38 protein-coding genes are annotated in these 57671 nt (G+C 59.3%); 13 read left to right on the top strand and 25 right to left on the bottom strand.

From position 1 onward, the window contains the following. On the top strand, positions 1-389 hold a 389-nt coding region (locus tag VJ464_17425; GenBank protein ID HKQ06914.1), incomplete at its 5' end, for an ATP-binding protein. 599 nt (positions 390-988) lie between these two features. Here the strand turns inward: VJ464_17425 and VJ464_17430 are convergent. Beyond that, positions 989-1420, bottom strand: coding sequence for a hypothetical protein (locus tag VJ464_17430; protein ID HKQ06915.1), 432 nt, complete (start codon positions 1418-1420; stop codon positions 989-991). Between the two features lie 315 nt (positions 1421-1735). On the opposite strand from VJ464_17430, the gene VJ464_17435 reads away from it, so the two are divergent. From VJ464_17435 to VJ464_17445, 3 genes are read left to right on the top strand one after another with little or no spacing between them, the layout of a single operon-like run. Then, positions 1736-2566, top strand: a complete 831-nt coding sequence (locus tag VJ464_17435; protein ID HKQ06916.1) for a serine hydrolase — start codon at positions 1736-1738, stop codon at positions 2564-2566. A gap of 12 nt (positions 2567-2578) precedes the next feature. Then, entirely contained in the window at positions 2579-3205 is a 627-nt protein-coding gene (locus VJ464_17440) for a hypothetical protein (GenBank protein HKQ06917.1), read from the top strand. Then, complete coding sequence (locus VJ464_17445; GenBank protein ID HKQ06918.1) at positions 3205-4464, top strand: hypothetical protein; 1260 nt, start codon at positions 3205-3207, stop codon at positions 4462-4464. The genes VJ464_17440 and VJ464_17445 overlap by 1 nt, the downstream gene beginning before the upstream one ends. A 99-nt stretch (positions 4465-4563) precedes the next feature. Here the strand turns inward: VJ464_17445 and VJ464_17450 are convergent, their stop codons facing one another. The 13 genes from VJ464_17450 to VJ464_17510 all read right to left on the bottom strand — a co-directional run bounded on the left by VJ464_17450 (position 4564) and on the right by VJ464_17510 (position 20727). Further along, positions 4564-6342, bottom strand: coding sequence for an amidohydrolase family protein (locus tag VJ464_17450; GenBank protein ID HKQ06919.1), 1779 nt, complete (start codon positions 6340-6342; stop codon positions 4564-4566). A gap of 61 nt (positions 6343-6403) precedes the next feature. Next, positions 6404-7507, bottom strand: a complete 1104-nt coding sequence (locus VJ464_17455; protein ID HKQ06920.1) for a hypothetical protein — start codon at positions 7505-7507, stop codon at positions 6404-6406. Between the two features lie 45 nt (positions 7508-7552). Beyond that, positions 7553-9454 (bottom strand): M56 family metallopeptidase, encoded by a 1902-nt coding sequence (locus tag VJ464_17460; protein ID HKQ06921.1) that lies wholly within the window; start codon positions 9452-9454, stop codon positions 7553-7555. Then, on the bottom strand, positions 9451-9846 hold the full coding sequence (locus VJ464_17465; protein ID HKQ06922.1) for a BlaI/MecI/CopY family transcriptional regulator: 396 nt from the start codon (positions 9844-9846) through the stop codon (positions 9451-9453). Before VJ464_17465 ends, VJ464_17460 begins: the two co-directional genes overlap by 4 nt. Positions 9847-10226: 380 nt before the next feature. Beyond that, positions 10227-10610, bottom strand: a complete 384-nt coding sequence (locus VJ464_17470; GenBank protein HKQ06923.1) for a response regulator transcription factor — start codon at positions 10608-10610, stop codon at positions 10227-10229. Between the two features lie 21 nt (positions 10611-10631). After that, a complete protein-coding gene (locus VJ464_17475) occupies positions 10632-11615 on the bottom strand; it encodes an amidohydrolase family protein (protein HKQ06924.1) in 984 nt (327 codons plus the stop codon). A gap of 329 nt (positions 11616-11944) precedes the next feature. After that, the gene (locus tag VJ464_17480) at positions 11945-12610 is read right to left on the bottom strand and encodes a response regulator transcription factor (protein ID HKQ06925.1); all 666 of its coding nucleotides are present in this window, start codon (positions 12608-12610) and stop codon (positions 11945-11947) included. After that, positions 12591-15503 (bottom strand): two-component regulator propeller domain-containing protein, encoded by a 2913-nt coding sequence (locus VJ464_17485; protein ID HKQ06926.1) that lies wholly within the window; start codon positions 15501-15503, stop codon positions 12591-12593. The genes VJ464_17480 and VJ464_17485 overlap by 20 nt, the downstream gene beginning before the upstream one ends. A 506-nt stretch (positions 15504-16009) precedes the next feature. After that, positions 16010-16558, bottom strand: coding sequence for a hypothetical protein (locus tag VJ464_17490; GenBank protein ID HKQ06927.1), 549 nt, complete (start codon positions 16556-16558; stop codon positions 16010-16012). Between the two features lie 392 nt (positions 16559-16950). Then, a complete protein-coding gene (locus VJ464_17495; GenBank protein HKQ06928.1) occupies positions 16951-17580 on the bottom strand; it encodes a hypothetical protein in 630 nt (209 codons plus the stop codon). Between the two features lie 32 nt (positions 17581-17612). Continuing rightward, on the bottom strand, positions 17613-17855 hold the full coding sequence (locus VJ464_17500) for a hypothetical protein (protein HKQ06929.1): 243 nt from the start codon (positions 17853-17855) through the stop codon (positions 17613-17615). A 114-nt stretch (positions 17856-17969) separates the two neighbouring features. Beyond that, the gene (locus VJ464_17505) at positions 17970-19577 is read right to left on the bottom strand and encodes a LuxR C-terminal-related transcriptional regulator (protein ID HKQ06930.1); all 1608 of its coding nucleotides are present in this window, start codon (positions 19575-19577) and stop codon (positions 17970-17972) included. A 70-nt stretch (positions 19578-19647) separates the two neighbouring features. After that, positions 19648-20727 carry a DUF977 family protein gene (locus VJ464_17510; protein ID HKQ06931.1) on the bottom strand — a complete coding sequence of 360 codons (1080 nt, stop codon included), beginning with the start codon at positions 20725-20727 and terminating at the stop codon, positions 19648-19650. 314 nt (positions 20728-21041) lie between these two features. On the opposite strand from VJ464_17510, the gene VJ464_17515 reads away from it, so the two are divergent. The 9 genes from VJ464_17515 (at position 21042) to VJ464_17555 (ending at position 28615) form a co-directional block, all read left to right on the top strand. Beyond that, positions 21042-21674 carry a hypothetical protein gene (locus VJ464_17515; protein HKQ06932.1) on the top strand — a complete coding sequence of 211 codons (633 nt, stop codon included), beginning with the start codon at positions 21042-21044 and terminating at the stop codon, positions 21672-21674. A 40-nt stretch (positions 21675-21714) separates the two neighbouring features. After that, entirely contained in the window at positions 21715-23055 is a 1341-nt protein-coding gene (locus VJ464_17520) for a toll/interleukin-1 receptor domain-containing protein (protein ID HKQ06933.1), read from the top strand. A gap of 94 nt (positions 23056-23149) precedes the next feature. Beyond that, on the top strand, positions 23150-23809 hold the full coding sequence (locus VJ464_17525) for a hypothetical protein (protein HKQ06934.1): 660 nt from the start codon (positions 23150-23152) through the stop codon (positions 23807-23809). Positions 23810-23888: 79 nt separating this feature from the next. Next, positions 23889-24269, top strand: coding sequence for a TIR domain-containing protein (locus tag VJ464_17530; protein ID HKQ06935.1), 381 nt, complete (start codon positions 23889-23891; stop codon positions 24267-24269). After that, positions 24266-25228 carry a caspase family protein gene (locus tag VJ464_17535; protein ID HKQ06936.1) on the top strand — a complete coding sequence of 321 codons (963 nt, stop codon included), beginning with the start codon at positions 24266-24268 and terminating at the stop codon, positions 25226-25228. Before VJ464_17530 ends, VJ464_17535 begins: the two co-directional genes overlap by 4 nt. Then, on the top strand, positions 25225-25698 hold the full coding sequence (locus VJ464_17540) for a hypothetical protein (protein HKQ06937.1): 474 nt from the start codon (positions 25225-25227) through the stop codon (positions 25696-25698). Before VJ464_17535 ends, VJ464_17540 begins: the two co-directional genes overlap by 4 nt. Before the next feature lie 90 nt (positions 25699-25788). After that, positions 25789-26844 carry a hypothetical protein gene (locus VJ464_17545; GenBank protein ID HKQ06938.1) on the top strand — a complete coding sequence of 352 codons (1056 nt, stop codon included), beginning with the start codon at positions 25789-25791 and terminating at the stop codon, positions 26842-26844. A gap of 33 nt (positions 26845-26877) precedes the next feature. Then, positions 26878-27606, top strand: coding sequence for a toll/interleukin-1 receptor domain-containing protein (locus VJ464_17550; GenBank protein ID HKQ06939.1), 729 nt, complete (start codon positions 26878-26880; stop codon positions 27604-27606). Next, positions 27599-28615 carry a pentapeptide repeat-containing protein gene (locus VJ464_17555; GenBank protein HKQ06940.1) on the top strand — a complete coding sequence of 339 codons (1017 nt, stop codon included), beginning with the start codon at positions 27599-27601 and terminating at the stop codon, positions 28613-28615. The genes VJ464_17550 and VJ464_17555 overlap by 8 nt, the downstream gene beginning before the upstream one ends. 83 nt (positions 28616-28698) lie before the next feature. Here VJ464_17555 and VJ464_17560 read toward each other — a convergent pair whose 3' ends face one another. The 11 genes from VJ464_17560 to VJ464_17610 form a co-directional block, all read right to left on the bottom strand. Then, on the bottom strand, positions 28699-32397 hold the full coding sequence (locus tag VJ464_17560; protein HKQ06941.1) for a VWA domain-containing protein: 3699 nt from the start codon (positions 32395-32397) through the stop codon (positions 28699-28701). 78 nt (positions 32398-32475) lie between these two features. Beyond that, positions 32476-35799, bottom strand: a complete 3324-nt coding sequence (locus tag VJ464_17565; GenBank protein ID HKQ06942.1) for a tubulin-like doman-containing protein — start codon at positions 35797-35799, stop codon at positions 32476-32478. Positions 35800-35896: 97 nt separating this feature from the next. Further along, entirely contained in the window at positions 35897-38137 is a 2241-nt protein-coding gene (locus VJ464_17570; GenBank protein ID HKQ06943.1) for a VWA domain-containing protein, read from the bottom strand. Continuing rightward, complete coding sequence (locus VJ464_17575; GenBank protein HKQ06944.1) at positions 38119-41448, bottom strand: hypothetical protein; 3330 nt, start codon at positions 41446-41448, stop codon at positions 38119-38121. Before VJ464_17575 ends, VJ464_17570 begins: the two co-directional genes overlap by 19 nt. A gap of 22 nt (positions 41449-41470) precedes the next feature. Further along, positions 41471-42394 (bottom strand): CAP domain-containing protein, encoded by a 924-nt coding sequence (locus VJ464_17580; GenBank protein ID HKQ06945.1) that lies wholly within the window; start codon positions 42392-42394, stop codon positions 41471-41473. Between the two features lie 34 nt (positions 42395-42428). Continuing rightward, positions 42429-45050, bottom strand: a complete 2622-nt coding sequence (locus tag VJ464_17585; GenBank protein ID HKQ06946.1) for a hypothetical protein — start codon at positions 45048-45050, stop codon at positions 42429-42431. Positions 45051-45319: 269 nt separating this feature from the next. Beyond that, positions 45320-50095 carry a hypothetical protein gene (locus VJ464_17590; protein HKQ06947.1) on the bottom strand — a complete coding sequence of 1592 codons (4776 nt, stop codon included), beginning with the start codon at positions 50093-50095 and terminating at the stop codon, positions 45320-45322. A gap of 675 nt (positions 50096-50770) precedes the next feature. Further along, positions 50771-51628, bottom strand: coding sequence for a hypothetical protein (locus tag VJ464_17595; protein ID HKQ06948.1), 858 nt, complete (start codon positions 51626-51628; stop codon positions 50771-50773). Between the two features lie 94 nt (positions 51629-51722). Further along, entirely contained in the window at positions 51723-52295 is a 573-nt protein-coding gene (locus VJ464_17600) for a hypothetical protein (GenBank protein HKQ06949.1), read from the bottom strand. A 58-nt stretch (positions 52296-52353) separates the two neighbouring features. Beyond that, complete coding sequence (locus VJ464_17605) at positions 52354-55848, bottom strand: CHAT domain-containing protein (GenBank protein ID HKQ06950.1); 3495 nt, start codon at positions 55846-55848, stop codon at positions 52354-52356. A gap of 821 nt (positions 55849-56669) precedes the next feature. After that, positions 56670-57671 (bottom strand): tyrosine-type recombinase/integrase, encoded by a 1002-nt coding sequence (locus tag VJ464_17610; protein HKQ06951.1) that lies wholly within the window; start codon positions 57669-57671, stop codon positions 56670-56672.

Below are 57671 nucleotides of genomic sequence, written 5' to 3' on the forward strand. Positions count from 1 at the left end.
GCGGCCTGGTAGAGAAGGGAATCGCCTGCCGGTTCTACGAGTACCGGGGGCTGCTCAAAGAGATCCAAAACAGCTATAACGCGAATACCGAGACGACGGAGATGAGCATCCTGGCGCCGCTTTTCGAGACCGAGGTGATCGTGCTCGACGAGTTGGGAGCGGCCAAGCCGTCCGAGTGGGTGCAGGAGACAATCGGCTTGATCATCAATGGGCGCTATAATGAGAAGAAGCTGACGATCTTGACGACGAATTACCTCGACGAGGGGGATTCGGCGAAGGAAGAGAGCCTCGGAGAACGGATCGGGGTGAGGCTGCGGAGCCGGCTCTACCAGATGTGCAAAACGGTAGTGATTGAGGGCGAAGATTATAGAAGGCGTTTCGATGCGTAGTGAGATAGAAAAGCAGTTGAGGCATTTTCGACGCGACGTCCTGTTAGGTTAGGTTGCTTGAAGGCTGACAGGACTCATCCCTCTTTGGCTCCTGCGCGCCATAGATAGAGAGGCCCAGCCTACAACGTAATCGCCAAACCCGAGTCCGATAACTTTCCCCGCTATTCGCGCTTTTCTTGCCTGGCGGTGTTCATTGGGTATTTTGTTTGTAAGGTCAAGCTGTTTTATGGAAATTATCAGACTCATACGATTCCATTAAGCTGTTACCGCATACTTCTGTCCTAACTAATGGCGGGCCGACTTATTTCACACAGCGAAAATTTGTAATCCTTCTTACCGGACTTTTGCCCGCCTCGGTGCCTCTTTAGGCTCAGGCTTATTGCTGTTGAAGTCGGCCAATTCTCGCCACTCCGATGCACCTGTATTGATGTGACCTTCAAGCAGGTTGCCTGCGCGGGCGATGACTATTGGAGGTTCGTTCGACCCATTCGCTTGCGCCTGACGCCGCACATCACCGCGGCGAGCGGCACTTCGGGAGGGGTGAGAACAGCCCTTCGGCGGCTCCGGTGCGACGCCTTGTTCGGCGGCAACGGTCAGCATCAGTTCTCAGAGAAAGTCGGCTTGCGCTCACTGATCTTTCGATATGTGCCTATCGCTGTGACATTATGCCCGAAGCCGCAGCCGCCCTCCTGAGTGACGACAAGCTTGCCGCCTGTAAACCTCATCGTGATGGTGCAATCGTCTTCGGCCCCTTCGGGCCGGAATCTCGCCATGTCGCCCTCAATGGTCGCGATGCCATACCCCGTCCCGGTGTTGGCCATCAGCTCTCCGCTCACACGGTACTCGTACGTGCCTGAGAATTCGACCCGGAGTCGCCGCTTCCCTAAGGCCAGCACCTTGAACTCGCCGGTCTTCGTGCGCCACGTGCCGTTGACCTGTGCGGCGGTGACGACCTTCTGACTAGCGGACGTCGACTGCGGAGCGGCGGGAAATAAGAACATGAACGTGACAAGCAAGAGAGATGCTTTCATGGAGCCTCCTGTGCGGAATGTTACGCAACGATTCACCAGACATATTAGCAAGGTCGGCAGTGCGTGCGAAGCCGGCTAGTGTCTGAATCGTGTGTTGTTGTTTTGTATCGGCAAGCCGGAACTCAGTTTAAGGCGATTGCTTTACTGGTAGGAGAGGCAGTGGACCAATTATCGAAGCCTCAGTAGCGATGATGCGGGCCTTGCCTGGTTATTCGAGTCCAGGTCTGAGGCTCGGTCGCGCTTGCCTGGCATAGGCGAAAATCAGATACTTGAATCGAGGCGCGGCAGACGACTAGAGGAGGACTTGCTATCAACTTGCAGTCGCAGATCGCCGATATTGCCGAAAACGCGGGAACCCAGGCGGTCGCCGCCGCCTATTATGATTACGACACCGACACCGCCTGGAGCTTTCGCGGTGACAGCTGGTTTCATGCGGCGAGCACCATCAAGGTGGCGGTGCTCGCCGCCCTGTTTGCGGCAGTCGAAGAAGGCCGCCTCGCACTGGACGCGCGCGTCCACATCCGCAACCGCTTTCTGAGCGCCGTTGATGGCGAGCCTTACCGCGTCGAGGCCCGCCGCGACGCCAATTCCGAGGTCCACGCATTTATGGGCAAGACCCTGCGGACGGGAGAGCTGGCCCACCACATGATCGTCAGCAGCAGCAACCTGGCGACCAATCTCCTGGTTGATCTGATCGGCGCCGACTGGGCGCAGCAGGCGCTCGCCTCTCTCGACATTCATGGCATCGAGCTGCGGCGCGGCGTCGAGGACGAGAAGGCTTACGAGCGCGGCATCAACAACCGCATCACCGCCAATGGGCTCATCCGCCTGTTCCGCCTGATGCACGAAGAGCGTCTTTGCTCGCCCGACGCGTCGCGCGCCATGCTCGACATCCTGCACCAGCAGGCGTTCAACAGCGGCATCCCCGCCGGGCTGCCCGGGGAGATTCGCGAGCACGCGCGCATCGCCCACAAGACGGGCGAGATTTCGACCATCGCCCACGACGCCGGACTGGTCTTTCTGCCGAGGCGACAGCCATACGCCATCGCCATCCTCACGGAGTGGGCATCGGACCGCAATGGCCAGCAGGAGACTGTCGCCAGCATTTCGCGCGCGGTCTACGAGCACCTTATCGAGCGCACCTGAGTACCAGTCCTTATGCAAATCAGCGACTATCGATCATTGCCATTGAGAATTGTTGACGGCCTGGAGCTCGCCGACAAGTACCGGCAAGTCCTCAGGCCGGCGGCGCTGGTCGCCGACCGGCAGGGCCGCCTGCGAAAGCTGCCGCGCTTTTTTTACGAGATCGATTCGCGCCAGACGGCGAGCGAGACTGACCTGGCAGCACACTTCGCGCTCTCGGAATTTATCGAAGTGGATGTGCGCGAGGCCGCCGCGTTGCGCGCTTTCCCGCGCTACGTGCCGTGTGCCATCACCCTGCTGGCCGCCCAGCTTGAGCTATTCCGCCTGCAAGTCGGCGCGCCCGTGCGTATCGCCGCCAACGGCGGCTATCGCTCCCCAGAGCATGCGCTCTCGACGCATGCCTCGACGCACGCCTGGGGCACGGCGATCAATATCTACAAGATCGGCGACGAGCTGTTGGACGAGCAAGAGAAGATTGAGCGCTATGCCGGCATCGCGACGAAGCTCCTGCCGGGCATCTGGTCGCGCCCCTATGGCCACAACCTCGGCTACGCGGACGACCACCTGCACCTCGACCTGGGCTACGTGACCGTGACGCCGCGGGACGCCGCGAGTGAGACTGACGAATCAAGGGTGTCGTAATGGGGAGTTCTTTAAAGAAGCGCCCCGGCGTGGCGAAGGCCACGGCGGCGGACGCACCGACCGCCTGCGCGCTACAGCTGGCGGCCATCGGCTTAGAGGCCGAGTTCACGCTACTCGTCAACGACCGGCAGGTTAGACCGGAGGCGCTGTTTGCCGACCCGCGGGCTTTTCTGCGCGGGCCGCTCATGCACCGGCAGGGCACCTCCTACCACATCCCGACGGGCGGGGCGGTTTACTTCGACACGGGCGTCATTGAAGTCGCGACGCCGGTAATCGAGATCGAGCGCGGCTGCGCGCCGCGCGCCGGGCGGTCGCTGTGGGAGGCCATCCGCTTTGTCCGCGATGGGCTCGACCAGTGGGAGCGGCGCGCCGGCAAGCGGGCCCGCCTCGCCGGATTCAGCACGCACTACAACGTCTCCTTCGATCTGCCGGGCTGCGACCGCGGGCAACAGCGGACGGTCGAAAAGCTAGCGCGGCTGCTCGCCTACATCTTGCCCGTGCCGGTCATGCTGCTGGCGGCCAACCGCCGCTCGACCGGCATCGGCGTCCGCCCGCGCGGCGACCGCATCGAGGTGACGGCGGACTTCACGCCGAGCTCGTCACTGATGATCGCCACGGCGACCTTCATTACCGGCGTCGTCCGCGAGGTGATGCGTTGGCCGAGCTTCGAGGAGGAGATGTTGCGCGCCATGAACGTGCCGGTCATCGCCGGTTATCAACCGATGCCGCACACCTCGCGCAAGGGCCATCTCGCACGCTTTGACTGCTACCCGCGAAATCCCTTCACCGCGGATATAGACGCGCCGGACTGGAAAGTCCGTCTCGCGCCTGATGCGACGGGTGAGCAGTGGCCGATGCTCTCACTGCGCGATGTCGCGCGGCACATCTATCGCCGCTTCTACCGCGCCGTGGCGCGACTCTCGGACCCGTTCACCTACCGGCTGATCAGTTCGGTATTCGCCGGGCGCGCCCCGTCCCTGCTTGACCTTGAAGACCGGCCCGCCAGCTACGAGGATGTCGGGCGGCTCTGCCGTTGGGAGAACCTGTTCCCGGAGCGGCTGCTAGGGCGCTCGCGTTACGAGCAGGTACTCATCCATGCCATCGCCGGGCGCAAGCTGCGGGTGGATGGCGCGCGGCTCCAGCCGACCGGCATGCGCGGCTGGTCGCAGGTCGTCTTTCGCCGCGAGGGCGGCGGCGCGCAGCTGGTCTTTTCAATCGATTCGCTGCTTGACCGGCTCGAAGACTGGGAGCGCCCTTGACCGCCCATGCGGACGCTCTGATGTTTATCGCCCACGGACGCTTTTTAAGCCATGAGCCTTTTGTACGGATGGCGTTTTGCGTCACGGCTACCCCCACGATCAAGGAGCACGCCTGGAATCCGCTTCGAGCTTCTTTAGCAAATCACGGACAGCCGCGGCATTGGGGTAGTCGGGATTCACATCTAAAGCCTTCTTATAATACTCGGCCGCGAGCTTCTTTTCTCCGATACCCAGGTACGTCTCAGCCAGGCTGTCGTAGGTGTTAGCCGACGTGGGGTATGCATTTATGTTGAACTTGAAAACCTCGATTGCTGCATCCACTTTTTTTCGCTCATCGCGCAAGCGATACCCTAGCGCGTTAATAAACGCCTCCTGTACTACAGGGGACTGCGGATTATTGAGTTTGGCCTTTTGATATACCTTCTTGAACCATAGTACACCTCGTTTAGCCGTGCTGTCGGTCGCGGCGGCATTCAGCAGATTATTGAAAGGATCACTCTGCTCCACGTACCGGATGGCCTTCTCTGCGTCTGCCTCAAGAGTGTTGGTCAGGAACCGCTCCTCATCCACATACGCCGCCGGAACTTCATCCAGCATTCGCCACAATGTCCCCACGGGTAGCCAGCGGCCGCGAACCATTACACCAGCGGGATGTGACAGTGAGTTAATGCCCCGCAAGGGATTGCCATCTACCAGAAGTAGGTCCGCTCGTTTGCCTACCGCAACTGTCCCGAACTCACCTCTTGCCAGAAACTCCGCGGGGTAGCGCGTGGCGGCGCGTATCGCCTCAAAGGGCGTAAAGCCGATCTCGACCAGGTTGCGCAACTCTTCGTGAAGAGAAAATCCTGGTACGACACCCATGTTCATCGCGTCAGTGCCGGTCAGTATTCTCACGCCTGATTCGTGCAACGCCTTAATCAACTTCTTCTGCAACGCCAGGAATTTCTTGAGATAGGTAATGTCCTCCGCGTTGGCGAACTTCTTCCTGTAGAGGTTCCTTTCGACGCCCCACTCGTCCCTTACCCAAGGCGCGAGGTACTTCATCTCAGGCGTTGCTAGAAGCGCCGGTAAGTTCTCGGCCTGGCGTATGATGTGGTCAAAGGCTACGAGCGTGGCGATGACCGGTACCCCGGCGTCCCGTGTTGCCCGGACGGCTTGCGGGATGCGGCTCTCGTCGTCGAGCTTATTATCGAAGAAGGTGTAGACGTACTCTTCGGCATGCGCTATGGCCTGCCCGGCTTTGAGGACCCCTTCGAGCCCGGGCTCGCGCGGTATGTGCCCGACGTAGAGCATGCCCCGCTTTTTCGCCTCCTCGATCAAAACGTCATAGGCTTCTTTAGAGACCCAGTTGTAGATCTTTATTGAGTCATACCCGGCCTTGTTTTGCTCTTCAATCAACCGCCGGGCCTCATCCGCCTTCTTCACGACTCGGAGAGTCGGGCCGCAGGTGTAGATCACGGGGCCGACCCTGGCCCCCCGGTTGATTTCATCCCGCCACTTTATGTGGGCGGGGCGGCCATTCAAGTTGTAAACGGTGGTCACGCCATTAGCCAGATAAAGGGGCAGCTCTTTGGGTGAGTTCAGGTGCGCGTGCATATCAACGAGTCCGGGTAAAAGGTACTTGCCCTTCGCATCAATCCGAAGCGCGCCCTTCGGCACAATTACCTTCGTCGCTGGCCCGATCTCGGCGATTCTGCCGTCACGCACGATGACGGTTTGCCTTTCCAGTATCCGCTCTTCGTCCAGGGGCACGACGTTCACTTCCACGAACGCCACCGGGCGAGATAGCCCCCGCTGGGCCGCGAATGCCACGCCGTTGGGCGTCAGTGAGCTTAGAACAAGAGACAGCAGTGCCATCAAGAACAACCGGGTTCTCATAAAATGGTCCTTCCTTTTTGTGATTGCCGAAAGCGGCCGGGGATGCTATCCCGTGGGCACATTAATCAGGCAGCGTGTCGGGGAATGTTTGCGGCTCGCACGAGCCTTTACTCACGCCGTTCGGGTTTCGCAGCCTGACCAGTTCTCGCAAGGAGACTTTCTTGTGCCCGTTCTCCGTCATCCGGTTTATGAAGTTTGTATTGATCCCCTGAATGCGCAGGCACGTCAATTGGTCAAGCGAAAGGTCTCGGTAGCCCAGGGCCTTGACCGCGCTGATGAACTCCGGAGTGACGCCGAAGAGCTTCATCCCGATCAACTGGTCTATGGAAGGGTTCTTGTATCCCATCGCCTCTACGGTCCTGATAAAGTTGATGGTGACCCCCTGGAACTTCATATCAACGAGTTTATTGATCGGAGGGTGTTTGTACCCTAACGCCTCCATCTCTTTGATGAAGGCGACGGTTACGCCATTGAACTTCATGTTTGTTAGCTCGTTGGCCGTAGGGCGCGCGTAGCCCAGCGCCTCGATTTCTTTGATGAAGCTGTCGCTGACGCCCTGCGTTCGCATCTGGATCAACTCGTCCAACGATTTCGGCTCGACGCCGGCTACCTTCAATTCGCGCAGATAATCCGTGTTTATCCCCTGGCGCGCGACGTTCAACAACTCGTCCAAGGAGAGATGGCTGCCTCCGAGTAGTCTCAGACTCCTGACCAACGAAGGCCCCGCGTCATGGACGGCCATGATGAACTGGTCCTCGGGCGAGACGCGCCCGTAGCCTAGCTTTTCCATCTCGTCTGCAAAGATCGGGTCCGCTTTGTAGGTGTAGGCGCCCGATCCGTTGCCGCCCTTGAACACACCTTCAAACAAGAACACACCCGCCTCGCGCTTGAGCTGGAATTTGAGGCTCGAACCGTCTTGAATAGGCAACGTTCGGGCGAGCCCTTCGAGGCGGTACAGGGCCAGCCGGAAGTACCTTTTGTCGCTGCCGCCAAGCCCCACCTTGCGTTCTATCATCAGGTGCGCGGTCCCTGTGTCGGGCCTGAATTCCGCCGCCCACTCGCCGGTAACTACATCTTGAGCACTGGCAGAATGAATCCATAGCTCGCCGTTATTAAATGATTGATGCGCTGCCCGAACCGGCAGGCACAGCACGGCTATGACCAATCCGATTTCTATATACCGACACTTCATTTCACCTTTACTCCTTATCTAGGATTCGCCTCCTGTGACCTTGCCGGAGCGCAGCTCTATCAGCTGATCGACCGTGAGGCGACCGTAGCCTTTCGCTTTAAGCTCTTTGAGGTAACCGACAGTCACCCCCTGCCTGCGCAACGCCAGAAGCTCGTCAGGTGAGAGGCTGCCCGTGACAGTCGATTGTAAGGCATGGATGTATTCACCATTGATCCCCATGCTGCGGAAAGTGACGAGCGCTTTTGCGGGAATGTGAGAGAATCCGGAAGTCGCCAACTCTCCGAGATAGGCGGAGTTTATGCCGTAGAGACGGAAGTCTATTAGGGTATTGGCCGGCAGGTCTCCGTAACCCATCTGTCTCATCTCTTTAATGTAGGCGGGGCTCACGCCGAGCGACCGGAGGTTGATTAGCGTGTCGGCAGCCAGCCTGTCGTACCCGGCGGAGGCCAGTTCTTCAACGTATGCGCGGCTTACACCATAGGCTTTAGCGGCAGCAATCTGTTCAGGGGAGAGGCCAGAGTATCCCAGGTCGGCCAACTCGTGGACCAGGTCTTGAGTAGCACCTGCCTCATTCTGCGCATCGAGCCGTATTCTGGAGACCACTCCCAGTTCGTTACCGCCCGCCATCCCCTGTTGTGGATAGGCGGTACTCATCGACTGCTCCCCGGCGCCAGCCATTGCCTCCGCCTTACGCTGGCGTAATCCTTCCTCCACCTGTTGCGCGCCGGCTTTTATTGTGTCGCCTTCCGTCGCGCTAAGGTCAGCCGCCGGAGGGTCTTCTACCGGCAAAGACGCGATGCTGAGTGGCCTGGCCGTAACAGGTGCGAACGCTGCCCCGCAGGCGCACAAGAGCATGGCGACAGCCGCAAACAGTACCCGAGCGCGGGTCAGCTTCGAGCGAGGGGTGAGCAGGTGACGCACCCGGTATTCAAAGTTAGTCCCGCTCCCGGCTTCCGTCGCCACAAGGCCATACCGTAAGCGGTGAGCATCTTGACCAGACCGGCGTGCTATCGAGAGCAGTAATGTCGCGTACTCGACCGCGGCGTCGCCTACCGTGCTACCGCGCAAGGGTTCAATCGCGAATTGATCGGCAGCAACCTCCCTTTCGGCGCGGACCAGACGCTCGAGGTACCAAAGCGGCAGGCTGGGCCAAAGGAGCGCACGGCCGATGCGCAGCAGTGCATTAGCCAAAGGGTCACGCCACCTGGCATGGGCCAATTCATGCCGGGCGATTACGCGTGCGGCATCCCCTGGCATATCCTCAAGCAAGAGGGCAGGAATGACCACAGCAGGCCGAAGGCCCCCCAACGTGCAAGGCCCCTCGCCTTGGCTGACATAGAGCGTGGTGCCTGCGGGCCAGGCTAAAGACCTCCTGGTTTTATCGTCAGCCAGCCGCCAGGAGCTTCGCTCTCGCGCCAGTCGTATATGTCCCGCCACTTCTCTTGCCACAAGCAGGGAGGAGATGATTGCCCATACGGCCGGGAACGCTGCCCCGAACCGGCTAAGGGCGGCGGCGCTCACGAGCCCATCAAGCACAGGGACTCCCTTGCTCATTTCTGTTGACCCAAGCCGCTCGGCGGAAGAGTGGACTCCGCAAGCCTCTTCATTTTGAGCAAGGCTACCGATGCCGGCAGGCGGGTCATGGCTAGAGCCTACGGTGCCAGGTCCCTGTTCCGTCCTCACAGTTGCCGCGACGGCGCTTGAGTGCGTGGCCTCCCCCGACTGGCCGAACGTTACAACGGTAGGCAGGAGTGCAGAGATCAGGAAAACGGCGAGGGCGATTACGTAACGGGCGCGCGCTGATGCTGCGCCTAGCGACCGGAAGGCCAGGGTGATGCCTGCGATAAAGAATGCGCCAATCACCGTCAAGTTAACTGCCAGGCTTATGGCGTACGCGGCTACGCTGGGATATCCCGTCATTTCGCCGACCTCTCGCGCCGGTGCGCATCAATGAGCGCCTGTATCCTTTTAAGCTCTTCTTGGCCGAGGTCCTTTTCGATGAGGCGGGTGGCGAGCGCCTCTGCCGAGCCTTTAAAGAAGCGTCTCGTCAGCCGCTCAATCGCGCCGCCGACCACAGCCGTCTCGTTGATCAAGGGGTGGTATCTGTGCGCGCGCTCGGAGTTATCCCTGGCGACAAGGCGCTTGGCTTCGAGCCTGTTCAGCATGGTCTGAACAGTGGTGTAGGCCACGTCGCCGCCCCTCTCGATGAGCGCGTTATGCACCTCACTCACCGTGGCCTTGCCAAGTCCCCAGAGGGCTTGCATTATCTCTAGCTCGCGGTCGCCCAACTCCAGCTTTTTCCTCTTTTTCATTTCTAACTCCTACTTTGGTAGGACTGCGAAAAGCATAATACCGAGATTCTATTTCGGTGTCAACTACCGTGGTAGGACTTTGTGGGATAGGTGGCGGGGCTTCACAAAAGATGCTGGCGACCATTTAAATACCTGATGTAGAGCCAGGTCACGGCATCTGGCGGCGCCGTTTTGCCGGCGCCGCGCCGTGGTCTATAAAAACTCAGCAAGCCACACCAGGAGCTTCGACCCTCAAGGCAGCGGCGGTGGAGGTAAACGATCAAACACCTTCTCCATGGATAGGCCGATGCCCAGGACCTTTTCGTCGCCGCCCTCAAGACCATCCAACATGCATTCTTGTTCGCATAATCTTCTCCTTCTCAGTTGTTGAACGTGTCGCGTCAGTCGGCGCTCGCTTCGCCGGTTGACTCCGAGGGTTGGTTGAGCCGGACGAGAAGGCGACGCAGCTCGAGCAGATTCTCTTTAACGACGTACTCGCATGCGCCTGCATGCCGGGCTGCCTCGCGCAACTCGTCATCATCGTAGTCGGTGATGATCATGATTTTTGCCTGAGGCCAGGCAGCGGTGATTCGGCGTGTGGCCGTCAGGCCATTCAGCCCGTCCAGTCGGATGTCCATCAATACCCAGTCAGGTTGCCGCGCCAGGCAGACCGCCAGCGCCTCCGACCCGTCGCGGCACTCGTAGATTTCTGAGGCGAAGTCAGCCACCAGGCGTTTGATCAGGCCGCGCATCCCGTCGTTATCCTCGGCAATCAAGAGCTTCATTTCTCCACCTTTCCTGCGCGCTCAGGTAGAAGTGCCCAGTCGCAGCACACGCTCAGCGTTCTGGTAGCAGAGCTTGTCGCGCTGTGTCTGATCGGTCAACACAGGGGTATTCTCGATCCAATCAGCGGACTCCTTGGCGTCCTCGTAAGGGTAATCGACCGAGAAGAGCACGCGGTCGTCGCCCATCTCGGTGATCGCACACTGCAACGACGAATCCTGACAGACGCCGGTCGTCGTGATGAAGAGGTTCGAGCGGAAGTATTCGGACGGTTTCTTCTTCAGCGGCGGCCTGTCCGGGTCGCCCGTCGCCGCGTAGCGGCTGTCGATGCGCCACAGGACGTAGGGCAGCGTCTCGCCCATGTGCCCCAGGATGATCGTCAGCTCGGGGTAGCGGTCGAAGAGCCCGCTGAAGAGCAGGCGCATGAAGTGCGAGGCGTTGTCCGTCGTCCACCCCAAGACCGTGCCTTGCAGCACCGTGTAGTCGTTAAGGACGTATGGCTGAATGTGTGGGTCAGCCGGGTGTAGGTAGACCGGCACGTCGAGTTCGATGACGCGCTCCCAGAATGGCTGGTAGCAGTCGTCGTCGAGGTAGATGCCGTTCGTGTTGCCGTTGATCATCGCGCCGAGAAAGCCCATCTCTTCGACGCACCGCTTCAACTCGTCGCAGGCCGCTCGCACATCCTGCATCGCCAGGTGCGCGAACCCGCGGTAGCGATTCGGGTGCTGCTGGATCTGCGCGTAGAGGTAGTCGTTCGCCTCGTGAGCTCGCCGCACGGCGACGCTGGCGTCCTTCTCGGCCTGCACACCGGGGCTGGTCTCTGAGAGCACGAAGAGATCAATGCCGGCGTCGTCCATCGCGGCAATTCGCTGGTCTGAGTCTGCGAGCGCTTGCGCCAGGGCGTCGGCGGACTCTTGCGTGGGGGCGATCTTCAGCGTGATGCCCAGATAGTCTTTGGTCGGAGGCGTGGTGATCGCCTCTTCCAGTGCGATTTTTCTCGTCGCCATAACGTTATACCTCGTTTCATAGATTTAGGTTGCCCGATGGGCAAGCACCGGGCAGCGTCGTACTATCGGCCGCGGCCTTGACGGTCTTATTGGGCGAACTTCCCTCGCGCGGCTGATGATTCCGAGTTGCCTGGGTGCAATATGAACGCTTTGGCTGGGGAAATGAATAGAGGCCGCTACACAATTGATCTAGGTAGTAGCACTCATTTTTCTAGGTGGCGCCATCTAAAACAAAGTGACCGGCGACCGGAGCGGATGCCAGAGGTTGGCGGATGGCGACCGCCCGGCACCTCTCATCTATTCTTGTCACTCGTCGCTCCCGGGTTCGGTCAGCTTAGTTCGGACCTGTGTTCGAGCGCGAACCTGAGCAGGGCATTATTACCATGTATGTCCAACTTCTGGCAGATGTTGGTCCGGTGGTTTTCGACCGTGCGCACGCTGACGTATAACTCTTCGGCAATTTCCTTGCTGGATTTGTTTGCCGCGATCAGTTTCAGGATGCGTCGTTCGGCGGGCGTCAGGTCTCTGAGGCTGGGTTTCTGTTCCGTCAAGGAGGTGGCACGCCTTGACCGGTTGAGCAGATATTCAGATAACGAAGGGGTGATGTAGGGCCGACCGGCGGCGACGGCCTTGACGCAATTAACGATGTCAGTGACCGCGCTCTCCTTGAGGACATAGCCTTTTGCGCCCAGGTCGAGCGCCTCATTAAACAGCTCTTCGTCGCTGTACATTGTCAGGAAGATGGTGGCCACCGGCAGCCCCCGCTTCTGAATCTCCCTGAGCAAGTCGAAGCCGCCCAGCTTTGGCATGTTCACGTCCAGCACGGCGACCTCCGGCCGCAGTTCTTGAATCTGGACCAGGGCCGCCTCGCCATCGTCAGCCTCTCCCACGACCTTCAGACACGCCTCGGCCTCGATCACCTGCCGCAGGCCCCTGCGGACAATCGGGTGGTCGTCGGCTATAAGAATGCGGATCTCAGTATTTACCGTGCCCATTTTGTACGCCGATATGGATACTGATCGTCGTCCCCTCGCCCGGGGCGGAGTTAATCGTATGTCCTCCGCCGAGCATCCGCACGCGTTCGGAAATGCCGAAGAGGCCGAAGCTTGGCAAGCGAGATTCGGCGGCGGCCACATCTGTCGAAAAGCCCCGACCATTATCCCCGATTGTGATGTGTACCCCGGCCTCATCCCGCGCGATCACGACCTGCGCTTCGGTTGCCCCGGAGTGTTTAATGATGTTATTAACGGCCTCCTGCACGATACGGTACAGGCTGGTCTCTGCTTCCTTCGTGAATAGCCCATCGAGCTTATCAAGCTTGGTGCGGAAGACGACATCTGAGGACTCGCCTACCCGCTTTATCCTCGCCTCGATGGCCCTGGTCAGGCCGAGTTGGTCCAACTGGTGCGGCCTGAGATTATAAGATATCTCCTTCACTTCGTGGATCGCCTGCGAGGTTTCCGCCGAAATCTCCTCAACCTGCTGCCGGGCCTGTTCGGAGTCGGCTGGCCTGTGCAGCATCATCAGCGCCAGGTTCTTAATCACAATCAAGCGCTGGCCTAGACCGTCGTGCAGCTCCGCGGCGATTCTTTTGCGCTCGCCTTCCTGCGAGGCGATCAACTGCCGCGAAAACGCCTCCTGCGCGGCATGGGCTTTTTTCAACTGGGTGATTCGATGCCGGTAGAGCAGAAGGGCCGTCCCCAGCAGCCCTAACAGCGCGAGTGACAGAAACCACTGGGTCCGCCAGAATGGCGGCACGACACTAATCCGCACGCTGGCTCCTTGCAGGTTCCACACGCCGTCCTCGTTGGCCGCGACCACCGTGAAGGCGTATTCGCCCGGCGGGATGTGTGAGTAGTAGGCGACGCGGCGTGTACTGGCGTCCACCCACTCGGTATCGAGACCCGACAGCTTATACTTGAACTTGATCCCTTCCGGCATGACGAAATTCAGCCCCGTGAAGTGTATCTCCAGTCGCTCCTGACCCGGCTCAACCCGTATCGCCCGGCCCGTGCTCACAAGCCGGCCGTCGAGCAGGACATCTTCGATCATCACGGACGGTGGCCGTGTGTTGATCGGCGCGCGCTCCGGGTCGATGACGGCCACGCCTTCCTGAGTCGGGAACCACAACTTGCCGTCTCGCGCTTTGATCCCCGCCGGCTGCGAACCGCCGTTGCATTCGGCTTTGCGCATGCCGTCACGCTTGCCGTAAGGAATCGAAGTAACGGCAACGGCCTTGCCGTCGGCAAAATCATTTAACTCCTGTTTGCTCACCCGATATATCCCCGTGTTGCAGCTTATCCAGAAGCGGCCGCGCTCGTCTTCCAGGATGCGGAAGGCGCCATTGCTGAATAGCCCGTCGTATGTGGTGTAGCGGGTGAAACGGCCATTGTGCCAGCGCATCAATCCCATGTCATAGGTCCCTACCCAAAGGACTCCGTCGCTGTCTTCATAGATGGTTCTGATCTGTGAGCCTGGATGGCCGTCCCCCTCCTCAAAGGCGCTAAAGACGCCGCCACGGTAGCGCGTCAGCCCGCTCATTGTCCCGACCCAGAGCGTGCCTTCGCGGTCTTCATGAATCACTCTGATCTCGTTAGCGGTCAGGCCGTCGTCGGTCGTGTAGCGTGTCGTCGCGCCATCTTTATAACGGATCAAGCCGTTGCGCGAGCCGAACCAATAATTACCGGCGCGGTCTTGATAGATGGCGTGAATGCCGGTCTTTGAGAGTCGGCCATCCTGAGGGGTGAAAACGGTAACTTGCTCACCCTTGTAGCGCCATACTTCGCCGCCGTAGAAAGCCACCCACAAACCGCCTTCGCGGTCTTCGTAGAGCGCCGTCACCTGACTGAAGGCGCGTCCTTCGGGAGCCGGCTGGCGTATGAAGACTCCGTTCTCGTACTTGGTTAAGCCCGACCAGGAGCCGATCCAGATCGCCCCTTTGCTGTCTTCGAGGATCGGATAGACGTTATTAGCCGCCAGGCCATCAGACTCGGTGTAGGGGGTAATGATCTGTTCCCGCAAGCGGAGCAGCCCGCTGCTGGTTCCGACCCATAGCCCGCCCTCGCGGTCCGCATACACGACCCCAATGTGACAACCCGTGAAGTCCTCGGGGAGAGGATAGAGCGTGGCTTTTCCGTCGCGGAAACGCAACAGGCTCCCCTTGGCTGTCCCGACCCAGAGATTACCTTGTCGGTCTTCGCAAATCGTCTGAACAAATCCCTGAGACTGCGGATCGCTTACCGGGTAGGCCGTCCACTGGCCGCCCTTAAATTGCCTCAGACTTCCGTCCGCAGTCGCCACCCAGAGGCTCCCGACGCGATCCTCATAAACTGACTTGATGTCGGACGGGGACAGGTTCTCAGCCGGGATCACACGGGTAACTCGGCCTTCGGTCATCCTCTGCCAACGGTCGGGGTACCGGTGCCAGACGGTGCCCCTGGTGACGGGTTGTCCAAAATCTGGAAGGCCCTCCTGCTCCGGCGAGTAGGGCGTAAACCCCTCATCTTTCCAGCGGACGAAACCTTCGCTGACCTGCATTATTAAACTCCCGTCCGCCTCTTCACGCATCCACCGCACGTAGTTGTTGGGTAACCCGTCCCGAGTCGTATAAGTCCTGAAGACGCCATCCGTGTAGCGCGTCAGCCCGCTGTTCTCAGTCGCCGCCCACAGATTGCCCGCGCCATCTTCGTACAGGCGTGTGAAGCGGCCGCTCCTGATGCCTTTCGTATTTGCAGTATTGAACACGGTGAATCGCACGCCGTCGTATCGCACCAGCCCATCGAAAGTGGTCAGCCAGAGATGCCCGTCGCGAGTCTGGAGAATTGCGTTGACGGCGTTTTGCGGTAGCCCATTATCAGTAGTCCACGCATCGAAGTAGAATTGCGTCATGGCTGGTGGGGCTGAGCGGGAGCTTATCATCAGGCAAAAGAATAATGTCATGCAGGCACACACCCTGATGCGGATAAGAGCGAACAGTTTCGTCACGGGAGCCAGGCGCATAAGCGTTGATCATTGGGCCGACCCTGCCGCTTGAGCCTCGCTACAGGTAATGAGGATTCATTAATGAAAACTCATCTGCCGAGACGCCGTCTATCATTCACCTTTTTTGCGTGTCGGCCGCTAAGGACCTCATTCCCTTCCGCTTAAACTAAGCCGCCGCGCGGGGCTTCGCTGTCGGTCGCGCGTAAGATATATCACAACCAAATCCCTAAAAAAAGCGAAAGCACCGCCCCTGCTATTTCATGTCATGATGGGCAGGCCGCGCAGCAAACGGCCCGGGTTTGATATATAAAAGAGGCTGGCCGAACCCTGCGCTGACGGGGGTTCCATTGGCCGGCGTAGCTCAGCGGCGCTCGGCTCGCAATCGTTTGTAAAGTACCTGAAGCGCTTCGCCTTTACGAAGCGCCTTCGGCTAAGAAGCGCTCGAAGTCATTGATGTTCTTGACGCCCCTTTCGAGCACCGCACGATAGATCAGGTCGCTGGTGACGGTATCCCTGTATTCAGGTCGCCGCCAATACGCCTCTTTAATTTCGAGTATCGCCGACCTCGCGTCGACAGTTAGCTTTCCCTTCATATTGGCTGAATAATTCGCATGTTCTGCATAGCTGTCGAGGTCCAAGAACCAGAGGTCCAACTTCCATGCGCCCTGCCGCTCGTCTCCTAATTTGATCCCCCAATAGAGGCCGTTGGGCTCGCCCCCGACGTTGTTGGTGAACCGGGACTTCTTTGCGGCAAGCCTGCACGTCAGCTCGTAGGCGACCTCAAAGCAACGCTTAAAATCAGCCCTCGGGTCGAGGATGTACACATCCAGGTCCCGCCAGCACATCAGATCGTAGCTGTAACTGCCGCCAACGAACCACCGCAAGTAGGCCGAGAGCAGTTCCGGTAGACGGCATTCCCGCATTAGCTGATCCGCCTCCGCTTTTAGTTCTTCGTTGCCCATAGAAAAGTCTAACCAGAGAGGCGGGATCATTTTTCGCCCCATCCTCCAACCGAACCGACTATGAGGGCACCCGCATAGAGAACAGAATGCTTCATGCAATAAGCTCCTTTCAGAAATCAGACGGGGTGTCGTTCGTTTGTCGAGCCTATGGAATGAGGTTCCTGCTGTCAATAAGTCGTGCGGCGCTGAATGCCCATAACGAACAAATCGGCCCTTATTGTTCGGGAGATGTCTAACTCGGCAACGAGCGATCTCTTCGTTCTTACCAAGAAGAGACTTTGGCGCTTTGTCGTTAATTGGGTCCGTCAACAATTGAGCTAGCGTGAGCGGCTTGTTGTTTGAAGCAGTAACAGGGAAGTCGCGCGCCCTCACGTTGCCCTGCTATCGCCCGGTCATTTGTCCCGTAGAAATTCGCCGCGCAGCTGCATCGGCTTACCGTCTGGCATAATGAAAGTAAATGCTACGATATGATGGTCCGTATCAATCATGGTGATCGCCAGATCCTTCACGTATCCTCCCCGCGTGCTTCCGACGACATCGAGAAAACTGAACTCGAGTGTCTTTCCGTCCGGCGACATCTTCCCCTCCAAGCGAACCCGATTCCCGGCGTCACAATAATGGGTCGCCAGCAAACGATCCCCGTCCAGGTAGAACATCGTGATCTCATGGTTTGGCGGGTTCCCTCCAGGTGTATTCGCCTCATGCAGAATTGCGGTCCCGCTGGATGCGGCGCGAATGGTGAGGCTGATTGGTATGCCCATAATCGTACCTTGCCACGACCCCGCCAAGGTTTTCATTTTTTGGAGCGCCTTCTGCGCGTCCGACTGCACGGCGGCAGCTTTCTGCGGCTCCTGGGCCTGGGCGACGGAAGCTAGCGCAAGAAGGCAGATCAGCAGGGCCGCCGGGCCTTTTGCTGTTAGTTTTCCGAAACGTTTGCCAGGTCGCGCGCCAGGACAGTGGCCAGGCCCGTGAGAGGCTCTGCGCTCCGAATCCATGTGAGTAACGTCGGTGGTGTCTTGCATGTTTTCCCCTTTTTGAATGATATGAACGAGTCTCACTGATCTACACTAATGACCGAGACCAGTGGTATTCCTAAATCACGCACTTTCCTTAGCAACCCATGCAGCGCAGCCTGATCGGCCACCGGGCCGGTTAAGAGCGTCTCGCCGTTATCCTCCAGCGTGACGCTCAGGCCCCCAAACCAGTCCTTCCATTGAGAGCCCAGATGGCCCTTGACCCGGATTTGATAGATCGTCGGCTGACTGGTATCAACGGTTCGATTAAGTGCTTCTGCCATCACCTTGCACCTTTTGCGGCTGACCACATCAGGTCCCCGCCACAATATCCTCAATGCGGTAGTGGCGCATAGATACTTAAGTATGGTTTTGGGGTATGGTTTTAGATTGCCTGGCTATAACAGACCCAACTCGCGGCCACGGGCTACGGCTTCAGTGCGGTTTTTTACCTGTAATTTGCCGAAGATTTTCTGATTGTGCCCCTTCACGGTTACCAGCGCCAGGAAGAGGCGCTTGCCGATCTCTCGATTGGAGAATCCCTGGGCGATGAGCCGCAGCACTTCTAACTCGCGCCGGCTTAATGGCTCGACGAGCGAATGGGCAGGCGGGGCGGTAGTCAGTGAAGATTGATCTTGGCTCTTTCGCTTTTCAGTTTCGAATACGGTCAGCAGTTTAGCGACGTAGGCCGGCATCATTCCATGTGTGGCTGCCTCAGACAATAGGTGAGCCATCGGCTCGCCTTCATCGACAAAGAGGCGGACGAAGCCTCCGGGCTCCGCCAGCGCCAACGCTTCACCCAGCAGTTGCAGCGCCTTGTCCTTTTCGCCATGCACAAGGTGAGCGACTGATTGGAGAACCATTACCTTGAGCCGTTCATCCTGCCAACCCTTTGCCTCCGCCTGCCGGCGCAATGGCTCCAGGACGGCCAGTGCTGCCGACGCGTCTTCCCTGGCCAGGTGTACACGGGCCTGACTGAGGGGGAGTTGGTGCATCTCGGCCAGCCGCTCGGCCGCCGCCAGATTGCCCTGGTGAAGGAAAGTAGCCACTTGAGCGGCAGCAACCTCAGCCGCCCGGTGTAAGAAATGATGCCGGCGCACGGATTGGTCAGCCTCAGCTAAAACAGCAGCCGCGCCGGCCACGTCTCTCTGCGCAAGCTTCAGGCGGGCCAGAAACACCTCACAGACAATAAATCGGTCAATCACCCGATCATACTGCTTCGCCAGGTCGAGGCCCTGTCGCGCGTGTTGTTCAGCGGCATCGAGATCGTTCCATTCGTAGAGTATGCGGGCCAGGCCAAGGTGTACTTCGTGGATAATCTGCAACGGTTGATCACCCACCATTTGCAGCACCCGCCGGTAGGTGGCGGCGGCCACATCGAACTGGTTTTCTACCTCCTCCACATACCCCATGCCGACTGTCGCCAGGATGGCCGTAAAGATATCTCCGGATGCCTGGCTGAGAGAGATCGCTTCGGTAAAGGCCCGGCGGGCCGCGGCACTATCTCGCGAGAAGACGTAAGCCGACCCCATCGCCCAATAGGCGGTAGCGCGGGGAATCAGGCTGTCAGGGTTCAGATACTCCAGGGCGCGGCGCGACTGGGCGAGCATGGTTTCTACATCGTATCGGGGGAGCGCCAGCACGGACCGGGCCTCGGCGATCAGCCCGACAAGATTCCGGTCAGGGTCTTCCGCCCAGCGGCCTTGTAAGGCATCTTCGGCGGCCTGGAGTTTCTCTTCCACGCCGGTCGTCTGGCCATGAATCAGCAACAATGAGGCATGCCTCCACCACAGCCAGGGCCTGGCGTCGAGGACTTTCCTGGGCAGCGACCCAAGCCAGTCCAATATAGGAGCCACGGCACTGCGAAGGTGCTGGGGAATCCGGTCTCCTGCGATGAGTCGCTGGGCGCGCTCGACATCATCGGCGGCGGCAGCATGGTGGAAGGCTTCAATCGCCGAGCCATGATCTTCAAACCACTGGCTCGCACGTACGTGCAACTCGTTCACACGAGGCCGCGCTCCCTCTGGTGATGAGGCGATGTTCTGGTGCAGCCTCTGCCGCAGCGAGGGCGAATAACTACGGCGGGATTTGCCCGCGCCCGAGTTCATACCAGGTGGCCCTCGCTCTCCCGTGCCTGGAAATCTGCCGCGACGCAGTCAGTTCCCGCAGACGCACCTTGAGCGTATTCTTATTGGCGCCGGTGAGCCGCTCAAGGTCGGAGATTGTCAATCGCCCGTGCTGCCGCAACAGCGAGATCACCTCCTGCGACAGCGGCGGCAGCGACTCGGCCAGGATGTGTTCGCGCTCCAGTTTGGCCTGCAAGTTATCCTTCTGCTTCTTGAGACAGCGGAGGAAAAAGCCGACCCACGTCTCCCAGTCCGGCCTCTCGCTTTTCAAGGTCGCCTGCGTCCGCCGCAGCGCCGCGTAGTAGTGATCCTTATTCTCTTCGACGATGCTCTCCAGCGAAGCGTAGGGCACGTAGGCGTAGCCGGCCCGCAACAACATCAGCGCAGTCAGGATCCGCGACAGCCGGCCGTTGCCATCTTGAAAGGGATGAATCGCCAGGAACGTCACGGCGAAGGCGGCGATGATCAATAACGGGTGCAGCCATTTTTCGGCCGCCGCCCGGTTTGCCCAATCGATCAATTGCTGCATCTCCCAGGGGGTCTGAAACGGCGGCGTGGTCTCAAAAATGATGCCGATCTCGCGCCCGTCCGCGTCATAGGCGACGACGTTATTCGTCAACTTCTTGTAGCGGCCGCGGTGGTGCTCGTCCTTGTCGCTGTATTTGAGCAGCAGGGCATGGAGTTGCGACAAGTGGTTTTCGCTCAGGGTCAGTTCTTCCCAGGATTGAAAGACCAGACCCATCGCCTCGGCATAGCCGGCAACCTCCTGCTCGTCACGCGAGCGAAACGTGTGACGCTGGAGGTTCGCGAGCACGGCTTCGACCTCCTGGTCGGTCAGCTTCACACCCTCAATCCGGGTTGAAGAGGCGACGCTTTCGACGGTGGCGACGTGGCGCAAGGCGAGGAGGCGCTCCGGGGAGAGTGTGCGCAAGGCCGCCCACTTGCCTTTGAACTCGTCGATCTCGGCGATCAGTTGCAGCGCGGCGTGGGAGACCTCAAGCCCCAGAGTTTTGGCTTCCAGTTGCCACATACCCGCAAACGTACCCGATAATATCCGATTTCGGCAAGACTGGTTTGGGTTACACTTCAAGGCGCTAAATAGAGGCTAAACCCATGTGCGCTACTGAGCTTGAGCAAGAGCGCCACGCGCCGGCACAGCCAAACGTCGGGCGCCAGTTTAAACACACCGATTACGCGATTATGCTTATCAGGCTTAAAAGAGGGCCAGGGACCATTTCAATATGTAATATTTCGCTTAGTTCGACACTAGGGATTAGAGGATATGGAGATGGATTCCGACCGGTACGTGAGACCTGGAGAGAATTCATTCCTACGAAGAAGCTTATGATGATCGCTAAGATTTACACCCTCATTGTCCTGCTCGTGGTTCAAGGATGTGGGACCAGCAAGAGCCTACAGAGTCAAAAAAACTCTGGACCTGACGACCTCGGTAATCTCCCGTTTAAGCGTTACAAAGACCCGGACGGGAGCTTCGCTATTAATCTCCTGGAAGGCTGGAAGGTTGAGCGAAGCAAGAATGAGGAGCGATGGGTGGAGTTGATCAGTATAGACACACAGGCCTTCGCCACCTTGATAAGCTCAGACAAGTATAACGCGGCCCGGCTCTCCATCCTCAGTCTCAAAGAACCTCCCATGGATTCTTATCCTGCCGACCTGAAAGCAAAAATGTTGGCCGAAATCGCTAAGCCCTTCTTCGACGGCTGGCTGGGGGCTCTAAAAGGGCAGACGCATGTCGATCAGGTCAGCGCGGTTTACAAGGTGAGGCTGGGCGACCGAGACGCTTTCCGGCAGGACGTTACGTATCTCAGAGGTGACCAGTACGACCCTCGTAGGGGCTATGGCATTTTCTTGTTGGGCGCTCACACGGCTTTGTTTATTAGCTTGAGCGGAAATGATGAAGGCGTAAGGGCGCTGAAGAAGATGCTCTCTTCTTTAGAGGTCGAGCCGAGCTCGTAAACGGGATGGGGTTCAGATTTTAAATCTCCGGGAAGGCCCTATGGTGACCGCAGAGCAATTTGACTACGCTTACGACATTTTCATTAGCTATAGCAGTTTTCGCAAAGAGGAGGACGGGAGTCAATTCGACCGCAAGGTCGCGGAACGCCTGCACAGGTCGCTGGAGGCCTACCGCGTGCCCGCCGCGCTGGTCAAAAAAGGGTCGCAGAGTCGAGGCTTACCGCGGCGGCTCAAGAAGGTTTTCCGCGACCGCGATGAAGTCCGTGCCGGCGCGAGCCTCGACGCAGAACTCAGGGACGCGCTGGAGAAATCGCGCTTCCTGGTCGTGATCTGTTCGCCGCGTTCGCGGAACTCGATTTGGGTGAATCAGGAGATCGCCATATTCCGTAACTTGGGGAGAGAGGAGCGTATCCTGCCAATCCTGATTGAGGGAGAACCCGCCGAGGTCTTCCCTACTGAATTACTCAAGGCTGAGCCCCGACGCGGCAGCGCAGAGCCGGCACCTGGGCTGGACAGGCTACTGGCCCAGCCGTTGGCTGCTGATATACGTGCCAAGACCGAGGCGGAATCGCTACGTCTCCTTAAACACGAAAAGCTGCGGTTGATTGCGACAGTCCTCGATTGCAGTTATGACGACCTACGGCGGCGCGAACACGAGCGTTTCGTCAGGCGAGCCATTACCACCGTTGCGGCTATGCTCGCGCTGGTTGCGATCTTGGCCGGCTTAAGCATCGGCCTCTTCCTCACGCAGCAGCGCGAGAAGCGCAACGCTCAATTGGCTCTCGACGCGACAGGAGTCATTCCGCTGATCGCTTTCCCCGAAGAAAACCAGAAACTGGATAGTGCTATAAGTAGGGAACTGCGGCTCGTGGCAGCCATCAATAATCTCGAAACCCTCCGGCGAGACTACCCGGAGAACGTGCAGTGCTTAGAGGGTCTTCGCCACATCTACCCTTCGCTCGGCCACATCCTGGCGACCCAAGGTAGGCTTGAAGAAGCGCAGGCGGCTTATGAGAAGGGCGACACCCTGATTGTCCCTGTCCTCAAAGGCCGCCTGAGAGCTTGGCAGCCAAATACGTCGCCGAATTTACAGGGCGCGTTGTTGGAGCCCGAGCGGAAACGTTGGCGCGACCTGCTGAACATCTGGGAGGGGCCGGATGACTGGGTGAGGGCTAAACACGCGATAGACTATGTCGATAATGTCACCGAGTATCTTAGTGTGCTGGATGTCTCGACCGCAGAAGGGCGAGAGGAAGCGCGGCGGGTGCTTGAACACAGCCTCGCGCTGTTTAAGAAGGCGAAGGAACACGAAGCGCTCACGGCAGAGCAGGAAGAGTTGACGGGAGTCATTCTTGCGACACGGACCCGATTGTCGCCATAATCTGGCATCTCGGAATCCCTGTCGAAGCATAGGAGCCGGCATGTTGGAGCGCGGCGCGCAGATGATCGGGCGCCCATAGGCCAGAGGAAAGCTCATGACGGTTGGACGAATTGTCACCCTCGCCATGCTTGGCGCAGTCATCGCCGCGACCGTCTGCGCCAGACCCGCCCAGGATCAGCCTTCCGCCTCGTGGGTGTTGAACCAGGTCGCAGAGGCCATCGAAAAAAAGGAGCAGAGCGCTCAGAGAGCGGGGCGGTACAGTGACGCTCAGACCTGGCATGCCTGGGCAACGCTTTACCGTTTACATGCTGATTCATTCATTCTCGCGCAAACGCCCGCCCTGCAAATCCTGGCCTCTTATATAAACTCTAACGACAAACACGCAAGAGATATGGAAAGGGGGCGGGCCGTTCAGGCGGCAAAGTTTTACCGTGCCTCCATCCTGTTTTGGCAGGATGTGTCTGAACAGCTAGGGCGCGGCGAGAAGCTCAAGGTCAATCTCCCCGAACAAGAAATGCTCACGCCGGTGCCAGGGCTGCCGGAGACGCCCTGGGAATTCCTACGAGTTAGCCCGGCCGCCCCGAGCGGCCCCGCAGGTGGCCAGGAGTGCGGTCAACTGTACAAAGAATGGAGAGAATGCGACCAGGAGTATGAAAGGCTCCTGAAGGCCTCTCCGACATCGCCGAGCACGCTGATGCATAATTTTCATTGCATCAATCTTAAGTATGGGTTTATGCGCCGGTGCCGCCCCTGAGCCGTTCGCCAGGCTCATCGTCGCGCTCTACGAGAGGGGCGGGCTTGTCCGGCTGACGCGCTGCACAAAGGAGGACGAGATGGCCAACCTTAAAGTAATATTTGTAGCATTCCCCATTGAGGACGAGCACCAGAGGGACTTACTCAAAGGGCAGTCGTTGAACACGAAGTGCCCCTTCGAGTACGTGGACCTATCAGTCAAAGAACGCTATGAAAGTAATTGGAAGGAGCGGGTCCGCACCCGCATTCGTCGCTCGAACGGCGTCATTGCTTTAATCAGCAAGAACACTTTAAATTCAAGCGGCGAGACGTGGGAAATAAACTGCGCCAAAGAAGAAGGCAAGCCGATGATCGGTCTGTGGATCTACAAAGACGATTACACGCGGCCTGTCGAGATGAATGGCTACCGCATCATTCCCTGGACTTGGCAGGGTATCGCCGACTTTATTGATGGCCTATGAAAATGCTGAAACGTGCGTTATTGGTCGGAATCGACCGTTATGACAACATGTCGCCTTTGCAGGGGTGTGTCAACGACGTCGACGCGCTTCACCCCCTGCTCGCGAAGAACGAGAACCGGTCCCCCAACTTCGACTGTCAAGTGAGGAAAGCACCCAAGGACCGGGTGGACCGCCGCAGCTTACTCTCCGACCTCAAAGCATTGTTCGCGCCCGGCGCGGACGTGGCGTTGTTCTACTTCGCGGGGCATGGCGAGCAGAAGCAGAGTGACGTCGTCATCGCTACACAAGATGGCGCATATCCAGAGCTGGGAATGGCACTGTCCACCATCCTTGGCCTGGTCCAGGACTCCAAGGTACAAGAGGTCTTGATCATCCTCGACTGCTGTTACGCGGGCGGGGCCGGCGGCGTCCCGCAATTGGGAAGCAACGTCGCCGCTCTGCGCTCGGGGGTGTCCATCCTCTCGGCCAGCCGGGGTGACCAGACCGCCGCGGAGACAGAAAAGGGGCGGGGCCTATTTTCGTCTTACCTGTGCGAGGCGCTTAAAAGCGGCGCGGCTGACGTACTTGGGAAAGTGACCGTCGCCAGCGTCTTCACTTACGTGTCAGAATCGTTCGGGCCGTGGAGACAGCGTCCCATGTTCAAATCCAATGTAGACCGGCTTCACGAGCTGCGGCTATGTTCTCCCTGGGTGCCGATTGCCGAGGTGCGACTTCTGCCGAAGATATTTCAGAGGCAGGACAGCTCGCTGCCCTTGGATCGCTCTTACGAGCCGTCCGTCAGGCCGAGAAATAAAGAGCATGAAGCTATATTTGCCATCCTTCAGAAATGCCGCGCCGCAAAGCTGGTAGAGCCGGTCGGGACCGAGCATATGTACTACGCGGCCATGCTGAAAAAGAAATGCCGGCTGACGCCGTTGGGTAGGCATTACTGGCGAATGGCTAAAGAAGGGCGCTTATGAAGATTGGGTTGTCAGGCCATCAGGATATTCCGCCGGAGGCGCTCGCCTATGTAAAAAGTGGCCTCGCGGAGATCATCTCGGAGGCAACCGACGGGCTAGTGGGAATCTCCGCGCTGGCCCCCGGAGCCGACCAGTTATTCGCCTCCCTTATATTGGAGCACGGCGGCCAGTTGCACGTCATCATCCCCTGCCAAGGCTACGAAACGGCTTTCACAGAGGATGATGACCGCGAACGCTATCACCTGCTCCTCAGCCGCGCCGAAGACGTTGAGACGTTGAATTATCCCGAGCCAAGCGAAGAGGCGTATCTGGCGGCGGGACAACGTGTCGTGGATTGTTGCGACTTCCTGGTCGCGGTTTGGGACGGGAAGCCGGCCAGAGGTAAGGGGGGGACTGGTGACGTCGTGACGTACGCCCGCAGCCGCGGGACTGTGGTGAAAGTGGTTTGGCCTCCCTGGGCGGATCGCTGAAGGCAGGTTGCGGCCACCCGGCAGGGCATCAACGAAACAGAGGAAGCCGGAAGGGGCCTGGGCCGCTATTTATTTCTTGAGCCGAGCATCATGAACGTCTTTAAGAGAATAACGAAAGGAAGCTTTGTCCAGGGCTCGGCTCTACTGATCATGCTGGCTGGCGCCGAAGGGCCGTATGCCACGAAATGGGGCGTGTTCGGCGCCCACCTGACCGGCATCCCTTTGTGGGTGTTCGGCGTTCTTGCCTCCGCGGGTGGAATCCTGTTCTTCCTGTGGCCGATGATCTTCGGCTCGGAGCCCGCGCCCCGCACGGAGGAGGCGGCAAAAAGCTCGCAGAGAATGCTGTTTCTTTATTTACGCCCATTCGCACTGGATGCGCGAAATATCTTGCAATTGCTCGTGGGCGCTTCGGCTGGCGCGCTGGTTTACACGGGTATGCTTGATGGCGTGTGGTGGGTACTCAGCTTTGCGCCTCTGGTCATCAACATCAGCAAAGAGCAAGCGTTCAAAGATGCCTTCGAGCGGGTCGGTGATTTCATCACCTTCGGCAAGCCAAACGAGCGGCTGCGCCCGATTGGTGCCTCGCGAGTTTATGCGGGCGGTGATTGGCAGCAGGAGATTTTAAGGTATATGGCACAAGCCAAGCTGGTCATCGTACGGCCAGGCCGCGCCCCAAGCATCCGCTGGGAGGTCGAGCAGGTCTTGCAGCAGGATTCACCCGAGCGGGTCGTTTTTTATCTCCACTTCCGAGGCTGGAAAAAGAGTAGAGAGAAGGTGTATGAAGAGTTCCGCAGCCTCTTCCAGAGAATCCACCCTGACCAAAGGTTACCGGAGCGGTTGAAGGGGCCCCTGTATCTGATATTCGATAGTTCCTGGAATCCTTACTTTGTTCGCGAGGCCAGCCGTCCCGACGAGCTGATCGGCCAACTCATCTCCCACTCAGGAGACGTTACGGTTGACAGGCTGCGGCCGGTCCTCAACGCGCTCAATATCGACATACCGCGCCCGCCGAACACCATGCTGAATAAGGTCATGACTGTTTTCACCTGGCTAGCGGCCATCTTCGCTGCGGGTCTGGTCATGGTGGCGTTGGCCGTCGCCATTATCAGGATCATGAGCGCGCTCGTGCTATCTCTTCTCAACTGACACCTGGTTTCCGGTGTCGGCAGGCCAGTGCATATGCTGCGATCCGATGAGCCTTTCATTTTTGTCAGCTACGCGCGCGAAGATATTGATGCCGTTCGCCCCGAAATCAAGCGCATCGAAAGCCTGGGCTACAGGATATGGTATGACATAGGGGAGCTTACTCCCGGCTACATCTGGAACGAAGTCATCCAGGAGGCCATAGCCAAATGCTCTTGCTTCATCGTCTTCATGACGCGAGCCGCGGTGCGGTCCGGTCACGTTATGCAAGAGGTGCATGCGGCATTAAACGTCGGCAAACCGTTCGTACATATCTATTGGGAGAAGGTCAAATTCCCCTCCCCGCTGCAAGACACGATTAATCGGATTCAGGGATTGGAGCGATATTATTTACCCACGTCTGAATACCAGGAGCGGTTGAACAAGGCGCTGTCCGAACACATCCACCCTAACGGAGCCGCGCCACCTGCCGGGCAGCAGAAAGGGATCGATGATAAAAACCCGGCTCTGGTCTTACCGGCCACGCCGCCGGGCGTCTCGCCGAAATTGATCTTCTTCATCTTAACCCTGGCGGCGCTGTTTTTTGCCCTTTTGGCGGTCGTCGCCATGGTTACGCCCTTCCTCGGCACCCAGCAGCCGGGCGACCCGTTGAACAACCGCTTGGCAGGATTTCTGGCCGGCGGCTTTTTCCTTTTGATCGCCGCCGGCCTGGGTGTAGCAGCGATCATAGTTCGCCGGAAGTACCTTCGGAGGAATAGTGATTGACATAAACCCTCACCGGAAGGTCGCGCGCATCGTGGCCTTTGTGTGTTACGTCCTGGCGGGATTCGTACTCGTGGCCGGGGTCTTATTTACGCTCGCAGCCGCCACGTTCGATATGTCGCAGTTCGGCCAGCCAGGCGCTACGAATCGGAAAATGGCCATCCTGACCGCCAGTATATTTCTCATCATCGCCGTTATGCTCACCTTGTTGGGATGGCGCATTCAGGTATTGTTCGGGCAGCAGTTCCGCCAAGACAAGCTGCTTGCCAAATCGTCTGTGGGGTGTTTGAGGCTCGGGGGGCTAGGTTGTGGCCTATGGACGCTGCCCTCGGCCAGCATCATTCTGCTTACCGGCAAGCGGGCGTTTACCAACGAGTCGGCTAACTTTACAGACATATTCGTGGGGGCGTCGGGAAGTATTCTCCTGATGATTATCATGCTTTCCGTCGCCTGGTTCATCTCGGTGAATTACACGCAGCCCGGACCAGAAGACCGCAAACGCGCCTTCGCCGCATATCACGAGGATATCAAGCTGCGTCTGCTCAGGCTGTCTGAGCCTGACGCGCGTGCCTATGTGCAGGAACGAACGATGGAGGTCTTGACGAAGTTGGATGCGCCTCTGAAGAGCCTGTTGCTCAGATTTCTCAGTGACTCAGAGCTGCTCGCCGGCTATACGCGCGTCGTCTTGCGGGGCACCGATTTTCGCCAAGTTGATCTGTGCTCGACCAGCCTGCCGCGCGCCGATTTGCATGAGATTAATCTGGAGCAGTCTATGTTGCGGGGCGCCTTTCTTTTTGAAGCCAACTTGTATAAAGCCAATCTCAGGGATGCCGACCTCAGTTACGCCAATCTGGGGGAGGCTAATCTTCGGCAGGCCGATTTAACCGGCGCGGTACTAGAGAAAGCCAACCTTCAGGGTGCCGACCTGACGGGGGCGAACGTGACGCTAATGCAACTCGACAAGGCGCACCTGGAAAAAACCACCTTGCCAGACGGCACGATTCGGAACTAATCAGGCGCCCACTCAAAGCGGGCGATCATCTAAAATAACGTGAGTTCGACCGCTTTGCTTGCGCGCCTGCCCTCGGAATAACACTATTCATACACATCTATGGCAACCAGCGTGCAGACGTCTTCATCCGAGGCGAGATTTCCTGTGCTCCACTGCTTGAGCTTCTCGAACGCTCCTTTCGTCGCCGCGCCCATAAACGTCTCTTGCGGGTTGACGACGTCACGGGAATAGTTTGCGGCAGCGTACGCAAGAGACTGCTCTCGCCCATAGGTGAGGAACTGGGTGGTGCCGGTGAAGAACCACTGCTCCCGGCCGCTCTCATCCTCCCGTTGCACGATATGGCCGGCTTTATAGGCGCGTGCGAAAGAGCGGAAAGCGGCGGGGTTCGCCAGGGCCAGGCGTAATCGCGGCGGGAAGGCTGCCACCATGACTCTATATTTCTTCTCGGCGCGGCGGCGCAAGGTTTCCGCGATGCTGTCTGTCATCTCGATGAATGGATTCTGCCGGTCTGCCGAAACGGTTTTATCAGCGACGACCTCCGCAAGCTCTATACGCCTTATGGCCGACTGATCGTCGCCGTTTTGGTGCCGCCGTGACACATGGTGCGAGGGCTGAGGGATCTGCCGCGTGAACGCTTCCAACGCTTCCTGCTCGTCGCGATTCAAGCCGGTCGTCTGCGGAGAGACCAGTAAGACCTGCCGCGGATGCGTCTGGGTCTGCACCAGTGCTTCGGCAATGTTGCGCCGTCGCGGGTGGTCCGTATCGGCCAGCGCGCCGCCGATACGTGTTGCCGGGACCGTCAGCGCCAGAGCGCGCGTAAGGCGGCCTATCGCATTGATGAACTCCGCAGCGGTGGTGAAAATCTTCGGCTCTTCGATGCAGGAACGGACCATCACCTCGGCCTGTGGCCCGTTCGCAGTGACGACGAAAAATAATCGCTGGCGGATGGCAGCGATGGTGTCAGCAGTGCCGAGCCAGGTCTCCAACCCCGCCCGCCCCCATTTCTCAATCAGGTCCGGACGCACCTCTGTGCCGAGGTAAATGCGCCGCTGGAGTTGGACGAGGCGGCGGCGCGTCTGCTCCAGGCGGCGGCGCTCCGATTCGCCTTTCTCAGACGCCTGACACAATGCCTCTACCCACCCCTCCAGCGCATCCGCTGCCGATTCGGCAAGGCCGGCTACGTGATCGACGATCTCTCTGACCGGCGCGGAGGCGGCGCGAGAATGGAGTTGCGGCTGGACCTCCCCGCGCAACCTCTGTGACAGCAAGCGCAAGGTGGCGACGGCCTCGCCGGGCATCCAGAGCCGCTGCCATCCTATGTCATTGACCTCGCCCTGCCCCTGCAACCGCTGCGTCACTGAGCCCGCGAATGCATTTCCGAACCACTCCAATGCGGCAGGCGGGGGCGGCTGCACCAGGTCGATAAAATTCGCGGTTGCGGTAGGGTGGACGGCGGCCAGCAAGAGGGCTTTTAAAGGGCTGCCGCTCGCTTCTGAACGCGCCCAGTCATCTAAATGCTGGATGACCATTTCCGTAGCAACCGGCTTGAGCCTTAATCCGCCCTCTGCGTCGCCAACGACGTCCAGCAGTACGTCCGGGCCGAGCACACGCAGGAAGAGCTCACAGCGGACCTGATCGTAAATTAATGTGGGCAGGACATGCGCACTGTGGATGGTCGCGGCAATGGCAGTGCCCGACGACAACACGCGCGCCTGCTCAAGTAGCGTGACGTGCGGCGCGCGCTCAATCAGAGTGGAAGCGAACTCACCACACTGAGCCGCGAGCGCGTTCTTGTCGCCGCCTGAGGTCGTGAATACCCAGTGATATGGGCTCTGCGAATCGCTTTGATCAAGGACCGGATCATCGGGCAGATAGACTGTGCGCTGTGGGAACCTGCCGGCGCTCATGGTGGTCTCCAACTCCATCATTAGTGCTTGCCGGTTCTTGGCATGAGGCGGGAGGGGGTCATCGCACAGGACGCCGATGACATCCGGCAGGACCTCCGTTCCTTTATTCAGCCGCCGCCCCAGGCGTTGCAGCAATCTCCCGAAGTCGAGGAACCAGCCGCTGCCGACGCCGCCATCGGCAGATGCAAAGACAACGACCTGACGCAGGCCATCCGCGGAGGGCAAAGACGCCAGTTCCTGGACCTTCCTCTCAAGTGTAGGCCGAAGGCCGTCTGGCTGGGCCAGCCATTGAAACAAGGCCAGGCGCGCCAGCGACCGATCTCCCTTCACCCCGTCCGACAAATTAAGCTGTTCGCTGGAGGCTTCGCGATAGAAGTAAGCATCGAACCACAGCAAGTGGTCGGGCAGTCGCGCAGGCTCCGGCAGGTACGACTCGACCTGACGCACACGGGGCGGTGCAACCAGTGCTTCGATCTGATAGCCCTCCCAATCCTCGAACGGCGACTCACGTTCGGTCTCTTGCGTATCCGTATCAACCCATAAGAAGAGATAGGGCTCGCCGCTTTGCCCGCAGTGCGCCTGCTTCAAGTCGGCGCGCACGGCCTGCACGGCCCGCCGCCCGGCGCCGCCCAGCCCGATGAACAGGGTCGGAATTGGCACCAGGGGCTCGATGGCAAGCCTCGGCAGAGCGGGCAAAGGGGAGGGCAAGGTCGGGGAGTTGAGGGGCGGAAATACCGTCGCACGCTCCGGGGGCTGAATCGGGCGCTGGCGGGGTTGCAGGTGGCCCAGACTCCAGAGCAAGGCGGGCAGGAACATCAATAATAGAAAGAGCCAGGTGACCTTGAGCAGTGCCGGGCGGTGCTGGGCGGTGAAGATATGGAGCTTGCCTTCTTTATCCGCCAGGCTCAGGGTGGGCGGCTCAACACCGACACGCCACAAGCCCGCCGCCAGGGGCACGAGGGGGTGGGCATAGGTCGCAGGGGCTTCGGGGACGGGGTTGATCAGCAGGTTCAAGTCGCCGCTGCGATTAAGCGTCCAGCTTGTGCCGCCGAGCGGTGCCGAAAAATACTTGCCATTTAACCGATGCGACAACACGCCGGTGCCTTCGTGCAGGCCGGGCATAACCGAAACCTTGACGGCGCGAAAGATGTTGGCAAAGTCTTTGCTGTCTACCGGGTCCTTGACGTGCGAGGAATCCCCCGTCACGTCGATCATCAGCGAATCCGAGTTCCCCCCGGGCAGGCCGACGGAATAGATGTCAACATGCTGCTCGTCGCGCAGCTTTCTGGCGGCCTCGCGTATCTCATCCTCCGACATGGGGATGCAGCCGTTACAGCTCGCGATGGCGCCGTCGGTGTAAAAGATGATGACCTTGTTGGCTCCCGCCCTGGCCTGGCTCAACACCTCGTCGAGTTTGTCAAAGGCTTGGCGGCTATCATTGCCGCCGCCCTTGGCCGTTTGCGCGATACGGTCGAGCCCCTCGGCGAGCTTTTCCGGGGTTTCCGTCCAATCCACTTCGACCTGGGCGCTCGTGTCAAAGCGGATCGCCGAGAAGCGAATACGTCCGGGCTGCTCTTTGGAAAGCTCCTGGGTGACGGTGCGTGCGGCGGCGGCCATATCTTTGATCGTCATGATCATAGACCCCGACTCATCCACCATGAAGACGATATCAACCGGCGGCAAAGGGGCAGGCGCGCTAGCCGTCGGCTTATGCCCGTCGAAAGCTACGAAGTAGGTCGCCTCTCCCCAAGGCATGACGACCTGTGGGGAGACGCGTGTCTGCAAATCGCCGAGCTGCGGCTGTGCGTTGACGATGTAGACATAAACTGCAAAGCCCAACAGCACAGCAAAGGGCGTCAGCAGCAGGATGATCAAGCCCAGGCGGAATTTTCGTTTGCGATCCATAGTTCAAACCTCAAGCGCATCGGTTTCGGCCCTGACGACTTCGCGGCGCTAATCCAAGTTCATGCGGTGCTGCAAGCCCGTGCGAATCCTGGGGTCGCAGTAGAAGGTAAAGACCATCTTCAACTGCTCTCTCAAATCCGTCGGGGCGTGCTTGTTCAGGAACTCGTCCAACTTGGCCGGGATGTACTCCTTGAGCAGTTGAGTGAGTGGCTTGTTATGCTGCTCGGCCTTCTTGATGACACTGCGCTCCGCGTCTTTCGGGGCGATACGTTTCAGCCCGTCCGGTCTGCCCTCGGCCTGCTTGAGCGCGAAGCAAATCGCCGCGCTGATCACGTCGGCATTAGGGTTCTCCCGTTCGCTGGTTAAGTCAACATCCTCGTTCGACCCGTGCCAGACCCAGCCCCGGTCCTCTATGTACTCGACAGCGCCGGTGACGATGCCATGGACAAAATGCTGCATCATCTCCGGGTATTCCAGCAGCCGCACGACACGTGGCCGGAGCGTCCGCACGTCGGCGGTGCCGGCCTTCGTTCTATAGTACCGCTCGATATACCACGCCTCCATCTCCTGGCGGAATGGGTGGAAGACGAGGGCCCGCTTCAGCTCATTGTCGTGTCTCTCCTTGCCGGCCAGTTGCGCGTTACGCAATCTGAAGTAATCGAGCCAGCAGTTTTGGATATCGACAATCTCGTCAAGGCCGGGCTTCTTGATTTTGATCAAGATAATGGCGTTGCGGTCGGAGTAGCTCGTCTCGACCCCCGCCAGCGGCTTGAGCCGCCCTACGATGGCCTCGGCCAGGTTCTTCTTATCCGTGCCGTTCGGCTCTTTATAGACCAGGGTTCGCATTTCGGGCTCGCCGCCGGCGTTAATGAGCGCGTTAGCTTCCGTGTTCAGCAACTGCGCAACCTGAGCCGTGCTAATATCACGATTGTCTTGTAGCCAGAGCAGGTATTTGAAGATGTCTGTGTTGGCTAGCTTCGTGTCGATCTGGCGATGGAAGTAGCGGTACAGGTCCTGGACAATGTCGCGGATTTCCCGCCCCTTATACCGCCTATTGTCGAAGCCATCACTCTCGATGACCAAAGTCAGTTCCGGCATCCCTTCGGCGGTCAAGCCCGCCTCCCAGTGCGAGTCTCTTAACAAGGTTTCGGCCAACCCCGTGGCCGACTCACTGCGCAATTGCTCCTGAAAGCCGTGCATCTCCGGGTCGGGGTCCTTGCCGAGGCTGATCAGGGCGCTGCGGTTGCGCGCCGCGCGGTAAAGTCGCTCTTCCAGAGTGCCTTTGAGGTAGATCTGCGTGACCGTAAACAGCGCCGAGGGCTCGCTGTCTCGCCCCCTTTCGCGGCGCACCAGGTTGTCGAACAATCTGCCGAGCAGGCTCTCCCACTGTTTCAGCCGCTTCTCAACATTGTTGACCATCTGCTGCATATCCTTCAGCAGCTCGTACTTTTGAAACCAATGGATGTATTCGGAGCTTTGGATGCGCGCGGCTTGCTGCGAGCCTTCCACCCAGACGCCGAACCCCAGGCCGGACTTTCTGCTGTCCCGTAGCGCCTGCAATCCGGCAGCATAACGGTTGTTCCGATCAGCCGCCTCTTTCGCCAGCGTCGCCACGAATTGGCCGACGATCTCGTGAATTTTTCTCATCGGCCCTTGGTCGCCTAACATCCAGGTGACTTCCGCGTACAGTCGCGTCAGTACCGTGCCTTGATCCGGCGTGCTCGCATTCTGCGCGAACTGGGTGCGGTTCCTAACCAGCTCTTCGACGAACAAGGCATCCGCCCGTTTCTGCAAAATCTCAGAGATGGTGTTGAGCACGTAACGGCGGCCCTTCTCGAAGGTGCGCTCGCCGCCGGCCATGTTGGTGTAGCGCTTTTTGATTTCCTCCAGCCGGTCAGCAAATCGCGCCTTGGAGTCTTCCTGTTTCTCCTTGACCCCCTTGGTCTGCTCGTTCTCTTTGAAGGTCTTCGTCTCCCATTCCTTTACATCCGCGGGCCGGTCGGCTTCGATAAAAGAATAAAAGGGGTCTACGTAGGTCAGCAGCACGGCCTGTTCCTGAGGCGTGCGATTACTGCCGGTCAACTCGTACCAGAGCGTGACGATCTGGCGGGCGTCAAGCTCGTTGCGAACGAACGCCTCCCTGGCCCGCTCAGGCTTTGACTCCTGTTCGAGCAATTGCTCAAAGAGCTTGAGCAAGCCTTTAACTTTGCTGGTGGCGTTATCCTGGCGATCCTGCTCCGAACCCGAAGATAAGTTGACGACCCGATCACCGCTCTCCTGCGGGGCGGCGGCCCGGCGCAAGTATTCTGCAACCTGTTCCCAGGCGAACTTCTGGGCGAAGGTCTCCGTCGGCACGTAGATGCGCGCCGCGCCAAAGGCTGAAGCCGCCGCCGTATCGTTGACCGCCCATTCCAACAGCCGGGGCCCGGAACTCTCGTCCAGGTAAGGGTCAATGGCGCTGGCGACAGAGGTGAAAAATTTCTTGCGGTCCTCTTCAGTAGGACAGTCGCTGCCGAGATAAAACAGGTCGTCGAACAGACGGCTCTTGACCGTTGCCGTTTGGACCTCGCTCTTGTCGTAGATGACTCGCGAAGAGACTAATTGCCGATTCCTGTCCACATAGCGGTCATTGGCCGAAATCCCCTGCTCCTGCACGCGCTCCAGCTCGCGCAGCAGGCTGTAGCCGCGCGCCTGGCTGATTCCCGCCACGCCCGAATAAACGTTAGGCAACACGATGACGCCGGTGAGCTTGACGTTGGTGACCCCGGCCGAGCTCGCGGCCAGCCGCGTCAGGTAAGCGGCGTCGATGAAGCACCCGGCCCCCGTGCCGCCTACCGCAGAGCTGATGAGCCACACGTTGACATCTGCGCCGGCGGCCTGTTCCTTCAAACGCCGGATGATGGGGCTGAGTCGCGCGACGATGGTGCTGGCGTTCTTGAACATGGCGAAACGCCCGATCTGGCGTTGTTGCGCCGCGCCGATGGTGATTGCGAGTTGGTGCGGGGGGACGTTTTCGCTTAACCACGGCGCATGCAGCCAATCCTTCAGATGAGGATATTCTTCCGGCTTTCCCGCTAACAGGTAATCAAAGACATGGGTCTTCAGGTCGGGCTGGAAGTCAGCCAGTTGAAAGTACTCCGTGTCCGGGTCCAGAGAAGCGGCCTCATCCTCGCTCTTGGCGATCTTCTCTTCCGCCGCGCCGCCGACGATCTGCACGGCTTTGCCCGGCTCCCAATCGGCGATGGTGTCAAAGAGCAGGAACTTGATAGTCTCAGGCACCTTGCCATGTTTAAGGACGGTCAGTTCTTTCAAAGCGGTGAGGATGTGCGCGCCGGTGCCGCCAAATCCCATTACCAGTGCTTGCATTGCCATGACGTTTTCCTCCTGATTTCTAATAAAGCTGTCGACTCGTTCTACCGCTGCCGCGCGTTGGCCACAGGCCCTAGGGCCTCATCGGCGTTTGACGACACTAGGGCTTCTCCTCTAAGCGGATCACGAAGCTATCTTGTGGCAAGCCGATCAACCGGGCGACCTGGTCTTTGTAAAGCCTGACCGTGTGAAAGGTCTTCGGGTCATGCTGCCAGCTATAGCGCACGTCTACGTCAACCCGGTCGGTCTGCGGCGCGCGATAAATTCGGAATGTTTTTGCGATGTAACTTTGGCCGTCAATCGCCACACTGAGCGAGCGGTCGTAGTTGAAGCGACTGCCTGAGGTGGCGGAGAACTTCTTGGCGCTATAGCCGTCCGGATCAATGTCCGGGTCGTAGACTTTGACCATAACGGTGCGCCCCTTTCGGTAATCGCTCCACCACAGTCGCCTTCCCGGCAGAACCCACTTCGCCATCACCCACAGACCGCCGACCGCCGCGGCCACAGCCAGCAATGACAGGCTCCAGAGAATCCAACGGGAAAAGCGCACGCTCAATGGGCCTACGGTTAGCGGGTCGCCTCCGACCCGATGGGTTTCTGCCTCGACCGGCAATTGAATAGAGTCGAGGTAGTTCGCCCCAGACAGGCGATTGGGCTGGGCCAGGACGCGGAAATATACCTGTCCGGGCGTCAGCCATCCTTCGCCCTTGAGCCAGTCGAGTTGCACGGGGACCGCAGTTACGAACCGCCCGTCCGCGTCCGGCACAAGCGCTGTCGGCGCTCCGGGCAGAGGGACCCCCGACTTGTCGAGCAACTGCAAGGCGAGCCAGGTCGCCGGCTCTTTGATCGTGCTCGACACATCACTAACCTTCTGGTGCCTGGCATCGAGCAGCGACAGGACGAGCGTCGCTGTTGACTGCGGCTTCATCGTGCGAATGCCGCCGACCGGGTCAGGGTCGTCAAGCTGCAAAAAGAAGGGGTGGAGGTCGTTGACTTCCAGGACTTCATCATAAGAAGAGGCGTTGTCGGCAAAGACATCATAGTCCGCACCGCTCTTGAGTTTGACCAGACCTTTCAAGCGCACGCGGTACGTCCCGAGTTGCGGCGGCTGCCATTCGGCGACAAACTTGCCATCGCCCTGGAACGCAGTTTTAATCTCGGTCACTGCGCCGGTCGGCGACGTGACCACTAGCGACGCGTCGATAGGGTATTCCGAGAGCATCTGGAGCGGCACTCCGCCGCTGTCGGTCGCCTGGAAGACGAAGCGCGCAGGGGTTTCCATGCCGGCCACTCTGGCCGGCGACAGTCGCTGAATGTTGGCTGAAGTCAACTCAACCCGCGGCGTGTAGCTGCGCGATGGGTCGCGTTTGAGCTTGTAGGTGCCGGGCTTGGGGTCATCGACAACAAAGCGGCCGAAGGTTCCGGGGATGACGCCAGCGCCGCCGGACGACAGCGGGATGTCGTTACCGTCTGGGTCAACCATGCCGATGGCTGACCTCGGCAGCCCGAGGTTGACGCTGAAAACGACGCGCCGCAGGTAAGGCGGGCAGGCGTACTCGTCGCCGGCGAATGGCGAGCTGGAAGAGCCGAGCCACTCATCGACGATACCCTGAATGATGGTGAAGACCTTGGACGAGGCGGTTTCCGCCAAGCGTGCGCGCCCGGCGCCGGCAATGCTCTCCCAGAATGCCCCGTCGCCTTCGTTCCAGTAGTTAAGGCTGTCGTTAATCCCGACCACCCAGATGCCGACTTTTCGGTCGCGCAGCTCCTGAGCATACCTGGCAATGCTCGCCTTCAGGTCTTCGAGCCTCGTCCCGCGGACCTCCGGGCGGCCATCCGTGATCAAGAGCAGCACGCGCCGCCGGTCCGGCAAAGGCCCGGACCGCTCCATCAAGTCGTACTCGTTGATGGCTTGTCGCATCGCATCGGGCGTGTTGGTATAGATCAAATCATGGGGAGTGACCACGCGCTCGATGACCGCCTTGGCGTCGCGCAGTGCGCCGCCAGGATCAGCGGGGTTGTAGCGAATGCCATAATTGGATAGTGACACGGAAGCCGTATCGCCGAAGTCAATGATCGACAGGCGGTGGATCAAGGCGGTGCCCTCGACCTGTTCCGCCAGCCGGTAGACGAGGTTCTTCACCTGCCCGATACGATGCATGTTCTTGTCGTTTTGCGGCGACTTCCACATGCTGGAGGACTGGTCGATCAAGATCGTCGCGTCGAGGCCGCTGAAGTGCGCCGCCGCGCCGCCCGGCGGTGGGCTGCCGGCCGTTTGCGGATTGCCGACGCCGCTGAGCGTGATCAACAGGAGCAACAGGGTCAACGCCGCTTTGCGCATTGGGGCACTCCTTTCTCCAAGTACTCGTCACGCACCCATTCGGGCAGGTGCCGACGACTGCGCTGAAGGATGGTCGGCATGGGATGCTGCTGGGCGCAGCGGTGAAAGCGCAGGTAGACTTTCCGTGATCCGGGGCGCTCGTCCGGGATCAGCTTTAGATAGCTTTCATGCCGCAAGGGGTCGAACTCGCTGCCTTCGGGCACCTTCGGCTGTTTTTCTCTATCCTCCAGCTCGTCTATTGCTATCGAGAATTTCACCTCCTCGTCGTGCAGCTCTTTGAGTACGGCAAGCAGCCTCTTCAAGTCCGGCGGGCGCGGCGAGGCGCGCAAGATACAAGCCCGGCGGTAAACGGAGTCGCAACAATCATCGGAAACGACTTGCCACATCTTGCCGCCTTCGGCCTCGGCCTCGGCGAAGCGTTGGATCAACTGATCAACCCAATCGGCCAGCTCACTGAAATACCCCGGCTCCAGGACCCTGATCGGCTCCTCGCTGCCGCACCATTCGGCGGCCTCCTCAATGCGCAGCTCAAGGAAGCGCAGGCCGGTCAGCTTCTCTAAGCGCGCCAGCTCCTTCTTCAAGGCCGCTTTCGCCGCGACGCCTGCGAACTGGCCGACAAGCGCGCCGGTCTCCTCAAAAAGCGCGCGGTTGCTTTCCTGCCGCAAGTCGGCGTCTCTGAGATAGGCCACGTCGGCCAGCGCCTTAGTCACATTCTCCAGGGCCGCTTTCGACTGCCGGAACTTCGCGGACGGCTGGCGGTGAATGACCTGCGGCAGGTAGCTGAGAAAATCTTCGAGGTCTCGCCACTTCTTCTCCTCCTGCTTCAATAACCCGTACAAGGATTCCAGGTCGCCGCGGCGCAAATCGGATTCGGTAACGAGCCGAGTCAAAACCTGTTCGGCAACGCCATCGGTTTCGGCAACCAGGTCTTCAGCCGGGTCGAGCGATAAGCCGGCGTTTACGCCTTTACGCCGAAAGGCCTGGTAGCTCCAGGCGAGCATGGCCGTCTGCTTCTGCGCCTGCCAATGGCTGACGAGCTTCTGTGACCGCTGGTTCAGCAAGCCGTCAGGCTTAGCGGTTCGCAGGTAATCTGCCAGTCGCTTGACGTCCAGGGCGAGGCACGTCGAAAGGAGGGCTTGCTCGATGCCCAGCCAAACCTCCCAATCCGTCAGGTCTGCGGCCACAGCCGGGTCAGCCCCCTTGAGGTTGGTGGATAACTCTTGCGACAGGACTCGCTTGAGCTTGGCCAGCCAGTCTTGCCGGCCCGCCTCCCACACCTGCTGAATCGTTTCGAGCAAGATGCCGTGCGGTCCCTCAACATGCGCTCGCATGTTCTGCCACTCGGTGTAAATCACCTCCGCAGTCGCGCCGCCACCGCGTGCGCGCGCGCGCGCAACTTTTAACTGCGTCCTGAGTCGCACCGCCTCCGTGCTGTTCGCAGGGAGGTCGGCCAGTTCCAACTCCGCCTGTTCAAACTGTCCGTCCCGGATGCTCTGTTTGATCCGCCCGATAGTCGCCTGGCGCAACAGGTCGTGCCGGTAGGTTTCCAGGTTCGGATCGGTTTCGCCGTCGAGGGAGGCGGCAGCCGCTTGATATTCCGGCGGCGGCAACTCGTCTTTCAGCAACGCCTCAAGGACTGCGTACCAAGCCGTCCGACGTTGCTCCTCCTGCTGCAACAGTGCGAGCCGCAGGGAATCCGGCTTTGCCCCGACAAACTGACTCTTGCTCGCGCGCCAGTCGGCCCACCATTTTGCCGCATCACGCCAGGTCGAAAAATTCTCCCGGTAGGTTAAGTCTCCAAGGGCGAGCATCTCCTTCTTGTTAGCCAGCAAGCCGGTATAAATCTCTCCCGGCGCGGTGCGCTCAACCAGTTCGACGAAGCCGCTGACATCCCAGTGAGCCAGCGCGTCGTCCAGATGGTAATTGACGATTTTGCGCTTCGCTTCGGCCCGCAGCTTTTCAGCGAGGGCATGGTGCGGCAGTTGTGAAAGTACCTCTTCCGCGACTCGCAGGCCGTTCTCATAGACTTGTAAGGGCGGGCTCGTCTCGCTCTTGAAGAGGCTAAGCGCCGCGTTCACCAGATCGAGCCATCCTCTATATTGCTCAGCCTCATGGCTGAAGGCCGGCGGCAGTTTCAAATTGCCCTGCTCCGGCGCGGGAAACTCGAAAGGCTCGCCTCGTTGCATCTGCTTCCAGACGGCTGCCATTTGGCTGATCTGGCCCGCCACCTCTTCTACGCGTGCGCCGACCATCGGTGGTAAGCCAAGCGCGTGCATGCGCAAGCGGCTGATGAGCAGCATCAAATCATCTGCGGTGACTGCCGCATCCACCTCGCGGCTCAGGCTGGCGGTGATCGCCGCCAGCCCGGCTTGGAACCAGCTCTCATCCATCTCCCACCGCGCTTCGTCCAGAGGCAGACTCGCGAACTGTGTCCAGAACTGGCGCAATGCGTCGAGCGTCACCGCAACGAGCGCCTGTTTACGGATAAAGTTTTGGGCCGTCGCCCGCCAATAATCCCGCGCCTCAAGCAACTGGCGTTGTCGCTCCAGGGGCAATGGCGCGGTGGCCAGACATGCCTGCGCTCTCTGTAGCAGATCGACGGTTAAGCGGACCTCCGTCCAACTGTCAGGGGGCGAGCCGGGGAAGTGCGACAGCCATTCATTGACGCCCTTACGCAAATGATCGACCCGGTCAATCTCCTCCTGGAGCCGCTTGATCTCTGCCTTAAATCCGTCGGGCACCAGCCCTAATGCGTCTAACGTCTGCTGCGCTTCGTCAACCTTCCAAGCCCGCAACGCCTCCTCCACCTGTGCGGCGATCTCTTGAAGGCGGAAGTGGAACAGCACGTCGTACAACTGCATGAATTCCGGTATCTCTTCGTAAGCCAAGACGCCGGAAGCCACGGCGATGAAGTCATTGAGTGCCGGCCTTTCTTCGGCCTGCTCGCCGACCCGCTCAAGCGCCACGGACAGCCACTTCCGCAGGCGGTTCACGACCTCCGTGCGCAACGGCACGGCGACGCCGGGATAGGCTTCCAGTCGCTTGAGGAAGTCCGGCAGCCTGTGATCGGTCAGCCCCTCGATGCCATTCCATGTCGTCAACAGTTCTTCTAATTCCGGGTCGCGGGGACTCTCCGATTCGGGGAAGTCATCGCCTAACAGTATGATCGCCTTTTTCGCCTGCGGCGTTCCCTCGGCCTCGCGGACGATCTGGCGCAGCAACTCCCTACTCCTCTCGCGTTGCGCCGGGTCCGACCCGCGCCTGAAAATCATCGCCTCGGCAAGCGCCTGACGAGCGGCTTCCATGTCCATAACCATCTCCGACTGTGACGCCTTACTGCACTTGAATCTGCGGCCCCCAGTAGATGTCATAACCGCCGTGTTTGGGGAAGTAGAACCGCAGCTTGTAGACGCCGGCCGGAACATTGGCGGTGCCGCCGGCGATCTTTTGCGCGGCCCCGACGGCTCGCCCCTGGTCCGACGAGAAGAACTCGAACTGTTCGGGCCTGGGCGTCGGGCTGACCGGCGTAGCCACCAGGCTCAAACTCTCACCCGCGCGTACCTGTAAAGGCACCGGCTGGTCCGTCTCGGCACGGATGGCCGCAAAATTCTGCGTCGCTTCCACGTCGTTGCCCTTGACCGAGACGCCGACGCCGAGGTGTGTGTAGGCCGGATTGAGAATGTTGGCGCGGTGGCCCGGACTATGCATCCAGTCATCCATAATTTGCCTCGCGACTTTTTTTTTATCGCTCAGGTCCAGGTTGGCCCTCTGCCAGATATTCTCGTTCGTCAAGCCGATCAGTTGCCGGTGGCGAATGGCAATGCGGTCAGCCGGCGACAGGCTATCCGGGTCGTTGTGGTCAAAAAAATTGCGAATAAACATGTCGTCGCTGTGGCTCCGCGCCGTTTCTTGCAGCGTCGGTTCCGGTTGTAATGCCGGCTTCAGCCCCGCTTTCAGACGCTCTTCGTTGACCAATGCCAGGATGGCTTGTTCGATGTCTTCGGCATGAGTGATGCCCAGCTTCGCGGCATCTGCCGCTGACGGGCGCGGCAGCGGCGGCCCCGTGGTAGGAGTGCCGCTCCCTGTGCCTCCTGTTGACGCGGCGGGCCCCAGGGTCCCATCAGGCACCGGGTTACTGGCGCGCCCCCGCACGTTGGGCGGTATCGGCTTGCCCATCTCGCCGATCACCGGGCGAAGGATTAAGAACCCGGCCAGCAGGAGCCCCGAAATGATCGCTAACCAGATGATCAGCTTCACGACTGTTTCCTCCGGGATTTAAAAAGTGACCGCATCAGTTCTGCAACCAGGTCGAAGGATTAACCGGCACGGCGCGGCCCGGGTTGAGCGGCTTTCCGTTAACCCGTATCGGGAACGCGGTCACGTCAATGATGAAGCCGCTGTGGTGGCGCAATTCTTTGAGAATCTTTTCCCTGACCGCCGGCAGCTCCCGCAGGGCGGAATAGACCGAGTCATTCGGCATCCCCTCTGGCAGGGGCTCAAACAGCTCGATCCTCATCACCTCGACGCCGAGTTCGTAAAGCGCCACTCGCGTGGCCGAGCCGGCCAGCGAAACGGCTTCTTGTAAGAAAACCATGTCCGGCCTTTGCGGAAAGTAGGTGCGCAGCAGTAAGTCGGCCCTGAACAGGAAGTGCAGCCATTGATCGTTCAGCGCCTTATAAAGCCCTTTCTCCCACAGGCGATCCTTGTAGCGTTTCCTTGCCGAGTCCTCTGTCGGGGAGGATGACGAGGGCGACCCGGAGTTACCGTTCGTCGGTGACTCTTCGTCGTCCAGGTATTTCTCCATTTCATCGAGCAGCCTGGTGAGCCCCTCCTGAACGGCTTCGACGTAGAGCGCATCGATGACCATCCGTTGTTCGGCCGCCTGATCGATCTGCTGTGCCTTCTGCAACGTGATCAGCGCAGCAGAAAGCCCCATGCGCAGTTGCTGATAGACATCGGTCTGTTTCTCTCTCGACAAATGGCGGCGCAAGAGGTCAATGGGGTCGGTCGCGCGGCCTAAGTGATCGGCGTTGAAGTGGAGTTGAGCGGCGACCTCTTTAGCCAAGGCCCTGGCGTCCATCCGCTCAGCTTCGGCCCGTGTCCGCCGCTCCTTCTGATCCAAGTATCCTGCCGCCAGTTGCTGCACTCTTTCCGCCACGGGGCCTTGCGCCTCAGGCAGCACCTCCCGCACTCGTCCGGCTATCGCCGTGTATTGCTCACCCACCTTCCGTACCGCCTCGGCCAGGCTGGACGCCGGGTTGACGTATTCTTTCAGCGCGGTCAGCGAGTTCTTTTGTTCATTCAAGAGGCGGGGGATGGCTTGGAACACGTCCTCGCCGTCGAAAGAGGCGCTCATTTCTTTGAGCCTTTTCAGGGTGCCCGCGTCGTCTTGCAGTTTAATTTTGAGCGCGAGGACAATCTGTTCCGGGGATGCAAACTTATTCACTGTCTCGCTGAGGTACTGATGTCGGATGACCTCAAGGTGGGTCCTGAGGCTGGTGATGTCGCTCAACATTTCAGACAGGTCCCGGCCCTCGCGCCCGAGCTGCCGGGACAACTGTTGGCAAAACTGGAGGGCTTTATTGATCTCGACGAACAATTGGCGGGAGTTGGCCTCGTCGAATGGCTCATCGCGTAACAAGCTCCAGCAATGACGCAGCCCCTCCCGAATGTCGGAGGCCCCGGCCACCTGGCCAGTGATCTGTTGCAGCATGGCTTGCTGTTTCGTCTGGCCATCCTTGAGTCGGTCAAAACCGCTCATGAGGACTGCATGCATCTTCTCTATCGCTGTGGTCAGTTCGGCCTGAGGCGGGCCAATGTTTGGCCCCACTGTCTGCGCGCCGGTCGGGGGTTCGGCGTCGCCCGATATAACACCCGCTTGCGTCTCGCCAGTCCGAGTGGGGGCGCCGGCGGGCTGAACGTTTTGCGTTTGACGGTATAGCTGGTCACACTGCCCCAGCAATTCGCCCAAGCCTTCCCTCATCCTGTTCAGGTGGCTGAGTAGTTTGTGTTTATGTTCAGTTGAGCACTGGTTCGAGCTAGAGATCAGGTTTCTGATCATCTCGTCGTAACTTTTCCCTTTCGGGCCCTGCGGCTGCTTGGGTTGGATCAGTGCTCTGTACTCAGGGGCAACCCTTTCAAACTGGGAGCGTGACTTCTGAAGAATGTCCATCAGGGCGCCGTTATCGCCGGCCCCCGGCTGGGTCGGCTTAAGCAACGCTTCACGTTTAGCGGCGGCTTTCACCCGCAGGTCATAAAGCAGGTAAGCGAGAACGGCCACGATGATGATCGCCAGCAGGGCTACCATGATCCAAGCAAAGTATGCCGCGTTCTCCGACCTCGCCAGTTGGTTCTCCAGGTCCTCCTTTTGGCGTGTCCAGGACTGCCGCTCATCTTCTCGCTGTGGATCATTGGGATGGGGGTTTCGGTCGGGAGGGGTCTCGCTGCCCCCACTGCTCGGCGCGCTGCCGGCGTAGCGGTGTACGGCGGCGGCGAACCCATTGGCGTCGGCCAAACCGGCAAACATCTGCGCTTCGTCCGCCCCCGAAGTCCGCACGTCCAGGCTGATGCCCTGACTGCCGAGCGCCGCTTTGATCTGACCCAGAGACGTCTCATATCTGGCGTTCCTCACCTGAGCCAGGATGGCGGTAGCCTCGGCGCCGAGGGCGCACGGCACCTGTGCGAAGAAGTCTTCAAAAACGTCTTTGCCTGCCACCGTCTTGCCATTACCGTATGGCATGGCGCCGGCCGTCCCGTTGGTGTTGTCCCTACGCGTGGGCAGTGGATTCTCGCCATCATCCCAGTAGATACAAAACAGTTTGCCGGGCGGCGTTCCTTTGGGAGACAACCCGATGCCCAAGGCTTTGGCGTTGCTCTGGCCCTTCAGGGTTGCGCCGGCCGACACGAGCGTCAAGCTATATTCCTGGCCGCCGCACATGACTGAGGTGGTCGCCCGTTGTACCGGAGGCGGGGTCTGGGCGCGGTCGCTTGCCGAGTGGATGCAGATGAAGGCCGCAGCGATCAAGAGCCGGTTGAAAAGCCTCCACAACCTGCGCGTGACGCCGGCCCTCTGAGGGCGGCAGGGCGAGCCATCTCCAGGCAGATGGTTGAAACCCGAATGCTCGATGACTAGGCTTGACCGCAACATATCGTTCCCCTTAAGCAGTGATGTGTGTCGCCAACTCAGTCCCGACGATCTAACAAGACATTGCCAACCGGCCAGGGCGGCTCCGTCACGGTCTTTGCGACCTGGACGTAGGCGAAAAGCGGGTCGCGGCTGGCCGGGTCTTTGCCGCCGACGTAGATCACGAACTTACCGTCTTTGCTCCCCTTGCTGACGTAAAGCAGTTTGTCGTCATCGACGTACTCGTCACGCTCGTATTCCGGCTTATCCACGTCGATGTAAAAGTGCTGGCGCAGCGAGCTCATGTCGGCGCGCGGGTCGGGGGAGATCAGATTCACTTGCACGACCCTGAAATACCGGCTCGCCGACAGGTCTATGGGCTCGTCCCAATCTTTGTCCAACACCAGGTCCTGGTCATGGTTGATCAGGACGCCGAAGCGGGGTTCAAGGGCGGCTTCGTTATGACCGTTCATGATGTCGCGGCTAAGGTCCTGGCGGGCAATCGCCCCCAGCACGACCGCCTGTTTCATCACGTCGTCGGCAAACAGGTCCGGGCAGCTTTCCTGCGGCAAGAATGAGAACCGCTGCCAGATTCGGTCCCGCAGCCCGGGGTAGAGCACCCCGCGCCCGGAGACCAGGACGGTATTCACTTCCCTGTCCGCGACGCCAGCGGCCTGGAGCAGCTCGTCGAGCACCCCATCGGTGACGAAGTCAATGAACTCACTCATTCGCTCATCTTCGGAAATTAGGCGCGCCGGTATGGAAAGGTAGATGTGTCCTTCGGCTGTAATCCATAGCCCGGCCTCGTCCGTCGGCTGTTGCCAATCGGTTCTAGTCCCGCTATAGGTCACCGCCTCGCGGCTCGCCTTGTAGCCGACTTGCACATTGAAGGGCGGACAATCATCCCATCTGCCGCCTTCGGCCAGCGCCTTCCGGCACCCGTCGCTCCAACTGTGTTTGGCCTCCCGAATCCAGGCCCACAGGTGGATGATGGCGCTGCGGTGCAGATGCGAGCTGTTCTTCGTCAACTGGCTCGTGACGACCGGGAATTCATAATTGAAGTCCTGCGCGTTGACGACGTGCGGATCACGCAACAGCTGATCGATGAGCCGCGCCAGTATTTCATCGATGTAATTGCCGGCGATGGGCACGCCGAGGCGTTTCTCCACTTTCCATTGTTCCGGGTAGCGAGGCAGCGTTTTCTTCCATTCGACTCTGATCAACGACAGGTCGAGGGTGCCGGCACCGAAATCGTAGACCAGGATGCGCTCAGTCCTGGCCGCAGGCTGCCCGCGCATCTTCTCCGCGCAATAGTAGTAGGCAACCGCGTCGGATTCGCTGATCAGACGGATTCGTTCGCGCAAGGGGATGCCGAAACGTTCCGAATTGCCGAGCGCGCGATGGGCGATTTCGAGCAGCAGCTCTTGATGCCGCCGCGTGAAGGTGTTGGGATGACAGACGACGACCTGATCAGCTCGATAATCAGGGAGTAGATACGCTTCCGCCAGTGCCGCAAACCCCGATTCGACCATCCGGTCTAAAGGCAGCCGCTGCCTGGTCACGGTTTTACCATTTTCTCTGACCGGGATTTCGCTCCCCAGTAAGATGTTATGCGAAACTTTCCCGAGCCAGGATTTCAATGAGTAGATGACCCTTCCCGGGTTCGTCTCAAAAAGATATTGGGGGGCGGGCAAGCTAATGAACTCTGGCTTCCCCGGCATCAGAGAGATGTCTTGGGAATAGTAGCTCGGGAACCCCGGCCTCTGCCGGTCACCTGACTCATTGCGCAAGTCCGCATCGCAGCCGACCCAACTAGGCAGTAGGTAACGGCTACTGCGTTCCGCATTCCCTGGGTCATGTTCGGCGAGACTGCGTTGGCCGCCTTTGACCTTCACCTCCTGGAGCGGGATCAGCTTCACACTGTCTCGGCGGCCACTGCCCCAGGCGGCGCTGATGGCCGAGGTGCCGAAGTCTATGGCCAGCCAGTTCGCCCCCGGCAGTTGCTCGAAGCATAGCGGCAGCAAGATGGTCAGCGACCGCTTGCTGGGCTCGCTCTCCTGGTCGCCGCGAACCTCGATGGCGAGGTGGATTTTCGCGGCGATTTTATCGGTCCCGATGCGCGCCCCAACAATTCGCGAGATGTGGCCGGGATGGATTCGCACGGTGCGCGATTCGGCCGGCTCGCCCTCGCCGACCGCCACCCTGGGCCGCGGACGGTCAAAGTCATAAACCCCGAGCAGCTTGTTTAGCGGCTGGCCGTCCGCCATCTGGAAGCTCTGTCGGACGCCGGGGTCACAGGCAATCTCGGTCGTGACTTCCACCCTCACCATGCCTTTGCCGGCCGTCCCTGAATTACCGACTTCAATGCTGAAGAGGTCGCGTGTGCGAGAGTTCCTGGCAGAAAACTTGATCGTTTGTGGCTCCAGGATAATCGTCGTAGCGTCTTTCAGCATAGGGGCGACGTTGACGCCTGCCGCCAGCGAGCGCAGCCGTGTCTCCCCTTTCGGCGTCCAGTACACCTCGGCAGGCGTCCTCGGCGGCAGAATCTTCAGACCGATCTCGGCGCGCGTCGGGTCACGATAGATGGTCGTGGTGTAGGGACCCGGTTCAGACCTCGCGTCAAAATCGCCGATCAGCTTGAAACTGTATTCACAATTCGTCGGCTCGGGGTTAGGAATTGTCTGCCCGTCACAGTCGAGATAAACGGGCACGGCGACCGTCTGGTAAGGCGGCACCATGACCCGCGGCTTATCCATATGTATGGGCTCGCCGCTCAGGGGGCGGATACCCTGATACGTCTGCATGGTGTAGCCCTCCCACTCGTACGGCTGCGCGAAGCTGTGAATGGACTGGCTCTCAAAGATGAACTGGCCGACCTCGACCGATTCTCCTTTGCGGAAGTACAGCCTGCCGTCCGGCGCAGGCCGGTAGGTGACCATAGGCTTGCGCGGCGCTTCGGGCTTGATCGTCAGATGGCAGCAGACTTTCTCACCAACGACGCCTTGCTCGTTGCCCGACAGGTGAGTTTTTAACCAGCCTTGGAGGCGGTTGAGCAGCGAATCCTGCCGGCCAGCGTTACGCTCCGTCCTCCACCAGTGCATATGTACGTTCACATCAACATCGATGTGGGCCTCTAGGGCATTGGCGTCCAGGGAGCGGTAATCGAGAATGCTATCGGCGGCGAGGAAGATATAGATCTGCTTATTGTGGGACACCAACTCGCGGGTCAGGGGTTCGAGACCTTCGTGAGTGGCGAGTGATTTCTCGCCACTCACGAAGCCAATCGGGTATCCCTCGGCCAACTCAAGGCCGCCCTGAACCCGCCCGTAGTCGAGAGAGATTTCGGCCTGGCGAGTCGGCTGCTCCTCGTTTCGGAATATTCGCCCTAACCAGGGCACCGGCTGATCGTTCTCGACCTTGAGCGTGCCGACGAGTAGCCGGCTGGCCGCGGGGCGGTTGAAATCCACCACCACTTCGGGCACGGCTTGCCATTTGAGGCCCGGCAGAAATTGCCGGTGGTAGTACTTGAGAAAGGCGTAGGTCGCCGCCAGCAGGGCGAGGATCACCGCGGCGATTGACCACAGCAGTCCCCGGAGCTTTGCGTTGGCGACCATGCGATTTTTAGCCTCTTCCTGGGTGGTGATGCCGTCGCCTTCGCTGCTCCACTCTGACACCACGTCCTGTTTGGTCAGCTTCGAGGCAGGCAGAAAGAGATTCGGGATGTCGACTGGCTTCGCGTTCTCGACGTTGATGAATAGCCCCTCAGTCTCTGTGCAGAGGTGGGAATAAAGCGGCGTTTCGTAATGGAAGCCGATCAGAAAATCGATACGGCCCGGGTCGGGGTCGGGGTCAGACGGTGCAACCCGCAACTCACCGACGACTCCGTCAAACAGTGAGATGTCGCGCCGGTCGCCCCCGTCCACGCAAAGCGGCGGCTTGCATGGGACTAAACTCTTCTGGATCGCTTCAGCCGGCAGGACCTGGGAACCCATCCGCCACGGCCTGCCTTGCGCATTTTGATACTTGACCTGAAGCCATAGCGGGGTGAAGCCATATTCCGCGTTATAGCCTGCCGGTACAAGCTGGATATCGCCGCCGACCTGATCATTGAGCCGATAGCGTAAAGCATTCGCCGAGACGGCCTGCGGAGACAACAGGGAGTCGCGTTGATATTGGATCACGGCTTCCGGCAGCGGCTGGGGCTTGATTTCGGCCCTGAGGTAGAAGACATCATTCTCGACTTTTCTCCAGCTCGCAGGGGCGTGCAGCTTGAAGAGGCTGGAGACGTGGTCGAGCAGGGCGCTGGCTTCGTCCGTGTGGGCAATGCCCGCCCCACTGAAATCAATTAATTCATGGCTCGGCGAGAGCGAGTTAAACCTCCCATCCGTGACTTCGATCAGGGTGGTTTGTGAATGCAATTCGCCCTTGGGGATTTGCGCCTCCAGATACGGAATGACCAGCATTGAGGCTATCCCTATCGGCGACCAATTCCCTCGGAAACGACATGGCTGATACAGCCACTCGTTGAGTCGGGCCGCGAAATCCTGCTTGCTTTTGAACGTCCCCGTCATGGCAAGCTGGAAGATGTCAGCGGGGGAAGCCGACATGGCCGTCCGCCCGTCACAATCGCCGGAGAGCGTTTTATGAATCGTAAAGAAGACCACCGAGACCCGGTCCTGGTCCGGCGTGAACCCCGCCAGGGGGGGCTGCCCTTTTATGCCATCAAACAAGAGGTCGGGGAGGGTACTTTTGATCGCCGCTCTCCTATCCTTGCCTTTGACAATGCTGGCCGAGTCATCGATCAGTAGAATGAAATGGCGGCTGGGCTTCGTCACGGCTGCCGCCGAACTGGCCGGCTGAGCGCAGACGGATGCCACAAGCAGCAGAACCGGCAGCGTCATCAGAACGAAGGCGGCAAGAGGCGCGGTGTGACCCGCACGGCTCGGGCGACGCTCAGGTGAGGGGCGACGGCGAGGGGACGTGTAAAACAGGCTTGCACTTTCTAGAATGTGTTGGTCTGGCAATGGGTATCTCCCTCCCCTCTTCTCATCAGACACAGTGAATGAGGCGCAGTCTAAACCGACACTCCTACCTTGGCGTATGATCAACTGAATCTGCGAAGTGCCGCAGGGGAGAAACCACCGAATTCAGTCCATCTTTCGCGGTCTGACGGTTGGGCTATCGAAGCCACAGGATATAATCCGGTCAAACGTTGCCTGGCATAGGACATAGAACATCTTCGCGCGCTCACTCGCGTGGCGTGCAGCAATAGTGTGGCAGCCGAGGTCTTTAGGCTGCCTATGGGTATATCAGCGTTTCACCGATCAACGGGCTTTCGTGGCTTTCAACAGCTTTACTGAAGGAGGATCGCTGAACGGTTCCCTTCGGTCAGTTCCAATCGCTCCTTCACAAGTAAGTGTTGCGGGTTGGAAAAGATTTCATGGCAGGCGAGCAAGATATTCTTGCTCGGGCAAGGCGGCGGGTTTGAATCGAGGCCGGGCGGCCTCAGGTCACGGCCTTTGGATACTGAATGAGTAGACGTCCGGCCCGTCTTCGCCGTCTTCAGGTTTGACTGTCAGTACGTATGAACGCCCGGCGAGCATGGCGGCAGTCAGCGCGATCTCAATAAAGTTGCCGCCCTGCGCGGATCGAGAATTCAAATGATTCAACTGCAAAATCTCTGCGCCATCTCGGGTCAGCACGGTCTGATAAGCCCTGCCGGCTGATTCGACAGGGGCTTGCAGCAATAAGAGGGTCGCCGGCGCGGGCAGCCGCAAAATCTGCTCCCCGGACCCCGACCGCGTCAACATCGGCAGCAGCAGCCCGGTGGCGACTGTGGCCTCTCCCGATGACCCCGGCGTCAACGACTCGGTGCGCTGTCTCACTTGCTCCAGTTCTCTGAGACTGCGCTCCAACTTTTCATTCAACCGGTCGGTTTCCTGGCGCTGCCGGGACAAACTGGCGCGCTCCTGTTCGAGATGACTGGCTTGGCGGCGCAGCCAGAGACCTGCACCCCCCAGCAACAACGCGACGACGACCAGGGCCATAATCGCCTTCCACGAGAACGAGCGGTAACGCTCGCCCCATGCGGCTAACCAACCGACGCGACCGGGCGGGCGGGCGTCTGCCTCTTGTGTGACCTGAGGCATGTCGATTCTTGGAAGTGAGGCGGCCAGCATTCGCGCGAACTCGACCTGGACGCGGCGCTCGGGGGTCGTGAGGTAATGTTTCTCAAACCGCTCAATCTCTTCAGCCGAAAAATCATGATGGATGTAGCTGTCGATCAGCTCTTCTTCTATAATCAACATCTCCTGAAAGAATGCTTCGTCGCTGAAATAGCGCTCTTCTATCTGCCTACGCTCGTCCACTTTTAGGCCTCCAAGCAAATAGTCGATCAATCGTCGCTTCCCCGTTTGATCTTCCACGGTATTTAGCTCCCCTTAGCTATTTGTGTTACAAGCCTCAAATTATTTCAGGATTTGGCTTGCGTTGAAGGCAAGCGGTGTAGCATGCCTTCAGCTCTTTCCTGATCCGGTGCGCGCGTATCCGCAAGGCGTTCAGAGGTATTCCCAACTCCTCGGCAAGGTTCTTTTTATTCTTCGCCTTATTTTCGGGCTGGCAGTAATGGGTGATCAATTCTAAATTCTCACGGGAAAGTCGGCGCAGGCACTGCTTCATGCAATGGCGTTTGGCCTGGTCTTCCTCGCTCTCAGCCGCCGTCACAACCGCCGGGGCGTGGGATAATTCGCGAGCGAGGCCGGCTTGCCGTTCGCGGTCTTTGAGCACTTCGTAGGCGATCAGCCGGGCGACGCCCCGGAAATATCTCGTCAGGTCGCGGATATCCTCGCCTTGATCAATCTTTTTCGCCACCCGGTCGATGGTCTCATCGGCGCACACCTCGGCGTTGGCACAGCCCTGCCATTCGAAAAACTTAATCAGGGTTTTTCTAACCGACTCGTAGGCTTCTGCCGCCTGGTCCCTGTCCGGGTGCAAGCGCGCAAGCAGAAGGTCAAAAGAGGTCTGCGTCAACGCCATGATTTACGACCAGCCATATGAGTTGCTCGTCCGTGTCGGCCTTGACGGGGCCTTGCGTCTACCAATGCCAGGCATCCGGCTGCCACTCTCCTTGAATTTGAAAGGCCGCCCAGAAAAAAGGCGATTTCCAGCGATCTTTTTCCCACATCTCGATTTGGGCAGCCCGTAGGGCGGCGGTCGGCTGCAAGCCGTCTTTTAGCATACCTTTGTAAAACAGACTCATCAACCGTGAAGTCGCCGTATCGTTAACGCGCCAGAGGCTGGCGACGACGCGGCGCGCGCCTGCGTACATAAAGCCTCGCGTCAGCCCGATCAGTCCTTCGCCTTGGATGTCTTTGCCCAGCCCCGTATTGCAGGCGCTAAGGACCACAAGGTCGGCTTTGAGTTGCAGGTTGTACACCGCCGCCAGGGTTAGAAAGCCTTCGCAGGCATGTCCCTGCCGGTCGACCAGCGACAGGATGATGCCGGACAATTCAGGGTGCTGGTTATTCAGAATCCCATGCGTCGCCAGATGGACGATGCGGCACCCGGCGAGGTCAGGACTCTGCAACCTGGATAAGTTGGCATCGAAGTCCATCGCTAATAGGACTTCGGCCCCGGCAGCGGCCTCGACCAGGGCGGCTGCCTCTGCGCGTGTTCCCGGCAAACGCGGAAGATAAAATCCCTCCTCTGTGCCGCCGGTGTCACGTAAGGCGCGACTGATCTGTGGCGGCAGTTCGGCCCGCGCGGACGGTGGGCCGGCGTTTCCCGGCGGACTGATGCGAGGGTCCTCTGGCGTAAAGACCGGGTCGGCGAAGATGGCGATCATCTTGCCGCCCGGCTCGCGTTTGCTCAACTCCTGGCGCAGGACATCGAGCGTCGAGGCGGAAGGGAGGCTGACAATTTCATGTTCCACCACGAGCGGTGTGACCCGCCAATCCTCGTCTGCGGCGGGCGGCCACGCGCCGTCGGTTTTTGGCACGGGCAGGCTGGCAAATGCGATGTGTTGCAGAGCCCCTTCGGCAACGATCACCAACCGCTTTTGGCTGATCTGTGTGGCCACGGGCGCTAGTAGTATCTGGCTCAAGCGACTTGCCAGAGACCAATATTGCGCCGTTGAGGCGGCGATGCACTGTCGGTACTCCTCTGCCGTCTCGCCCGACAACGGTTGTTGAGTAGTGATCAACTCATACGTCTTCTTGGCCAATTCTTCGATGACCTTGCGTCCCGGCAGTCTATGGCTCTCAATCGAGTTCGGCGTGATGGCCCAGAGGTAGCTCGTCTGATCACCGAGGGCATATTCCAGCAATACGGTGCCGGGATCGAGTACGCGCCTCTGTATTTCAGAAACCGAAAGTGGGGACGGCTGAGTCAGGGCGGCGTAGCCGGGGCTGCTTTCCCTGATCTGCGCCTGGGCCATTTTGAACTCGTCCGTGAGTTTATTGATTTCCTGGTCAAGCCGCTCCACCTGTTCCGGGGTATGGTGGTCGCTGAGGATTCGCACGCGCAGCTCCACCCTGGCATTGAGTGCTTGCCGCAAGGTGCGCTCTTTTTCCAGCAACTCCGGCTTCACCCCCTGACGGATGTCGGCGCCGGCTTCGGCGAGTGAATCGAGTAGGGCGCGCGCGCGCGCCTTTTCGCTCACCTCCAGGGCGACGGCATCCAATCCCCGGAGCGGGTCCTGCCGGTGCAGGCGCATAAGCACGTCGATACATAATTCGTAATACCGATGAACGGAGGCGAAGTAAGACGTGCGTAATTCCTGGTCGGTGACTTTCGTCCTCAAGGATTCGACTTTTTCGAGTACTTCCTCGATGGCGCGGCGGGCCTCGCCTAGATGGCCGAGGTCGCGGTTCACACGGGCGATGTTGTAAAGGGTCAGCGCCTCTCCGCTACGATCTTCGACGGCGCGGATCAGTGGCAGCGCCTGTGAGTAATAAGCAAGCGCCTGCCGCTTCCTTGCTGACGTGTCATGTATGTAGCCGATATAATCCAGCGTATAGGCTTGCCCGCGCGGGTCGTTCACTCTGCGGCTGAGCGCCAGGGCTTGCCGGTAATGCTGGAGCGCGTCGCGTAGCCGCCCCTGTGAATATAGCAGTGAGCCGATGTCCCTCAGTGTATGCGCCTCAATCCTTCGATTGCTGATTTGCCGGCTGAGTTGCAATTTCCGTTTAAAGCAGGCGAGGGCGCCGCGATTGTCCCCTGACGCATGGTACATCCTGCCAACGTAGCCCAGAGTCTGACACTCGAAGGCGCGATTGCCTGAGGCGCGGCATAGTTGTAACGAACGCTCATAAGCCGACAGCGCCTTCGGCCTCTCCCCCAGTTCATCATAAAGGCTGCCGAGCCCATTGAGTGCGGCGGCCTCGCCGTTCTGGTCATCGATCTGCTGCAAGATTGCCGCCGCCTCGGTCTGCCGCTTGAGGGCTTCTTGCCTCTCGCCGAGAAACATATACACGTTGCCGATAGCGGTCAGCGCCAGAGCCGTTTGTCGCCGATCATCAATGCGCCGCCAGAAGGCGAGCGCCTGGGAGTAGTAATCAGACGCCTTCGATAAATCCCCCAGGTCCTGATAAGCGTAGCCCAGATCGATTAAAGCCAGCGCCTGGCTGCCGATGTCCGCATCAGATTGGCTCGTGGTCAAAGCTTGCTCGAAGTAGCCGATGGCTTTCAACAGATCACCGGAGGAGTAGTAGATCAAGCCCGTATGATTAAGGGCCAGGGCCGCGCCGCGCCGGTCTCCGGCATGGCGACTCAAGTCGAGCGCCCGTGTGCAATACTGAAGCGCATCAGCAATCTTACCCATCTCAATACAGGTGATTGCCATACCATTCAGGGCCGCGATTTCAGACCCCAGCCGCCGTGAACTCCGGCTGGGTGCTAGGGCCTGGGTGTAATAGTCTAAGGCTTCGCGGTTTTTCCCGCGCAGGTAATGCAGGTCGGCGATGCCCAATAATGCCGCAGCCCCGTCAGCTTCGTCGTTGAGAGCTTGCCAATACTGCAACGCCTTGACGTACTGGCCTAAGGCGTCGGCGAGGGCCTGCCGCTGCCATTGTTGGCGCAAGCCCTCCGCAGCCGCGAACGCTTCGTCGGCGATGAGCCGACTGTCGTCCTGCGGGCCGGCTTCGCGCAACGGCTCGGTGAATAGTTCATAAGTTGTGACGTCTTCCTGCGCCCGCGCTGCCTGTACTTCTATGGTGAATTGACCGCTGATTTGAGGGAGGAACGATATGGGCAGCATGCCATAACAACGGGCGGTATGCTGCGCCAATGCCTCACCGCGCGGCCCCATCAGCCTCACGATCAAAGGCGCCGCAGATGAATGAGTGACGAATCGGAGATATTGATGTGGCGACAGCGAGATGGTGTAAGCATGTATCTCCCCGCTGACAAGGCGGCCTGCGGAGGTCTGGTTTGGTAGGAGGCTGAAGACGCGCCGGACCGGGTCGGAAGACGGGCCGGCATCGGTCGCAGGCTTGCCGCGACATCCGAAATGCGCGGCTTGTGAGAGCAGCAGCGCCACGAAGACGAGCCTCGTATACCGATTACACAATTGTTGCACCTTGCTGAGCATCGCTCAACCGATCCCCGGTCACCGTCATGGCAAATTAGATTCAAGAATTTGCCTGGGTCAGCTTCATCGTATTTCGAAGGGGTTGATGATGTAGAATCCCAATGCGCGAGTTCTGATTACGGGTCTAACAATCCATCGCCGCCAAGGAATGAAAGTCGCGCCTTCCTTCGCGAGGGCGCCAGGAATTACCGGAATCCAAAGATCAGGTTTGACGAAACTCCGCCACGGGTGCCGGCGCCCAGTCCCGGCCAACGCTGACGAGGAAATGCTCACATGGGATTGGGCATTCCCTCAAGCAAAACCGCAGTAGTCGAATCGGAATGGAAGGATTAGATAGCCGTCTCGGCGCTACTTGGATGTGCCTCTGGTGCGACCAGATTTTTTGCTCCCGCCCTTTCCTGCTTTTACGGCTCTCGCCTGATCCGGCCCTCCTCTGGGGGTTTCTTTTTTGCTGCCTTTCTTGCTTGTGGTTTGAGTTGCCATTCCAGTTCTCTCCTCTGTCACACTTATTTTGGTAATCAGTCTAACAATTCCGCATGCTGATTGCTTATAAAGTAAACCTGGCGGCGTTGTCAACGAATATTTGCCCGGCCAGGGCCATGCGCCGGTGATCATGCGCCAGGTTCAGCTAAGTCTCTGAAACGCGAAGTACCTGATCAGCGGAATCCGCTACCCAAGTCCGGCCTGCTGTGTGTCGCACAAGCTCACTCTGCTTGACCGGGTGTTCGATGGATTAGTTAGGAAGGCGAGATGGGCGTCTGGATTAGTGTACGACGCGGCAGGAAAAGCTTGGCATGCTTCTAACCCAAGCAGGACAGAGATCAGGAATGCTCACGCAGGATTCGCCGGGTAATGCGGTCGCTATACTTATCTTTCTTGACCGCGATCCGCTGCACGTAGATGCGCGTCGTCGCGGCATTCCGGTGCCCCAACGCGTCTTGTGTGTCGGTGATCGAGCCGCTCTCCTCGGCGATGATCCGCGCGTAGCTGTGCCGCGTCTGGTGCAGATGCACTTCGCCGACTCCGGCTTGCCGCGCATACCGCTTCAGGTTCTTCACGAACGAGTGCGAACTGAGCGCCGCCCCCGGTTTCCCTGCCCGGTCGTGCCGCGTCCACAGCGGCCCATCCGTCTTCAGCACCACCAGCCTCCCGCAGGTAGTCAGGTACTCCAGCAGCGCCGCCCGTAAACCCGGATCGCGCACTTCCCTGCCGATATAGTCACCACCTTTGACCTTGCTGGTGATTACGATTGCATCTTCTTCGAGCCTGAGATTCTTGCCCCTCAAGCCGATCACCTCCTGCCGGCGCATGCCGGTGATCAGGTAAAACAGCAGCAGCGCGTAATCACGCTTGCCGACGATGTCTCCGGCATCGGCTTTGGCTCGCACGACATCAACGATGGCTTGCATCTCGGCGTCGGTCCAGGCCTTGGCGCTCTCGGTCTGGTAAGGCTTGGGGGCCTTCGGCATCGCCAGCCGCACCGGGTTTTGCTTGATCTGCTCTTTAAGAGCCGGCGTGCGCATAGCCCACTCGAAGAAGGAACTGAGAAAGCAGATGCGTGAGTAAATCGTATTTGCGGCGAGGCCTTGCCCTTTGAGCCGCTGCCGCCACTGCTCGACATCGAGGGGCGAAACTTCAGCCGGGTGCTTTCCAACGAAGGCGAAGAACGCGGTGACGACTTTTTGTTTGTACTGTAGGAGCTCATCGCGTCGGTGAGTGGAGGCGGCGGTGACGGCTTCGGCCCACAGGCGTAGGGCATTCTTCAGGGCCACCTGGCGCTCAGCACTAGCCAGAATCAAGTCGTTTTGAGGCGCTTGAGTCAT

This window comes from Blastocatellia bacterium, assembly GCA_035275065.1.
GTDB lineage: Bacteria > Acidobacteriota > Blastocatellia > UBA7656 > UBA7656 > DATENM01.

Bases quoted from the DNA above. Each gene is read 5' to 3' on its own strand.
- VJ464_17430 (HKQ06915.1), bottom strand. From the start codon at position 1,420: ATGAAAGCATCTCTCTTGCTTGTCACGTTCATGTTCTTATTTCCCGCC.
- VJ464_17440 (HKQ06917.1), top strand. From the start codon at position 2,579: ATGCAAATCAGCGACTATCGATCATTGCCATTGAGAATTGTTGACGGC.
- VJ464_17445 (HKQ06918.1), top strand. From the start codon at position 3,205: ATGGGGAGTTCTTTAAAGAAGCGCCCCGGCGTGGCGAAGGCCACGGCG.
- VJ464_17450 (HKQ06919.1), bottom strand. From the start codon at position 6,342: ATGAGAACCCGGTTGTTCTTGATGGCACTGCTGTCTCTTGTTCTAAGC.
- VJ464_17460 (HKQ06921.1), bottom strand. From the start codon at position 9,454: ATGACGGGATATCCCAGCGTAGCCGCGTACGCCATAAGCCTGGCAGTT.
- VJ464_17465 (HKQ06922.1), bottom strand. From the start codon at position 9,846: ATGAAAAAGAGGAAAAAGCTGGAGTTGGGCGACCGCGAGCTAGAGATA.
- VJ464_17470 (HKQ06923.1), bottom strand. From the start codon at position 10,610: ATGAAGCTCTTGATTGCCGAGGATAACGACGGGATGCGCGGCCTGATC.
- VJ464_17475 (HKQ06924.1), bottom strand. From the start codon at position 11,615: ATGGCGACGAGAAAAATCGCACTGGAAGAGGCGATCACCACGCCTCCG.
- VJ464_17480 (HKQ06925.1), bottom strand. From the start codon at position 12,610: ATGGGCACGGTAAATACTGAGATCCGCATTCTTATAGCCGACGACCAC.
- VJ464_17485 (HKQ06926.1), bottom strand. From the start codon at position 15,503: ATGACGCAATTCTACTTCGATGCGTGGACTACTGATAATGGGCTACCG.
- VJ464_17490 (HKQ06927.1), bottom strand. From the start codon at position 16,558: ATGGGCAACGAAGAACTAAAAGCGGAGGCGGATCAGCTAATGCGGGAA.
- VJ464_17495 (HKQ06928.1), bottom strand. From the start codon at position 17,580: ATGCAAGACACCACCGACGTTACTCACATGGATTCGGAGCGCAGAGCC.
- VJ464_17500 (HKQ06929.1), bottom strand. From the start codon at position 17,855: ATGGCAGAAGCACTTAATCGAACCGTTGATACCAGTCAGCCGACGATC.
- VJ464_17510 (HKQ06931.1), bottom strand. From the start codon at position 20,727: ATGTGGCAACTGGAAGCCAAAACTCTGGGGCTTGAGGTCTCCCACGCC.
- VJ464_17515 (HKQ06932.1), top strand. From the start codon at position 21,042: ATGATGATCGCTAAGATTTACACCCTCATTGTCCTGCTCGTGGTTCAA.
- VJ464_17520 (HKQ06933.1), top strand. From the start codon at position 21,715: ATGGTGACCGCAGAGCAATTTGACTACGCTTACGACATTTTCATTAGC.
- VJ464_17525 (HKQ06934.1), top strand. From the start codon at position 23,150: ATGACGGTTGGACGAATTGTCACCCTCGCCATGCTTGGCGCAGTCATC.
- VJ464_17530 (HKQ06935.1), top strand. From the start codon at position 23,889: ATGGCCAACCTTAAAGTAATATTTGTAGCATTCCCCATTGAGGACGAG.
- VJ464_17535 (HKQ06936.1), top strand. From the start codon at position 24,266: ATGAAAATGCTGAAACGTGCGTTATTGGTCGGAATCGACCGTTATGAC.
- VJ464_17540 (HKQ06937.1), top strand. From the start codon at position 25,225: ATGAAGATTGGGTTGTCAGGCCATCAGGATATTCCGCCGGAGGCGCTC.
- VJ464_17545 (HKQ06938.1), top strand. From the start codon at position 25,789: ATGAACGTCTTTAAGAGAATAACGAAAGGAAGCTTTGTCCAGGGCTCG.
- VJ464_17550 (HKQ06939.1), top strand. From the start codon at position 26,878: ATGCTGCGATCCGATGAGCCTTTCATTTTTGTCAGCTACGCGCGCGAA.
- VJ464_17565 (HKQ06942.1), bottom strand. From the start codon at position 35,799: ATGGCAATGCAAGCACTGGTAATGGGATTTGGCGGCACCGGCGCGCAC.
- VJ464_17570 (HKQ06943.1), bottom strand. From the start codon at position 38,137: ATGCGCAAAGCGGCGTTGACCCTGTTGCTCCTGTTGATCACGCTCAGC.
- VJ464_17575 (HKQ06944.1), bottom strand. From the start codon at position 41,448: ATGGACATGGAAGCCGCTCGTCAGGCGCTTGCCGAGGCGATGATTTTC.
- VJ464_17600 (HKQ06949.1), bottom strand. From the start codon at position 52,295: ATGGCGTTGACGCAGACCTCTTTTGACCTTCTGCTTGCGCGCTTGCAC.
- VJ464_17605 (HKQ06950.1), bottom strand. From the start codon at position 55,848: ATGCTCAGCAAGGTGCAACAATTGTGTAATCGGTATACGAGGCTCGTC.
- VJ464_17610 (HKQ06951.1), bottom strand. From the start codon at position 57,671: ATGACTCAAGCGCCTCAAAACGACTTGATTCTGGCTAGTGCTGAGCGC.